The following is a 57671-nucleotide window of genomic DNA, read 5'->3' as shown; positions in this document are numbered from 1 at the left end:
TCATCAGGGATAATGATTGTATATTGATATATTCCGCCGTTCTGATAAGCATTTCCAGGGATTTCGGTCATAATGTTCTGCTCCTTTAACGGCTGGAAGTCAACTAGATGCTTTTGAAAAATGGGCGTATCACTGGGTTTGGTCTGAATTGGCAGCAGTCCCTGATTTTTCTCCTGATATTGATCGACTGCTGATTGTACTGCTTCCAACTGGGATTCATTTGACTTCTGGTTTTTTGATAATTCACTTTCGGGATAGAGACACCCGCTTAAAAGAAATATCATCGATAATAAACAAAGAAGCCTAATATATGTATGTTTCATCACCCTGAGCCTCCTATGCTGTTGGACCGTTGAAAACGATGTAAAAAATAATAACCGTGCCAACGAGTAATGATAAATAGGCCAGCAGAGATACAATTGCTGATAAGAATCCTTTTAATTTATATCTGCTGAGCAGGATGAGTCCCATCGCTACAAGCAATAAGCCCATACCGACGAATGAAATCCACATATTCAGCATACTTTCTGACATTTCATCCACTCCTATTCAAAACATGCACACCGTATTATAACATATGCCATGATGTATGGGCATGCCAGAAAAACTTCTGGTGAAAGATTCGGATTCGATCATAATTTAGATATGCCATGATGTATGGGCATGCCAGAAAAACTTGGCGAACTGTAAAAAATCCGGAATGAAGGGGGCTGGCTTCATCCCGGTATGACTAAATAATACCCACCGCAACTCCATCCATGAATGCTTGTGCGATTTATATTATGCGAGCATACGGGTCAATGTATCCTCACTTGCCCAGATACAGCTATTTTTTAAACATTTTATTTAACGTCTGCATATCCATTGGCATGTTATTTTTTATAATTGATTCTACAATTTTATCTTCTTTTTCTTTGGAAATAGGTTTATTTGCTAAATTTGCTAAACGCCGCACCAGAGATCTGACTGTCTTTTCATCTGAAAAATCGGCTTGTTTTACAGAGTCTGCCACCTTATAAATTTCATTCGGGCTGATATCAGAATTCTGCTGAACTTTATCAAAAAGTTTATCCTGAAAATTACTCACATGCTCGCCTCCTTGCATAGTCATTTCAACATATTATATGCAAAGGCGGCGAATAAGTGTTATTGCGGATAATTGACACTTAGTAAGCTCGAGATATCATCCATTTCCTCCCGCTTGGTCCGGTTCATTAATTGTTCAACAACATCTTTGGGCTCTTTGTCTTCAAATAGAACCTGATATAATCCTTGCGTGATCGGCATCTCAATCTGCTGTTCCTTTGCAAATTGATAGGCTGCTTTTGTTGTCCGGACACCTTCAACGACCATACCCATTTGTTCCAGCACCTCATCAAGCTTCTGGCCTCCGCCCAGCATGTTACCTGCACGCCAGTTTCGGCTGTGAGGGCTTGTGCATGTGACAATCAGATCACCAACACCCGGCAATCCCAAAAAGGTTAAAGGGCTAGCTCCAAGTGATACGCCCAACCTGGTTATTTCAGCTAATCCTCTCGTAATCAAAGCAGCCTTTGCGTTGTCACCATATCCTAGCCCATCGGATATGCCTGCTCCGAGTGCAATAATATTCTTTAATGCACCACCCAATTCAATGCCTACTATATCAGTACTCGTATAGACACGGAATGATTCATTAATGAATAAATCCTGGGATAATGCCGCGTTATGGCTGTTTAAGGAAGAAACAGTCACCGTTGTTGGCTGCCGCTTACCGACTTCTTCCGCGTGACTTGGTCCCGAGAGCACGACAATATCTTCATAATCATAATGATCCATTTCCTCACCAATTACCTGGGAGACCCGTTTCAGTGATTCCGGCTCAATTCCTTTCGTTGCATGAATCATAACAGCCTTCTGTTTCAGTGTGTTATTTAACTCCATACAGACTTCCCTGATTGCTTTGGTAGGTACAACCATAACAATGGCTGAAACATCATCAATCGCTTCATTCAATTCGTAAAATGCTTGAATCTGTTCGGGTATGTAGGCATCCAGATATTGTTCATTTTTGTACGTCGTATTAATCGCTTCTGCTTGTTCTTTGCGGTGTGTCCATAATCTGACATCATGACCGTTATCTGCCAGCACAATACTTAACGCTGTTCCCCAGCTTCCGGCACCCAATACTGCTACTTTAGTCAATCCTATTCCTCCCTTGAGAAGCTTATTTATCCTTATTGCCGTTTTCGTGCAAATAGCTTAAGTGGTGTACCTGCAAATCCGAATGCATCTCTGATCCGATTTTCGAGAAATCGTCTATACGAAAAATGCATTAGATCAGGTTCATTCACAAATATGACAAAGCTGGGTGGTTTGACAGCTACCTGAGTGGCATACAATATTTTTAGCCGTTTACCTTTAACTGTTGGGGTTGGATTCATTGCCAGCGCATCCATAATTACATCATTCAACACATTTGTCGGTACACGTTTTGCATGATTTTCACTTGCGGTCTTTATCGCAGGAATTAACGTATGCAATCGTTTTTTTGTGGTGGCCGACAGGAAAACAACCGGTGCATAATCCAAATATTGAAAGTGAGCTCGGACTTTCTCCTCAAATTCTTTCATCGTTTTTTCATTTGCCTCAACTGTATCCCATTTGTTAATGACGATAATGATACCTCGTCCCGCTTCATGTGCGTAACCGGCAATTTTTTTATCCTGTTCCCTTATACCTGTTTGGGCATCAATTAAAACTAAAGCAACATCAGATCGTTCGATGGCTTTTAATGCACGTAATACACTATACTTTTCAGTCGCTTCATAAACTTTCCCGCGCTTGCGCATTCCGGCCGTATCAATAATCACGAAATCCTGATCATCTTTATGAAGATGTGTATCAATCGCATCCCTAGTTGTCCCTTCCTGTTCACTGACAATGACACGTTCTTCGTTAAGCATAGCGTTAACAAGCGATGATTTTCCCACATTGGGTCTTCCGATTAAACTGAAATAAATGGTATCTTCATCCGGTTCTTCATTGTGCATTTCCGGAAAATATCCGACAACATTATCCAATAAATCACCAAGTCCGAGACCATGAGCCCCGGAAATTGGATACGGTTCACCAAACCCTAATGCATAATATTCATAAATTTCTTCGCGCATTTCCGGGTTATCCATTTTATTCACTGCAACAACAACCGGTTTATTCGACTTATACAACATTTTGGCTACCTCTTCGTCAGCAGCAGTAATCCCTTCGCGTCCATTCAACAAAAATATGATGACATCCGATTCCTCGATTGCGATCTCCGCTTGCTGGCGCATTTGAACAAGAAGTGGTTCATCACTCATATCGATACCACCTGTATCAATGACATTAAATGTTGTTGTCAGCCATTCAGCTTTCGCATAGACACGATCCCGTGTAACACCGGGTGTGTCCTCTACAATTGAAATTCGCTCTCCGACGAGTCGATTAAAAATGGTCGACTTACCTACATTAGGTCTCCCTACAATTGCTACAACAGATTTCCTCATGAAAGGAACATCCTTTCTGCGTCTCTTTGAATTACATTTGCAACAATGCTTACTTCAGCTTTTACTAATTCTAGCAAAAGAATGGTATAACCACAATTATTATTGTGCCTGCTTCCTGAATAATGGTTTTGATTTTGGGATGGATTTATGAAGTTTTCGTGTTATTTTCAGTTTTAATATGAGTAACAAATCATAGCATAAAATCGCAACCGTGATGACAAGAATACAATCGAAAAAGCGTTTATCTCCAATCATATCAGGGATTAAATAACCGGATATGATAATACTGTACAGTAACTCTCCCCCGGACATCCCCAGCAGACTGCAAGCCAGTCTGTTCCATAGCCCTGTTGTTGTCAAGATAATTAACATGAAAAGGATACATGAAATAGTTACCAACGGAGGAAGAAAGAGGTTCAATGGTGTATGGTTCATCCAAATTAGAATAGCGGTATACCCTATCATGATCGTGAATGAACCGAATACATGAAAAAGCGTTCGGGAAAGTCTCGTATGCAATATAAAAGCCCCTATCAAAAGGACCAAATAACTTGCGGATAGCTGAAAATGATCAAACGATATGTATGAATTTGAACTTATAATCAATAACAGCAGCCAGCATGCCAGTATTGTTCTGAGCCTGTTTTTGGGCATTATAAAAGTGACAATAGTCCATAAAATCCATGAAAACCAATAGAAAAGCAATCCATTGCTCATTTTACCTCACCTGCCACTATCATTATGACTGATTCAGTTATGTTTTAAACAAACAAAAGCGGAAGTGAGTTGATGTTGACTTATCAGACGAAGGTTTGGGAGTCACACTGCAACTTTTACTCTGGAGGTGGACTTGGCTGATTCAGTAGTTAAGTTATCCACCATTATTCAATCTATCTATCGTTTCCTGTGCAATCAAAAAGGCCCTTTCCCATGTGGAAAGAGCCTTAGCAATGATGTTATTTGTATTTGTCTAATTCATCACCGACAAAATCGCCCAGCTGGAATCCTGACTGATCATCATCTTTTTCATATTGTTTCACTTCTGATGCTTCTTTTTCCTGTTCCAATTCCTTTATGCTGAGGGATATTCGTTCTTCCTGTTCATTGACGTCCAGAACTTTCACCTGAATTTCCTGACCAATCTCAAGCACTTCCTGTGGCGTTCCAATATGCCGGTTGGCAATTTGTGAAATATGAACCAAACCTTCAACACCGGGAAGAACTTCAACGAAAGCACCGAAGTTTACCAGGCGTTTAACTGTACCTTCCAGCACATCGCCTCTTGATACACGGTCCTCAATATTCGCCCATGGACCTGGAAGTGTTTTCTTACGGGAAAGGGAGATTCGTTCATTATCTCTGTCAACGGATAATACTTCTACGTCGATCTTGTCTCCTTCTGCCACAACATCCGAAGCTTTTTCAACATGCTCATGTGCAAGTTGTGAAATATGAACAAGTCCATCAATACCGCCAAGATCAACAAAAACACCAAAATTGGTCAAACGTTGTACAGTACCCTCAAGCACTTGGCCTTCTACCAATGACTGCAGCACATCATGTTTTTTCGCATCCATTTCATCTTGAACAACATCTTTATGAGATAATATGATACGATTCTGTTCCTTGTCCAAATCGACAATTTTAACCGTCAATGAATGATTAATATAATCGGAGAAGTCCTCAACATAGTACGTTTCCACCAGAGATGCCGGAATAAATCCTCGTACACCCACATCAGCAACGAGTCCGCCCTTTACAATTTCTTTAATTTCTGTCTCAAATACATAACCATTTTGATATTTTTCTTCTAACGTTTCCCATGCCTGTTCAGCATCTACTGCTTTTTTGGACAGAATGACTTCATCATCTTCATCCATTTTTTTGATATACAAGGTTAATGAATCACCCTCCTGCACTACATCACTTGCTTTTTCAATGTGCAGGCTTGATAGTTCACCAATCGGCACAATGCCTTCTGTTTTGTAGCCAATATCAACAAGAACTTGTTTGTCTTCCACTTTTATAACTGTCCCTGTTACAATGTCACCTATATTTAATTGCGTTGTTTCGTTACTGGATTCACTCATACCATTAGCCCTCCTTAAAATACATAACAACAGAAAATGAAAATTGCCTTTTTTATAACTTCTAATATTTATAATTATTTGTCAAGCGATGCATGTTGAGAATGATAATGATCCATCAAAATTTTAATTTCCGTCATAATCGCTTCTGCTGTTTCTTTAGCTGATTTTTTCGCAGCGCGATAAGCTTCCATATTCATTGGCTCACCATAAATCACGGTCAGTTTTTTGCCCGGTTTGTATGGGCCGATAATGGCGCATGGCACAATTGCCGCATTGGATCGCAATGCAAAAAAACCAGCGCCGGCCAGCGGTTCTCCAAGCTCGCCTGTTTTACTTCTAGACCCTTCCGGAAACAGACCTAACGTATTTCCATTTTCAAGAATTTTTAATCCTTTACGCAATGCATTCCGGTCTCCCATTCCTCTTTTAACCGGAAATGCATGAATACCTGTCAGTAGTTTGCCCAAAAAAGGCTTTTCAAACAATTCCCCTTTTGCCATAAAATAAATATCTCTAGGTGATGTAATCCCAACTACAGGAGGATCGAGATTGGAAATGTGATTTGAACAAATGATGACCGGGCCGGTTTTCGGAACATTTTTCTTCCCGATTACCCTGATACGGTACAGCGGATAAACTATGAATGACACTACCGTTTTAGCTATTTTGTAAAGATTCATTATTTTTCCCCTTTATCAGCCAGTACCTTTTTGACCTCGTTCAGGATGGATGCTGCAACCTCATCAATTGATAAATCAGTTGTATCCAGTTCAATTGCATCATCCGCTTTGATTAATGGAGCAATCTCACGTTTTGAGTCAATCCGGTCTCTTTGTTCAATTTCCTGTTTCAATTTCTCGAAATCAGTGGAAAATCCTTTTTGAAGATTTTCTTCATACCTGCGTCTTGCACGTTCCTCTACAGATGCCTTTAAAAATATCTTGACTTCTGCATTAGGGATAACATGTGTTCCAATATCCCTTCCATCCATGACAACACAGCGTTTTTGCGCAAGGCCACGTTGGCGTTTGACCATTTCCCGGCGTACATTCGGGTGTTTAGCTGTATAGGATACATGATTCGTCACTTCTTCAGAGCGAATATCATGTGTAACATCCTCACCATCAACCAGAACATGCTGCTGATTCTTTCCCTGCTCAAGTTCTATGTTTGTATCAGCCAACAGTTCGGAAAGTTTCTGTTCATCCTCCAAAGAAATTTGATCGCGGAGTGCTTTGTATGTGAACGCCCGATACATTGCTCCAGTATCAATATAAATAAATGAAAGTTCCTTTGCGACCATTTTGGAAACAGTACTTTTCCCGGCTGCTGCGGGACCATCGATTGCTATCGCTATTTGCTCTTGTTTCATTGCTGTCATTCATTCCTCTCATACATTCCACTCATTTGAACAGTAAAAACTTGGCCTGTGCCAAGTTTTATCTATGTAATCCCTTATTTAAAATAATAACATACATGCTTAAAAAAGTTCTACTGATTTCAAAATCCAATCCCTATGATAATTCCTTTTTTCTTGATTCCAGCTGTTTCTCAAAACAGTAACGAATGATCAATTGCTGTTCACTTTCATTGATTGATACAAACTTCAAGGATGCTTTGCTGACACCGTTATCATCATCAACACGGATCACTTCTGCTATTGCATGTATATATTGAAAATCTCCTGAATGCATCTGCAGCACGATCCATATATCCAGTCTTTCGCTTATATCAATTGGATGAGATTCAGGTAAAATAACGGATATACCACCACCGCTTATATCCGCTGTCACTGTCGTAAATGAATCTTTTGCACGATGGACTGCAACATCGACAGCCGTATCGATCCGGACAAACTGGCGCCGTTGTATCGTGCTGATCGCTTCTTTTTCCGGGAAGGTAATGGCCAGTGCCGGTATGTTTTCCTTAACCCTTGCAGCTATTTCCGTATGAAACATATAAACAGTCTGATCTGTTCCAATATAAGTGATTTTCATATGCGTTCCTTCCGGTAAAAATACTGTTTTATTCGTTTTATCATCAATTGGAAGATCAATCAATAAATGATGTGCAGTTTTTTCAATTACGCTGCTTCGATATTTGCTGATTTCTCCTGTTTCAGAGTTGTTTATTTCCATTGTAAGTGCGGTGCCTATTTTCATAAAAACCCCCCTCCCTAATTAAGCCTTTATACCTATTATTACAAAAAAGTCAAAAAAGGGAAAGACTTAAATCTTTCCCTAAGAAATGGATGCGTAATTAATTTCAGTGCCATCAAGTTTTTCCACTTTTTCTTCAGTTCCATCCATTGCATTGATAAATATCCGGTACGTCTCATTATCAAGCACACCAAGAAATTCATACACGAATACTTCTTCACCGATATCATTGTCTATAACCGCCATATGTTCTTCGTTGATTTGTACCTCGGGATTTACTTCTTCTTTTGCTTCTTCAATGGAGAGCTCTGGTTCTGGAATGTCCCGCTCTTTATGGTTCATAAAGTAATTTCTCGCAGTCAGTCCAAGCAGTTCACCATCATCCAATGCTACTTTCAGCTCAATTGCATCGGAATAGATCCGTACATCATCCTGATTATAAAGAAACGAGTAAACACCGACATTGTCAAACTGATTGCTTGTAAAAACGTCCATATCTTCAAAGTTATATTGTTCCAGGTAGTCTTTGGCCTTTTCGAGCCCTTCGTTCAGACTGATACCTTGTTCCTGGACATCACGGTTAACCAGCAGTGTGAGCGGATGTCCTCCCTGTTTCGTAATATCAAGATAACCATTTTTATTACCATTTTGATAGGAGATGCTGTAAATCGGTACATCCGCTCCCTTCCCACTTTCGGTAACATTTAGGTTATTCGCGTTCTCTACATTGAATAACTCCTGACCTCTTTTTACTGCCTCTTCCTGATTTATCGTTTCACCAGTCAGGTTCTGGTACTCATGTTCTTCTGAAGATGTTCCTGTGAGTGCAGAGTCTGTGTTACTTTCAGCATACCCCTTTACTTTCTTTTCAACGGTTTCAAAACCATCAACAATGGTATTATCCGATTGTTCATCCTGCGTAGCCAAAGCTAATTGTACATCCATCCACCGTAAATTTTCATCCAATACAGTATGCTGTACTTGTCTTAACTCATCTTTCAACTCACCGGACTGTTCATACAAATTTTGCAGTGTATTTACCTCTTTGTCATTCAGCGGCTCCTCCTGCAAATCCCTTACGGACGTCTGATAGGTAAAATCACCTATATTTGCAAGGAACTCTTCTGTTTTGTTAAACGGCATTAATGACAGTGGGAGTTGTCCAACATCGGAAATAGCCTCTGATGTAAGTCGCCATATTTCAACCATCTGCGGAGAAAGTCGTTCTTTTGAGTTCATAGCCAATGCTGTCCCAATTTTATCATGCAGCAAGTCCATATGGTAAGAAAGTTCATGAAACGCGCGTTGATAATTGTTCTCAGCTTGTATTAACACAGCATTCTTCTCCTGATGCTCTTGGTAACCCCAAAAGCCAACACCGGCAATTCCTAACGTAAGTACGCCAATTAAAATCCATCGTAGCATCCTTCATCACTCCTTTCTATTTAGCAAATATATGTTTTCCGATTTTTTTAATTTGTGGCCTGGACCAGATCCAATCTGATGTTGCCGTATTCGGGTTAAAATAATATTGAGCATTTCCGGATGGATCCCATCCATTGATTGCATCGAGTACTGCTTCTCTGGATGTCTCATCTGGTGTAAGCCAAATTTGTCCGTCAGCTACTGCCGTAAAGGCTCTTGGCTCAAAAATCACCCCGGAAACGGAATTGGGAAATGTTGAGCTTTCAACCCGGTTTAAAATGACAGCTGCCACTGCAACTTGTCCCACATACGGTTCTCCTCTTGCCTCGCCGTTTACAGCATTCGCCATTAACTGAATATCATTTTGCGAATATCCCTGGGGTACATTAACAGCTGTAGCTTCGGCACCGGCATTATCGTCAGCATTGTCGTTAGCGGTATTATTATTGTTGTTGTTAGCATTGTTATTATTCGCGTCGTTGTTGTTATCGGGGCTTGATTCGGACTGTTTTTCATTATCAACGCCGCCATAATGTGTAAAATCATTTCCCTGTCTTATTTGATTTTTGACAAACTCCCTGTTAAATTCGCTCGCTGCAGCTAATTTTTCTTTCGTTTCTGACCCGGCAAGACCATCAATTTCAATTCCGAATTCATATTGGAAATTACGTAATGCCCAATACGTACTCCAGCCGAAGACACCATCTATATCGCCATTGTAAAATCCGAGATATTGCAATCTCGCCTGAAGTTCAATAACATCCTCTCCAACTGCCCCATGCTGAATGACTTGTTCCGTAAAAGCATTTACTGGTTTCGCAGAATGTGTCGTTTGCAGTCCTATCGCCAAAAAACCTATAATGATAAATAGGTACATTTTTTTATTGGTCATGTCGTTTCCTCCTGCTCATGCATTATCATGTTGCACCTATTTTTTTACGAAATAGCCTTTTTATTCATCTGTAATATTTATACGGAAAACTTGTCTAGGAGAAAGTCTTTATCTCTCCTATAAGGCAGCCTATAAATTTTAATTTGACGTTATAATAGAACATCCTTTGCATCTGTTTGATACAAAGGATGTTATGCCTGCTTTTTCTGTTGCTCATGTCTACTGTAAATAACATTTTGATTAGCGGTTTTCATGCGATGTAAAGCAACGAACCAGAGACCGGTCATAAAAGGAATGAGTAATACTAACCAATCACTCGTTACCGTTTTAAGTATATAATTATAGGTACCATGCAATAGAAATGGCACTGATAGGGCCAACAAAATATTCCATTTTTGATGTGTTTGATTCATTTTGGCTTTCCCGAAATGATATCCCATCATTACACCAAATAGTGCATGTGAAGATACCGGGAATAACGCTCGTGTAAAAGCATATTCAATGCCATTGGTCATTAAATATAAAATATTTTCCACCGACGCAAATCCCAGACTGATGGAAACAGCGTAGACAATCCCGTCATAATGGGCATCAAAATCGGTGTGATGGAAAATCACGTACATAAAAATGAACCATTTAAAGAATTCTTCAAGTAAGCCTGACAGCAAAAAGGATTGAACAAAGCTGCTGGTACTCAAATTTTCAGCCGTAAACCCATATTGAATAAACATGATTGGAAACACAAGCAGAGCACCAAACAGAAACGTTTTGACCATTAATGACAATGGTTCGGTAAACCGATCTTTTAAATAAAAAAAAGCCATCAATGCAAAAGCAGGCGCAATTCCTGCTGAAAAAAGCGCGAGCATGGCAGAACCTCTTCCCAGTAATGTTGTATTTATCATATCATGCAGCCAAGCAAATGAAAATAAATATAGAAGAAAGGTGATTGCTTTGAAAGATATCCTCATTATTCATACAGGCGGGACAATATCAATGCTGGAAAATAAAAACACTGGGGAAGTCACAACAACAAATCAGCATCCTTTGACAGATTTGTCTCATCAGTTAGATTTTCCTGCTCATGTTGATGAGATCATCCCCTTCTCGGTGCCATCACCCCAAATCACGCCACAGCACATGCTGCAGCTGGCGAATAAAATTGGCGAGCTGGCTGCTGACTATGACGGATTTGTCATTACACATGGAACAGATACACTTGAAGAGACGGCATATTTTCTGGATCTGGTTTTAGAAACGAACAAGCCTGTTATTATTACGGGTGCCATGCGATCAACGAATGAAATTGGCTCAGATGCACTTTATAACCTGATCAGCTCGCTGAGAACGGCAATCAGTGACGAAGCCCGGAATAAAGGCGTATTGGTTGTCATGAATGATGAAATCCATACTGCAAGAAATGTAACGAAAACATCAACCAGTAATGTGGCAACATTTCAAAGTCCACAGTACGGGCCGATTGGTATTGTCACCAAAGAATCGATCATTTTTCATCATACGATTTTATCAAGAATGACCTATCCGACCAATAATATCAATAAAAATGTATTTTTGTTAAAAGCATATGCCGGTATGAATGGGGAAATGCTGCATGCCTTATACCAAGCAAAACCGGATGGGCTTGTCATCGAAGGGCTGGGACAGGGTAATTTACCCAAAAATACGCTGACATCATTAAATCAGTTCATACATGATCTTATACCGGTCATATTGGTATCAAGATGTTACCAGGGCATTGTGCAGCCGACATATGGTTATGACGGCGGCGGTAAACACCTTAAAGAAATGGGTGTTATTTTCGCCAACGGGTTAACAGGTCCCAAAGCCCGGCTTAAGCTGTTAATTACACTGGAAACGACAACAGACGCGGACAAATTAAAAGGAATGTTCGAGAAAGATGATTAATTAGGTATTCAAAACGAATGGGCATTGTCAGAAAAATAAAGGGATAACAGCCTGGTCCCCCGCTGTTATCCCTTTGATGTAATGGCTTTGGCAATAATTCCGCTGTGGTAGCGGCCGTTTTCAATAAAAATTTCATTGTTATTATAACCTGCTGCAACAACGCCAGCTACATAAATACCAGACACATTCGTTTCCATCGTTTCCTCGAAATACGGGCGACCGGTGGTTTCATCTATCTCAACACCCGCCTCCGTCAAAAACTGATGATCCGGTTTATATCCGGTCATGGCAAACACAAAATCATTTTCTATTTCTTTTGTCTCATTTCCAGCAGTATAAATTACTTTATCAGTCGTAATCTGTTGTACATGTGCATTAAATTCCATTTGGACGATTTCTTTGCGTACAAGTGAATCAAATTCCGGTAATATCCAAGGTTTGATGCTTCTGGAATACTGATCGCCACGATATAATACCGTAATATTCGCCCCGGCTTTATGAAGTTCAAGTGTTGTATCTACAGCAGAGTTTTTTCCACCGATCACAACTGTATTTTTATTGTAATATGGATGGGCTTCTTTAAAATAGTGCATGACCTTTGGCAGTTCTTCACCAGGAATATTCATTTTATTTGGTTGATCGTAATAGCCGGTGGCAATGATAACGTTTGCTGCTAAATATGTTTGGTTTATTCCTTTTTCATTTTCGGTTTTAACCCAAATCATATTTTTATCGGAAGGTTTGATTTTAACAACCTTCTCAAATGTGCTGAGCCGTAAGTTTTTTCGATTGGATACTTCCCGGTAATAAGCCAATGCCTGATTGCGGACCGGCTTTTGCTTTTCTGTTATAAACGGAACACCGCCAACTTCAAGTTTCTCACTGGAACTGAAAAATGTCTGGTGAGTCGGAAAATTGTAGATCGTATTAACGATATTCTCTTTTTCAATAATTAAAGGGTTTATGCCATACTCCTGAAGCTCGATGGCACAGGCCATGCCGCATGGCCCGCCTCCGACAATGATTGTATCTTCCTTTTGCATCGGTAACGCACTTCCTTATAACGTAATTCGCTAAAAAACTCCTACCCAACTATACATGATAAGAGTTTTTTCGTCACTTATTTAGATTTGATTATTGTCATGCCGGTTTTACCCGATTTCGGCCTTTTATTCTGTCCTTTGCTTTACACCCAGCCACGGAATCTTGCTGCCTCGGCCATTTTGCGGACACCGGCCATATATGCAGCCAGACGCATGTCAATACGTCTTGTTTCAGCAGTATTATAAATATTGTTGAACGACTTTATTATAATTTCATGAAGTTTTTCATCAATCTCTTCAGCCGTCCAATAGAAACCCTGATTATTTTGAACCCATTCAAAATAAGATACGGTTACACCGCCTGATGATGCGAGTACATCGGGTACAAGTAAAATTCCGCGTTCTGACAATATTTTGGTCGCCTCTAATGTTGTTGGGCCGTTTGCAGCTTCAACAACGATACTCGCTTTAATGTCATGGGCATTCTGTTTGGTAATTTGATTTTCAACTGCTGCAGGAACAAGAATATCGCAATCCAGTTCAAGTAAATCCTGATTCGCTATCGTGTTATTAAATAATTTTGTCACAGTTCCGAAGCTGTCTCTCCGGTCAAGTAAATAATCGATGTCGAGTCCATCAGGTTCATGCAGTGCTCCGTATGCATCTGAAATGCCTACTATTTTGGCACCTGCATCATGCAGGAACTTTGCCAGGAAACTTCCGGCATTCCCAAAGCCCTGGACAACCACTCTTGCGCCTTTAACATCAATACCTTTTTTCTTCGCAGCTTCGTTAATGCATATTGTTACACCTTTAGCAGTTGCAGACTCTCTACCGTGTGAACCTCCGAGAACGATTGGCTTTCCTGTAATGAAACCCGGATTGTTAAATTCATCAATGCGGCTGTATTCATCCATCATCCAAGCCATAATTTGTGAATTCGTGAATACGTCAGGTGCCGGAATATCTTTATTTGGGCCTACAATCTGGCTGATTGCCCGCACATACCCTCTGCTGAGTCCTTCCAGTTCACGGAATGACATTTCACGCGGATCACAGATGATGCCGCCTTTACCGCCGCCATATGGCAAATCAACAATTCCTGCCTTTAAACTCATCCAAATTGACAAAGCTTTTACTTCTTTTTCTGTTACGTTTGGATGAAATCTGACACCGCCTTTTGTAGGTCCGACGGCATCGTTATGCTGTGCACGGTATCCGGTGAAGATTTTAATGGATCCATCATCCATCCGGACAGGAATTCTTACTGTCATCATACGCATAGGATCTTTTAACAGCTCGAATACTTCATCAGGGTAACCCAATTTCTCCAATGCAGTTTTTACAACAGTCCGTGTTGATGTTAACACATCCGTACTTTCACTTTTTTCTTTGGTAGAGTCTGCTGCGTTATCGGCTACCATGAATTTACCTCCTAGATCATCGAAAAATATTTTAATAATAGCTTTACTCAGAGATTAGTATACACCTTCCCAATAAATATGCAATAAAATAAAGCGATTTTCTCCATAAAAACGAAATTAAAAAGCGATTCCGTTATGGTTAATTTTAGCTGCACGCTTTAACTGTAAAACGTATTCATGATTTGACTGACAGCCGACGAATCCATGATCACTTTTCCATATTCTTTCAATCTGTATGATGTGATAATACTTGGAAAGGAAAATTCTGACATAATCGCAATTATGTTTTCTTTATCCTTTTGAGGAAGCTCTTCTTCGTGAAACAACATATAATAGCGTTTATCCATATAATATATTTGTCCGCCGTTTATACTTAATGCTGTTAAATTAGAGGCAACCTGAATGATATCTTCAAAATCATCAAAGGAGAAGATTAATTCCCTACTTTCATCCAACGTCACTTTCATCTCAACAAAATCTTCATCCCAGTTGGAGTTGTTCCCCTTTTGGGTCACAATGACATGCATCCCCTGTGCCTGCATTAAATGTACCTGAACGAGCAGCACACCTTCGAGCTCAAATCCCAACTCAGTGCTTGCTTCATACATCATATCACTAAACAAGTTTCGCACATTTGCTGCATCATACCATAAATCCTCTTTCGTAAAGCCGCGATCTATTAAGTCATCAAAGGTCAGAAAAATTGTGAATTGGTTATTGGATACCCGCTCAATACGCATTAAGCATCCCCCTCTTTTTACATAAATTATTCCTGGCAAAGAATTGAAGTAAAGTTTCAACGGCACCTATATCCTTTACTATACTATATGCTGCTGAAGTAATTGTTGAACATTTATAATTATTATTTGTATTTTTATCGTGTCTATAAGGTTTTTCAAAAAATCCCCCATTGATCAGCGGGGATATTGAAATTGCATGACTCATGGTTCCACGCGTAATACTCTGTAAGCTAAACACCTTGAAATGGAGATATCAGCCTTTTTTAATGCTTACATACTTGTGATCGTGTCCAGAAGCTCTTCTCCCCATAGATAAAAAGTCGTGCCAAACAATAGGAGGAGGATGATCATCACTAATAACAGTCTTTTTGATGCGCTGCTGATTTTTAATTTTGTACGCTTGTTGTATCTGTTGTGCACTTCTTTTCGAGGAGGTAAATTTAATATATCAACTTCAGGTTCCGTGTCTAACGCTGGTGTTGTACCCCCTGCCCGAACTTCCTGTTCACTATCACCTTCGACCTCATCAAGGAGTTTTCTCAATTCTGATGCCTGATCATTCGATTCCCTGACTTTATTCTCCATATCCGTGCACCTCATTTCTTAAAACGAATGATAACCCCTAACACAAAATCCACTGTAAAATGGGCGATAATCGCCACCAATAAATTTTCTGTAAGAACAAACATATAGCCAATCAAAAAGCTGATAAATAAAACCGAAACGAGTAAAACCGGTTTGTTCAAATAGCGAACATGAACAAGAGCAAATAAGAGACTTGCAACTGTATATCCGAATACTATCTGAATGACGCCCCGAAACAGCAATTCTTCTGTTACAGCAACCAGTAATGCAATGCCAAAAACACCTCTAATGGAACGGTTTTTAAAAATTCTATCATTAATACCGCCATCGTCATAGTATTTATTTGGGAAAATATACATAAGCAGCAAATCGATACAAACGATGAAAATACCCGGCAGTATCCCGTAATAAATAAAGTCACTTATTTGAAAAGTGAAGTAGCCAAGCCAGTCGGTCATCTTGTCAAACAGCAGGAAACTTAGCAGTATAGTCAGACCCAGAAGCAACAGCTGTGAAAAGATCAGTTGCTGTTTTAGCTCCTTATCGGTCAATTGCTTCACAATTTCACGCTGTTTCGTCATCATGATCTCCAATGAACAATATCTTTTTTAACTTGGTGTCCCATGAGAAATCTTTCTGGTCATCTGTGCGTGTTTGTTCCGGCTCCCAATTTTCAAATGAAAACCCGCAGTTACTGCAACACATATACAAAGGTGTTTTGTAATCGTCCTGAAAACTATTGTAAAGCGTTTCACGCAAACAATTCTCTTCATGAATCGAACTGATCATCTCATAAAGCTTTCTTTCTTTTGACACTGTTCTTGTCTCAACTAAGCAGCCGATTTTTTCAATAGTTTGTTGCCAATCTTCTTTGTGATAAATCAGCTGATTACCCTTAATCATACCATGTTTCTCCATTTGATAGTTCAAAAATCGCCATTGAATTTCATTCAGCTGTAGTGTTTCCAACAATTGTTCAGTTGAAGGCAACTGCTGGTAATGAAAATATGAACGGTACAGCTTGCTGAATAAGTTGTTCAGGTTTTCTTTAGGCGGTAATTCATTTTCAATAATTGAGTTGGGGATTGCCTCATCCCCCGGAGAATATAGTAACAAACTGATACTTGATTTTCCATCACGGCCTGCTCTGCCGACTTCCTGGAGAAAAGATTCAATCTGCATAGGGAAATGATAGTGTAAAATCAGTCTTATATTCTGTTTATTGATTCCCATTCCAAACGCACTTGTACAGCAAATAATATCAAGCTGATCATTCATGAACTGCTGTTGTATGGTAATTCTGTCTAATTGATCCATCGCCCCATGATAAAAAGCCACGCGTTGAGAAGGAAGGCTTTCAGACAAAAATGCAGCCATTTCTTCCGTTTTTCGTCTGCTGGAAAAATAAATCAGCGTCGGTACACGATATCGCTTGAATATTTTCACCATGACATCTTGTTTTTCCCGATCGTCATTTACTTTTTGTACTGTAAATGTGATATTTTCCCGATCCATTGGATAAATATGACCGATCATTTCATATCTGTTGAGTGAGCTAATGATGTCCTGCTGCACTTCCTTCGTAGCTGTCGCACTCAGCGCCAGTACAGTCGGATTGTTCAATTCTCCCAACACCTTGCCAAGCCGTAAGTAATCAGGTCTGAACTCATGTCCCCACTGCGAAATACAATGTGCCTCATCTATGACAAATAAATCAATTTTAACATGTTTCAGCTGCTTGATAAGTTCATGTTGCTGCAATAGTTCGGGAGATAGATAAATCAGTTTGAACTGATTTAATTGCCGATAGACGCTCTTTTTCTCAGGAAGTGTCATAAAACTGTTTAATGCCACAACATCCTTAAACCCCGTTGCTTTCAGCTGCTTTACCTGATCTTCCATCAAAGAAATTAACGGTGAGACAACAATGGTAACGCCCTCAAATAGGCTTGCAGGTAACTGATAGCAGAGTGATTTTCCTGAACCAGTCGGAAGAATTCCCAACACATCATTTCCGTGCATGATATCTTTTATAATTTCTTCCTGCCCAGGACGAAATGATGAAATGCAAAATTGTTTTCTTAACTGTTCTTTCAATTTTTGATTCGTCAATGCCATCACCTTGTTATGATATTTTTCCCGCAGCTAAAACGAGCCGTATTTGAAAATAACTGATCGTTTCACTAATTTCCTGTTTGATATCCTTTAATTTATAGGAAGATGTATTGTTTATGGCCGCCAGTATTTCCGCATGATCATCCGGGTTCACGTAATGTTCAAGCGGAAAAGATTCATCATACAGTGCAATTTCAATCAAATGATCGTAAATGGTATTCAATTTCAAATGACGTTTTACGGCAATTTCTTCTGCAGTATACTGCATGTCCAAAAATTCTTTGGTCTTACTTGCTGAATTAGTTATCCTTGCCTCTTGTGGCAATGCCGTCAGAAAACGTGCAAAAAGAGGGTACGTTTTTGGATGCTGGTTGATCAGCGACAGCATATGGTGCGTGATTGCCGTTTTGACTAATGGAATATCAATCTGTTTCAGTCCATAGTGATCGGCAAGCTGAAAACTGCTCATTCCAAAATGTTTATAACCTGTCAGACTATCGACAAAAATACGCGCTTCCATTTCAGAAAAATGCTGCAGTATTTCATAGAGTTCTTTATAAAGCTGATTCAGAAAAACCGTCTGATGATTTCTCCATTGATGGTATTGTCCCTTCACCCAATCTGTTATGGGCGGTTTATCAATTACCGGGATGAAATGGAAATGATTTTTCTTACTGTTTGTCATGGTTTGAATTAGCAGTAGCAGCCTTTCCCAAAATACTGCTGCTTTTTTGTAATACGCCATACCATTAAAATGTTGAGCCGACACATTCCCTTCCTGCTTCCGAATCCAGTTGTCACCCATTTCGGTTGGTGATGCTGCATTGTCATTATTTAGCACTATCAAGTTACGCTGAATCAGTTCATGGATTTGTTCATCAAAATCCTGTTTATGTAAAGATGGATAGATACCATAAAAATGGTTTAATTGATAGGTATGAGAATCCTGGACGGTTTGAATCGAACGTTTTCCTTTAAGCAAATGATAGATTGCGGAAATGCTTCGTTCTTCCTCGAACCTGGAGCAACAAGAAATAACGATATAATTGAACAGCAATGTAAGCACTCCTTTACGAATCATGATAACTTACAAGCTTTTACATGTCATTCCAATCATAACACGTTATGGAGAAGTTGAAATGTATAACTTACGGATTTAGAATAAATGTTAAGCTGAAATTATTGAACATTTTACGTGAATGGGAGGAGTTACATGCCTAAATATACTATCGTAGATCAGGAAACATGTATTGCCTGCGGGGCATGCGGTGCCACAGCGCCTGATATATATGACTATAACGATGAGGCGCTAGCTTATGCTGTGCTGGATGACAATGAAGGGACAACTAAAGTACCCGAGGCTTACGAAGATGATATTCTGGATGCATATGAAGGGTGCCCAACAGATTCAATTAAGGTTGCTGAAAAACCATTTTTCGGAGATCCATTAAAATATGAAGACGATTAACAGGAAAAAAGGGGAATCTATTGGATCGTTATCAACGGAAATGTGCGAGAGTTCATGTATGATGTACGGCGGATTCCAAGGTTTTCAGCGCGTCCCCGCCTAAAGCATGCCTGATAATTTCACTGTTGCGAAACAAAGCACACGTGGCAATTGTAATTGTCCAATTTGCGTTTATTCTGCGTTTCTCGATTTGTACGAGTGACTTCTTGGATATACCCAAAACCGTTGCCATCTGTTCCTGTGTATAGTTATTTTCAATTCGAATCAGCTTCATCTTAGCGGATATTTCTTCCTTTATGTCGCTTTGATTCATTTGAACCAATCCCACTTCCGATTTTTCTTCCAAATCTATCATAATGTTTGTTGTGAGAAAAGTCAAAAACAAAAAAGCGTTCCCGTTATTATATTGGTCGGGAACACTGCACTCATTTATTCAGGAATAATTGGATTTGCCCCTTCTGGAACCTGAACCGGAGATGACAAATCGTATGGTCCGGTTTTACTCTGAGGAGCATTGGAAAACGCTACTTCATTGTAGCCGAAACTCTTTGCTGTCATCAGAATGGCATCAATCATGGTTATCAACGCTTGTTCTGCCGATAACATGTTAGGATCCGCAAACTCGATATGGAGTTCTGACCCATTTTCGTGTACTGAAAAATCGGCCGATTCTGGTACTGTTCCGGTAACATGATACATTTCTTCATCTATTTTCATTTCGGATAGGGCTGTTTCAAAATCCGCCTGCTCATCTATTGGCACTTGTACCAGAAATTCTTTGTCTGCATCAACTGCCTGATAGCTTTTATAAATATTTTTGCCCGGCTGCAGATGCAGTTCTTCAACCTTCCCTATCTGGCCCAAGCTGATGGATTCATTAAAGCTGACAGAATCAACCTGAATTGGAACAAACATAGCTGCTAATAAATCTTCAAAAAGACTTGGTCCCGCAGAGCCTCTTCCAACAGGAGAAAAATCTTCCGGCAGATCAATGTGAACTTGCTGACTGGTTTCATTCAACTGGAAGTCAGCCTCGGAGAACATATAATGACTTAATCCCCAGTTCTCTTCGTCTAAATAGTCGCCAAATTCATTATAATACTGACTTTTGTCAGCTGTATCCGAAGCAACCAGTGACAATGGAATGATATATTGCCCCTGCGAATCGGTAACGGCTCCGTGAACGATCGTTTCATGATTTTTAGATTCCGGAATCACATTTGATGCCGATTTCTGATCCATCAGAGCTAACTCTTCCTGATGTTTGTCATTTTCAGCAGCAGATCCGGATTCTTCCCTGTATTCCGCACTTTCATCAGCTACATTTGTGTCCATTGCGTGATCTGAAGAGCTTTTGCTGTCATCCTGGACCATTGTCTCATTTATCAACAACGGCACGAGCAGTAAAAGGAGCCCTATTGCTGCCACAGCTGAGAAAATGGGAACGAACGCAAAGCGCTTCTTCCTGCTTACTAATTTCCGTTTATTTACCTCCGAGGAGATACGCTGAAACAATTGATCTTTATCAAGGTGATCTTTTACGGTTGGCATGTTTTTCAATGATTCTTCAATGTTCTCTTCATTGTCGCCAAACTTCTTCATTAGGTATCTCCTCCTTCCTGTTGTTCTGAATGGATATACTTTTGTAATTTTTTTATCCCGCGATGCTGTGTTGTTTTCACTTTACTGACATTGAAATTCAATATTTCAGCTGTTTCCTGGATAGAAAACGACTGAATGTAACGCAAAATGAGGACACTTTTCTGTTCAGGTGTACATTTATCCAAATAATGATAGACGTCCTTGATCATTTCATTTTGTATGGCTAATTCATCGGGTAGCGGATTCTGGTCCCGAATAAATTCTCCTTGTTCTCCCCAGTCAAAAAACGCTGCAATTCGCTTGCGTTTTCGCTTCTGCTTTCGAAAATAGTCAATGGCAATATGCCGTGCAATTGAAAAAAGCCATGTTTTCTCACTGCTTTCCCCTTTGAACGAATCATAGGACTTCACAACTTTGATGTAAACTTCCTGAACGAGGTCTTCACACGTTTCTTTATCTTTTACCATATAAAAGATGAATTGGTATAAATCATGATGATAATTCTCGTAAAATTTCTCGAAAACGGATTCCATCAAAAATCCCCCGTTCATTTCAATAGTCGTTTTCAGCCCGTAAAATGTTACAGTTATTGACTACTATCATATTAGAATTACTTAAAAATACCAACCTGCTTTAGTTGGTATTTTGCAAACGAAAACGATTATGGGCATATCTTTTAAAGAAATGGCTGATGATCGGATACAGCAAAATAATAAACACAGCATTTCCAATTGCATGATACGTATCAAACGGCAGACTTGCCAAGTAGTATGGCCAAAATTTGCCGGCAATCGAATAGGTTGTCAATGAAATCATGAATCCATATAGATAGCCGCTAAATACTGCAAATATAACAATGCCATATATCGGGGTTTTTCCAGGGAACTTGCCAAGCCAACCGCTTATTATTCCAATTATCCCCCAGGAAACAACCTGCCACACAGTCCAAATCCCCATCCCCAATAGCATGTTTGACAAAAAAGTTGTCAATACCGCCAGGATGACGGCTGCAATTGGACCGAGCAGCAACCCGCAAATGATGATCAATGACGTAACTGGCTGGACATTCGGAAGAAAAGCAAACACACTTCTTCCGACAACCGCAAGTGCAGCGAGTAATGCCAGCAAAGTGAGTTTATACGTATTCATCCATTATTCCCATGCCTGAAAATCAAATGTTACTTCATCACCGGGGGATAGTTCGTATTCGGCAGCACCCACATTCGCCATTTCCCCATTTACCTCGAAGATCCACGCCTTTTGGTCATTTTCCTCAGCCGGAACACGTTCGATGGAAGTGATAAATTGTCCATCTTCTCCGGTCTCCACATCAAAGTTTTCCTGCAGGACGTCCATCAAAATAGCACCTTCTTCAATCTCAATTTCTTTCTCGGCGATATACTCTTCCCCATCATCTTTGCTTATCGTCATACGAATTTCATCTTCATTCAGTTCGCCATCTGTATTTTCATTTGTTTCAGTCTGTACTTGATCGTTGTTAGATTCATTCTGATCCGCTTCATCGGTACCACAACCTGTTATCAAACCAATAACAACGAATAGTGGTGCCATTCGCAAAATCCATTTGTTCATTTCCGATTCCTCCATTGTTGGTTTTTTTGGGAGAAATGACGACGGAAGCCAAAAGCAATACTCGAATGCAGGCTAGCGTAATAAAAAAGCCAACCTCCTTCAAAGGTTAGCTTAAAAGACAATCGAAACATACATACGAAATCCATATTACGTTTTCGGTTGTCCCAATCGCTCAAATCCCCGAAGCATTGAAACATAAGATATTGGCAGGTCTACTGACTTGTGATTCCTACCTACTCTAAGCCCTTCCCATATGAGGATTCATACAGTGGATCATGCTTATTTCGTATATCACTTACAGTTGCGAGGACAGTTCCAGTTTCTCACTGGATTCCCTTTTTAAGTAAATACACCAACATCTATTATTTTTATTTAATTTCAAAAAACATCATATCATAAACTTGCTGTCTTTTACAGCATTTATTTAAAATAGTTGCACCCTGCATTAACAGAAGCAAGATTCCCACTTCAAGACTTGAGGTGATCTCAGGAAAGATGAGTGAGGAACAACTGCCCGTATAGGTCCGATTCTGTTCAACTAACATTCAGCGAGGATAGTACACCTCGCTGAATGAAGTTTCACTTTATAACGGGATTTTGATGTCAAAGGTTGTTCCTTCATCAACTTTGCTTTTAACGTTAATCGTCCCATCATGAGCCTCGACGATATTTTTGGCAATCGCAAGACCTAGTCCTGTTCCTTTTTTCTTATCGCCTCTTGTTCGTGATTTGTCGGCCTTATAAAAACGCTCGAATACAAATGGTATATCTTCTTCTGGTATGCCGCTTCCATTGTCCTCAATGGATATGTGGAAATTCGTTTCTGTACTTTTGACTACGACCTTTACATATCCATTTTCTTTTGTATGCCTGATTGCGTTATCAATCAGATTTGTGAAAACCTGCTCCATCCGGTCAGTATCAATCAATATATTAGATACAGTCAATTGCTTCTCCGACATTAATTGAACATGATTTTCTTCCGCTAATCCTTTAAACTTTTTTATAATACGTTCCACAAATGAATCAGCATCAACATGTTCCTTGTTTAACCGGGTATGGCCAGCTTCCATTCGAGCCAGATCCAATAATTCATTGACAAGTCTGCCCATTCGAAAGGATTCTTCATGGATAATCTGTGCCAGTTCATTCTTTTCTTCTTTTGATTCAGCAACATCGTCGACAATTGCTTCACTATAACCCTGCAGCATCGATATCGGAGTCCGCAATTCGTGGGAAACATTGGCAATGAAATCTTTTCGCATTTTGTCGAGCTTTCTTTCCTCGGTCATATCACGGATAACGGCGACTGCCCCGCGTACATAAGTCTGATCGTATAACGGTGTCATGATCATCACCCATGTACGCCCTTGTGTATTCATCTCCCTGATTACTTCTTTTTCATCGTTAATCACACTACGTAAAATTTCGTTTAAAGGAGCAGGAGCACTTAGATTATCTTCGTTCTGCTCCATATCCTTTTCATAATAAAGATGCTTGATAAATTGTTCTGCCGGTGGATTGGTAACAAGCATATCTCCGTTACGATTCAAGGTTATAACACCATCAGCCATTGAGCTGACAATACTGGAAATCTGTTCTTTTTCCTGTCTCAAGGCGTTGATATGGAATTTCAGCTGTCTGCCCATCCGATTAAAAGCAATCGCCAGTTCACCAATCTCATCATGGGTCAGGATCGGTACTTTTGTATTAAACTCTCCTCTTGTCAGATCAAGCGCAGCTTCTCTCATCTTTATCAGTGGTGATGTAATTCTTGTAGATAGGAAAAACGCAAAAATGGTTGTTAAAATAATGGCAATGCCCGCTGCCAGGAGAATGATTTTAGTTGTCTCAGCTTTTGTCTGATTCACAATATCCAATGATTGATATATGAAAACAGCCCCATCCTGATTGACTGGTGTGCCGACAATCATTGCCTCGACGGTACTGTTTGGCAATGTTGTCTCTTTTTTAACATTATGGCCGTTTGTAAAAACATCCATTAGCTCTTCGTCATTTTGAAGCCACTCCGTACTGAGTTCATTTAAGTCTTCATCTGTACTGTCTGATATCTGAAACGTTCCATCACCATAAATAATGGCAATTCGGCTTACCGGATCCTTTACCAGTTCGGCATTTTGCAGTGCCAATTTCTGATCATCATATTGCTCAATTATTTGCGATACTTTTGTTGCTGTCTGCATCATCTCATTTTCAGCTTCATTAACATGGAAAGTTTCAAAGAATTCCAATAGTAAAATAGTCAATATAAATAATACAAAAGAAACTAGCAATAATATGGTTATTGCTAGTTTGCCTACAACACTGCGCCAGAACATTATGCATCATCTGCCTCAAATTTATATCCGACACCCCAGACAGTAACAATCATATCTGCGGCCTGATTGGATACATGATTTAACTTTTCTCGCAATCGTTTTACGTGTGTGTCAACCGTACGCAAGTCCCCAAAAAATTCATATTCCCATACTTCCTTAAGGAGTACCTCCCGGCTGAACACTTTATCAGGTGCTTCAGCAAGAAAACACAACAACTCATATTCTTTCGGTGTAAGGCTCACTTCGATACCATCTGCTGTTACCCGGTGTGCATCATAGTCAATGGTCAGATGAGGAAAAACGATTAAATTTTTGGTTGGTTTTTCTGTTTCATTGTATCTGCTCGAAGTCACCCTTCTTAATACGGCCTTGACACGCAGCACGACTTCTCTTGGACTGAAGGGTTTGACGATATAGTCATCTGTCCCGACTTCAAACCCCTGGACACGGTTGGACTCTTCACCTTTTGCTGTAAGCATGATAATCGGTGTTGATTTTTCTTTTCGCAATTCTTTTGTAACTTCAATGCCATCTAACTCCGGCATCATAATATCCAGCAAAATAACATCATAGTCGGTATTTAATGCAAGGTCCAATGCTTCTTTACCGTCTTGCGCTTCTTCTACAATAAAATTTTCTTTTTCCAAATACATTTTGACCAGCCGGCGAATTCGATCCTCGTCATCCACCACCAAAATTTTTGGGTTTTCATCCATTTAGACTCCCCCTCTTTTTAAGTTTCGTACGCCGCTAACCGGACATTTGAAGCTATACATGATTACGCATAGGAGTGAAGCCCCGCTAAAAGCAGGTTGACTGCAATCAAGTTGAACATGATAATCGCAAAGCCGCCAACAGCAAGCCAGGCTGACCGCTCACCATGCCAGCCTCTTGACAGGCGTAAATGCAGGAAAGCGGCATAGAAGAACCACGTAACCAAGGCCCATACTTCTTTAGGGTCCCATCCCCAGAAACGATCCCAGGCAATTTGTGCCCAGATAGATGCAAATATCAATCCGCCCAGTGTGAACACTGGGAATCCGATGGCAACCGCACGATAAGATATTTCATCAAGCATATCAGGCTTGGCCTTTTTCAGGAAGGGCTTGATAGCTGCCCCGACCCGTTTGCGCAGAATTAAACGGGTTAACCCATATAACATCAGTCCAGTCAGTACTGACCAGATCAGGGTATTAAATTTCCGTGCTGCATCAACCCCGTGCATCCAGCCTGGGGCATCAAACAGTGGTTCCATTCGATCCCCTGTCAGCAGTTCGCCTTCATTTGGACCGGCAATCGGCGGCAAATGGTAATCTGTTGTAACTGTTTCGCCGTTGAATGAATACTCAAATTCCGCACTATATCCTGATAAGTTGAATGCAGTAGAGATAAAGCTGAAACCGATAAAAAGGAACAGGGCAATTAAAATAATTTCCAGCCATGTTGTCCGTTTGCTCCGTACCGTCTGATCAATTTGTCTGATCAGATAAATGAGCGCTGCCACAAAACTGATCGCTAAAATGGCTTGACCTAACGCGACGGTTGTGACGTGGATGTATAACCAGTGACTCTGCAGTGACGGAACCAATGGCGCAATCTCGGTCGGGAACATACTCGCGTAGGCAATTAAGATCATTGCGATTGGAAGAGCAAACAACCCTAATATGTTTAACTTATAAATAAAATAAATGATAATAAACGCAAATACCAGTGACATCCCGAAAAATGTCACAAACTCAAACAGGTTACTGACAGGTGCATGTCCGCTTGCCATCCATCTTGTAATAAAGTAAACAATTTGCGCCAGAAAACCGATTATGGTTAAGGTAATTGCGATTTTTCCACTGATGCCCTGTTTGGAGCGATTGTTTTTTTGTTTAATCGTAGCACCAAAGAAAAATGTGGCAATTAAGTAAAGGACAAATGCCGTGTATAGCATTGTACTGCTTACATCAAGTAATGAATCCATTTATATCCTCCTTCAGCTGTACCGGTTCAGCTATTCAATTTCCTGCTGATCGTCAACCATTTTCACATTGGTATTCTCAATAATGTGTTCAATATCTTTCTTCAGACCAAACCAGTTTTTATTTGTATGTCCGGCCATCATCATACCTTCGCCCTCAGGATGAAGCCAAATTCGGCGGTGTTGCCAATACATGCCTTGAATCACACCAATCATGAAAATGGCTGCCCCAATGATGAAGAATGGCAACGTGTGATCCACTCTTACCGTCAACCCGCTCGCAAAACGTGTTTCAAAGTCCTGGACACCGAGTTTATAATCGTTTTCCCCAGTTGCATCAACATTTCTTCCAATACCGACAAAACTCATTTCAGGTTCTTCATTATCAGGAGGATGAACTGTAAAAACGAAAGCCGGATTTCTTGGATAGTTTGTTTTTGATCTCGGTTCACCTTCGTTTAGCTCATAATCCGGGTAATATTGACTGACAGCAACCCGGAAACCATTATCCAAACGATATTCATCTTTCGGGTCTGTCAAATCGACTGTGAAGGATCCCAATGATTCCTCCTCAGGATCGTCTGTTTCGTGAACCTTAAACGTCATATTTTGAAACTCATTTTGCTGATAACCTGCCTGATATAGCGTATATTTATCAAAATTCAGCGGATGATTCATACGTATTTCATCTTCAACTACTTTTTCCAGTTCCGGTTCAGCACCTGCTATATCTTCACCGGTTTCCTTATAGATGACAGCATTTGTCTGGTAGTTTTTATCAACCATTCCTTCTTGTTCAATTGCTTCCCGGAATCGCTCATCATTTTCGTCATACGTATCAAGAATAAATTCCTTATTTTCAATGAAATATTCACCGTCTGTACCAGGGATAACGGTTTGTTCACCTTCTCTGACCCAAACATACTCATCAAGGTACATGAACGGGGTCATGCGTAATAATGCCGCAACCAGAATGATGATCAGACCTATATGATTAACATATGGCCCCCAGCGGGAGAAACGTCCCTTTTCTGCTAATATATGACCATTCTCTTCATATACTTTGTACCGTTTTCCCTTGAGACTTGATATTAATGTTGATTTTTCATCATCTGTCACATGGTCCGTTTCGCTAAATAAACGCTGTCGCTTCAGAAATTGTGTGTGCCGCTTAGGTTTCTGCTTCTTCAATGCTTTATACAATGGAACAAAGCGGTCAATACTGCAAATTACAAGCGAAATTCCGATTAATGCAATTAACAGCATGTACCACCAGGAACTATATAAATTGTGAAATCCCAATTGGTAATAGATCAGCCCTAAAATGCCATACTGATCTTCATAATAAATCGACGGATCACGTGATACAGCGTTCGCTGGTATGTACTGTTCCTGCGGGAAAATGGTCCCGATCCCTGATGCGATTAATGCAAGGACGATCAGCCAAACTCCCACTTTTACAGAAGAAAAGAAATTCCATATTTTATCAACAATCGATTTATTGTATGTCTGTGATCTGCGTGCACTTCCATCATACCGCATATTGAGGAGTTTTTGTTTATCATTCCCGTCAATATGCTGATTCTCTTCTACAGGTTTGCCGCATGCTTCACAGAGTACTGTACCCTCTGGATTAACATGACCACACTCACATTTTATCTTCTTCATCCGTATCCCTCACAATTGATGCGTTCATTTACTGCTCAGGCTGTATTTGCCTCAGATACCCTTCTATTTTATCAAGTGTAAGCCCTCCTTCAACAACTTCAACAATTTCCCTTTCCGGATTAATGAAGAATGTGGTTGGAAGCGGGCCAACCTGATAAGCGCTCATAACTTCTTTATTTGAATCATATGGAACAGGGAAAGTCAAATCATATTCATTAATAAATTTGTCCACAACAAACTTTGTCGTATCAAGGTTGACCGCAACAATTTCTACCCCTTTTTCTTTATATTCGGGATATAATGATTCCATATAGGGCATTTCGTCTTCGCATGGGTCACACCATGTACCCCAAAAGTTAAGCATGACACCTTTCCCTTCGAGGTCACTCAATTGAACCGTTTCACGTTCATTATGTTCGTTTATTTGCTCGAGTCTGAAATCCGGGGCCTGAGCACCTGTCTCAATACTTGTTTGATCATTCGTTAAATTGGATACTAAAGCATATATAACAGCAACCAGCAATACGGCTAATACAATCGTTCTGAAAATCAGCCGATTTCTTTTTTTGGGTTTTTTATTGGATTTCGCTTGTTTCACATTCATGTCAGCTCACTCCCTACGCCATTATATCACGTCATCACTATGGTAAATTTGTCTATTATTCAACAATTTAATCATTCGCCAAAAGACGCATTTTTTTTACTTCATGTGGCGTAAGCGGACGGAAATCACCCGGCTGCATACGTTGTAAATTCAAAAATCCATACTTTTCCCGTTTTAACTTGGACACAGGATAGCCTAATGCATCCATCATTCGTCTTATATGCCTGTTTTTTCCTTCATGAAGGGTCAATTCAAGAATCATCGTGTTTTTTTGTCTGTCTACTTCAAGCACCTTGTAACGGACTACTTTTAGCAAATCGTTATCTGAACGAACGCCTTTTCGCAGCTTATTTAGCTCCTGCTTGTCCGGAATCCCATCTGTTTTCGCAACATATACTTTATCAACACCGTATCTGGGGTGCATCAGCATATTGGCAAAATCCCCATCGTTTGTTAGTAACAAAATACCGGATGTATCATAGTCCAGTCTGCCAATCGGATAAATACGCTCCGGAACTTCCCCCAGATAATCTGTTACAACTTTTCTTCCTTTATCATCGGTAATACTGGAAATAACACCCCTTGGTTTATATAGCATATAATAAACAGGTTCCTCCTTTTCCAGCAGTACACCATCTACTTCAATATTATCTTGATGGGTTACTTTTGTTCCTAATTCAGTCACTGTTTTCTTATTAACTTTCACTTTGCCATCTGCAATCAGCTTTTCCGCTTTTCTGCGGGAGGTTACACCACTTTGGGCAATTACCTTTTGCAGTCGTTCCAATGTGTTTGTCATCATATCACCATTTTCTTTTGGCTCTTTTAGTATAGATTGTTGTTATGTAGACCGCAGTCCGAATACACAAGTGCTCGTCGCGTTGCAAGCTATTTCAACGAAACATACGGTACGCTCCTCGCAACTTACAGGACATGGCGTTCTTAGCCTTTGTTCCTAAGGTGAGATGCAGGGTCTCACTTTAGTCTCTGTTTCCGCAGAGTCTCCGTGTATTCGGACTGCTCACTACGTATCATATATTTTTCCACCTTACTTCAACAGCAACAATCTTTTAGAAAACAGCCTTTATTTCTCAACATAATAATAGCGTTAACTATATGTTAACGCTACTCTAACAGTTTATCCAAATATTAACGTTACGATAATGACCGAGGCAATTATACCAACAAGATCAGCTAACAGTCCAACTTTTAGGGCGTATCGCATTTTTCGGATACCGACTGCACCAAAATAAATGGTTATGATGTATAATGTCGTATCTGTACTTCCCTGCATAGTTGATGCTAATCTGCCGATAAATGAATCAGGCCCGTGAGTACCAATCAATTCAGTCGTCATTCCTAATGCTGCAGTTCCGGAAATAGGTCTCACCATCGCTAATGGAATGATCTCCGGCGGTATACCGATGAAAATAAGAAACGGTGAAATAAGCTGGATAAATGCATCTAATGCGCCAGAGCTTCGTAATATCGATATGGCTACAATCATGCCTACTAAAAAAGGAAGTAAAGAAAATGCCATCTTGACACCATCTTTCCCTCCTTCCACGAACGTTTCATATGTTGGCACACGTTTCCATGTTGCCACAAACAGAACAATTAGAATAAAGCATGGAATCAGCCAGGTGCTGATCGTTGTAATAATACTCATATTCCCTTCCTCCTGAGGCTTCTGTAATAAAACAAGCGGTCGATGGTTAACGCACTGATGGAGGAGATAAGTGTTGCGATAATCGTTGTACCAACAATCTCAGTCGGAGAAACTGAATCATATTGCATCCGTATTGATATAACTGTGGTTGGTATGATCGTTAAACTGGACGTATTGATGGCCAAAAAGGTTATCATGGATCTTGAGGCCGTATCTGTTCCGCTTAACGCCTTCATATGTTCCATTGCTTTAATCCCCATTGGCGTTGCAGCATTTCCCAGACCAAATATATTGGCGGTAATATTGGACAGTATATAGCCCATTGCGGGGTGTTCTTTTGGGATATCCGGAAATATCCTTGTGATAATGGGTCTAAATAGATTAGCAAGGAATGTTAATATGCCTGCTTCTTCAGCGACTTTCATGATCCCAAGCCAAAAAACCAGTATACTGATCAAACCGATCGATAAGGTAACTGCCTCTTCCGCACTTTCAAATAAAGCTTCATTAACCTCATCCATCGTCCCATTAAACATGGCATAAATAATTCCGATACCAGCCATCAAGGCCCAAATAATATTAACCATTCAGATCAAACCCGGTAATGCGCTGGTACACTGTCACGATATCCTCCAGAAATTCCGCCTCGTGCCGTTCAGAATATATAGCCGTCTCTGTAACCGGTACGGCATCCACAAAATAAATGGTCTTTCCGATAACTTCTGCCGACTGTGGATTATCATGCAATATAAATGATTTGCTTTCGATCTGGTTTCGTTCATTTTCATTAAGCGGCAATGTAATATCATGATGCAAATAACCTGTAACCTGATCGCCTGTTTCCGCTATTTCATAAATACTTTCTCCTTTTTGATCAATGGTTGTCATATCATACTGGTCAAACCCCCATTCAAACATCCCAATATGATCGCTCCAGTCGTCAGGTCCGTTTAACGTGACAGCGATTAGCTCCATGTCGCCTTTCAATGCTGAACTCACCAGTGTCCTCCCGGCAATTCTAGTAAATCCTGTTTTTCCGCCATTCGAATATTCGTACATACCGGTCAGTAATTTATTTTTGTTTCGCCATGCATATGCCCGTTTATCCGATTTATAGCTTCTCGTTTTAGTCACCTGCCTGAATATGTCATTGTCCATCGCATAACGCATTAAGAGCGCCATATCATATGCAGTGGAATAATGACGATCCGAATCGAGTCCATGCGGATTTTCAAAAGAAGTGTTCGTCATACCGAGCCACTGTGCTTTTTGATTCATCAAATGTACGAAACCTTCCATACTCCCTCCGACATGCTCGCTTATAGCAATAGCTGCATCATTGCCGGAACGAAGCATTAATCCGTAAATAAGATCTTTCAACTTCATTTTCTCCCCTTCTTCCAAATAGATGGAAGACCCGATTGCATTAACGGCACGATTGCTGACCGTTACATTCTCATTCAAATTTCCGGATTCGATGGCAATGATCGCGGTCATGATTTTCGTAATACTGGCAATTGGCTGTTGTTGATGTGCTTGCTTCTCAAATAAGATCCTCCCTGAGGACTGTTCAATCAATATAGCATTGTTTGCGGACACACCTGGATTTGCTTGTCCAACAACCGGATTAAAAAAACTGACTATAAGAAGACAAACAAGTGCTATGATTGCATAACGCATACATTTTCCTCCTGCAGACGATTAATTTGTCTATACAGTTTATGCCTTGTCTCCAAGGGATATGACTGGAAAACTTTCGTTGCTGCGCCGTTTCGGCTTCAGGCAGATATTACACGGCAAAACTGACTTCTTCCCCATTTATACTTAAGAAAAACCTCCCGTTATTTGATTAAGTTTATCCCGTGGTTCACCCTCGTCATATGTTGAGTGCCGATTTTTAAACTTGTCTAAATTAAAAAAATCCTTACAAATATGCAAGGATTGGTAAAATCAGGTAATTTACTTGCTTTCATCGATTTGCTCCGAAAATGTTTCAAAAAACAAATCCGCTTCTTCTTCTAATTCATCTGTGTGAACCTCTTCGGGAAGCGGTGGCAATTCGTCCAGTGACGTTAATCCGAAATAAGTAAGGAAGTCTTTTGTTGTTGAAAATAACATTGGGCGGCCGGCTCCTTCTTTTCTGCCGACTTCTTCGATGAGAGACCTGGCAACCAATGTCTGGACAGGGCGGTCACTTTTCACCCCGCGTATCTCCTCAATTTCAGTTCTGGTAATCGGCTGCTGATAAGCGATAATCGCCAATGTTTCCAGTGCAGCTTGTGACATTCTTGTCGTTTGCGGTGATTCAAGCAGTTTTTTTAAATAAGGACTATGTTCAGGTTTCGTTGTCAGGTGAAATACTTTATGCGATTGCATCAATAACATCCCACGATTCGTGTTGTCATAATCATACTTTAATTCTTCCAGTATATGTTCGACGGTATGATCCGGTACATCCAGAACCTGTGCTAATTGCTTCACAGTTACCCCTTCATCACCACTTGCAAACAATAATCCCTCGGTTATGGCTTTTAATTCATTGATTTCCACGTTTCATCCCCCACATAAAAAACATACAGATGATCAAAATGTCTTTCCTGCCTACATGTTACATCATTATTTTTCATCAGCTCCAGAACGGCCATAAATGTAATGACAATATGAGAACGGGATGGATATTCAAACAACTGGTCAAACGCTATGCCGCTGCTGGAATACTTTACTAAATCCAGCACGTCGGTCATTCGCTGTTCAATGGGAATTTCTCCACCTTTAACCTTTGTCTCCAATGGTTCATGCCATTTTTTGCGTTCAAACATCTTTCCTAATGCGTGAATCATCTCGTAAATCGATATATCTCCTTGGACAGCAGGTTGTTTCGTTTCAGCATGATCAAACAAAACTGCCGGTCTGGTAAAAATCTGATTGGCTTCAAGTTCTTTATTTTGAAGTTTTTTGGCTGCATCTTTATACTTCCGGTATTCGATCAGACGTTGCATCAGTTCTTCACGCGGATCTTCCATATATTCTTCATCGGCTTCCTCAACTTCCTGTTTCGGCAAGAGCATCTGACTTTTTAAAGCAAGCAATGTGGATGCCATCACCAAATACTCACTGGCGATATTCAGCTCAAGACGCTGCATGGTGTGGATATAATGCATATATTGTTCTGTTATCTGTGCAACTGGAATATCATATATATCAATCTCATACTGGTTAATTAGATGCAACAATAAATCGAGAGGACCTTCAAAAGCATCCAGTTTCACTTTATATGGCTGATTCACAGCAGCCCTCCTTTTCCTATCCAAAAATGAAAAATTTTATCCCAGCTTAATATTTATTGACATAAACGCCCATACAATCTAGTCAGTCTCATCATAAGTTATTAACGTAAGATAAATGTTACCAAAAAAACATTTATTCGTTAAGCGAAAAAGGAGGAATATCATTATGGGTCATCAATATGGCGGAGGTTTTGCGCTGATTGTCGTATTGTTCATTCTTCTGATCATTGTTGGAGCTGCATGGTTCTAATCATGACAGAATGATTATCAGCCCACTTTAAAGGGGTTATGCAAAACAAAAGCCACCTCTTACAAGAGAGATGGCTTTTGTTTAGTTATTTTCTTCATCCTGCTGCTGTTCTTCTTCTTCCGCACATTTATTCAGAAATTGCTGCGTTAAGTCGTCAGCACAAACAGCATATTTATCTCCGTATATGTGCTGTACTTCCTTCACCATCTTTTTGCCAATACCCGAATTCCGATGTGACGGATTAACTGATATATGCTGGATAACTGCATTTATGTCATTTTCAATGCGCACTCCAATGGCACCCAGTACATCTTCTTCCTTCCACAGGAAAAGATGCCAATCCGGATTCGATTCATATTCTTTAATTGTCTGCTGCAATTTTTTTACATCTTTTTCCTCGGGCATAAAAGATAGTAACCCCATTGCAATCTTTTCATAATTTTTTTTATAACGAATAAACATACATATCCCTCATTATGATAATAGCTGACCAATCAAAAAGAGCAAACTATATGATTCCACACTGTACCCTAAGTTACATCATATAAAAAAGTTTGTATATATAGTTATGCCGTATCAGACATTATTTGTCAACACAATATACGCACATATAAGAAAATCCCGGCTGACACGCTGTCTTCGGGAGACGGGGCGTCAGAGCCAATATGAAGAAATCAGTGAAACTGCTGATTTCTTCATTAACATTTCACCATAAAACAATCATGCTGGACTTCATCAGAAAACAAATACAAACCAATAGATAAAACCCCAACTGATTCCGACCGTCAAGAGAATCATTAATAACAGCCAATTCTTTTTACGCTGGTTCAAATTTACATTCATCCTTTATCATCATTACCATGTTTTCTATTAAGCATACCGATTAATGTGCAAATCGTATACCCATCCGATTGCTTCCCTTTAAGACGGAATGGAATGGTATTAACAAGTGCTAGCCACAAATTGAATAATAACGGCAGCAGCAAATAAATGCTTGGATATACGATATATAACCCATAACACAGACCTGCAGCGGTAAAACTGCTTAACGGACCGCAGGCGGCAATTTGGACCTTGTCAAAGGGCCGATATGGGACACTTCGTTCACTGGAAGCTACTCCTCCTAAAAAGAATAGCACATGTACCGAAATATCGATTTGTTTCCGCGTTGTATGATACATGACACTGCCTGTACCAACAGACAGGGTAATTTTATCAGCGCCAAGTAATTTTGCCCCAAGAACATGCCCTAGCTCATGTATCACGGTACCAACTGGGGCAACAAAGAAAATGAGGTATACAAAAAAATAAATATCCATAACATTCTATGATGCTGTCATAACTTTAACCTGTTTCATGACATCACCATTTTTCATCGCCTTTGCAAATTCCACACCTGACGTTACCTGGCCAAAGACGGTATGGACACCGTCTAAATGCGGCTGTGGTTCATGAACGATAAAAAATTGGCAGCTCCCTGTATCTTTTCCCGCATGTGCCATAGAAAGTGAGCCTTCCACATGTTTATGCGGGTTTCCCTCTGTTTCACATTCAATCGTATATCCGGCCGATCCGGTCCCATTCCCGTTAGGACAACCTCCCTGGCTGACAAATCCATCAATCACTCTGTGAAACGTCAGCCCATCATAAAAATCACTGTTAGCCAATTTTTCAAAATTTGCTACCGTATTTGGTGCTTCATCCGGATAAAGTTCAAACTCTATTTTATTTCCGTTTTCCAATAATATATAGCCTTTTTGCTTCATTGTTTATATCCCCTTTTTTTATGCTTACACTATTTTAGCTGACCCGTTAACAGAAAACAACATCATCACTCGTATGACATATCGTTTTTCACCACATCGTGATATGTTTCACGTTTGATGACCAGTTGATCCCGGCCATTTTCAACGAATACGGCTGCTGCTTTGGGAAAACGATTATAATGATTGGCCATCGAATAACCATACGCACCTGTTGAAAATACCGCTAAAATGTCATTATGGTCAACAGCAGGTATCGGCAAATCCCATATAAGCATATCTCCTGATTCACAGCATTTTCCGGCTACAGAAACTGTATCTGTTGCCGGATGTGATGCCTTGTTTGCCAATACGCCTTCATACTTAGCCTGATAAAGCGCGGGACGTATGTTATCTGTCATACCACCGTCAACCGAAATATAATGGCGTACGCCGGGAATTTCTTTCGTCGATCCAACCGTATACAATGTCACACCGGCATTTCCCGCAATTGCCCGGCCCGGTTCAATCCAAATTTCCGGCAAAGGAATGTTGAAAGACGTTGCCTGTTCCCGGACAGCAGCCGTTATATCCCGTATATGATCAGAATAGGAGATCGGCTGATCTTCCGCTGTATAACGAATGCCGAACCCTCCTCCAAGATTCAAAACTTCCGGGGTGAAATGGTATTGATGCTGCCACTCAGCCATTTTCTGGAATAGCGTTTTAGCCGCCAGCAAAAATCCCTCAGTTTCAAAGAACTGTGATCCAATGTGACTGTGAAGGCCTTTAAAATGAATATGGTCATGTTCCTGTAATTGCAAAAATGCCCTATCAGCCTGTCCATTGCTCAAATTAAAGCCAAACTTGGAATCTTCGTTGCCCGTCACAATATATTGATGCGTATTCGGTTCAATCCCAGGTGTCACACGCATTAAAACATCCATTGTTTTGCCTTTTTCTCGAAGAAGTTTACTAATCAGTTCAATCTCATAAAAATTATCGACCACAATACACCCGATATCATGTTCTATCGCCATTTCCAGCTCGTCAATGTTTTTATTGTTGCCATGTAAATGAATTTTGTCTGATGGAAAATTGGCAGTAAGGGCAGTATACAACTCCCCCTGTGAAACCACATCAAGGCTTAGCCCTTCCTGTTTAATAACCTGAAGCATGGCGACAGAAGAGAAAGCTTTACTGGCATATGCGACCTGTGCCCGGACACCAAGCTCCTGAAATGTGTTGACAAAAGCACGGCAATTTTCCCGTATTAACGAAACATCGTACACGTATAATGGTGTACCATACTTTTGGGCCAGATCCACCGAATCAATTCCGCCGATTGTTAAATGGCCTGAATCATTTATATCAAATGGATGATGATCCGCTATCATATGAAATTCCCCCATTCCGCTGTAACAATTGCTGCAAATCATTCCTGATAAACTCAAGCCTTGCATTATGGCGCTATGAGTACCGAAGTTTTTTAGCTAATAATACGACTGACATTCCTTAAACGTAAAAACACTTTATCACATAAAAGCTAAAAACGAAAGTGGGTAAGGCGCAAATGCAGAGGCAATAGACAAAAAGATACGGACAGAGGATAAGTAACGCTTCTTTTATCTTTGGTTTATCAATTCGGCTGTCTGTAATCGTTTTTGGGATGAACGACACTTGGCCTCTTTTTTGAAAGTGGCATTGGAATACGGAAGAGGATCTCGATTATCCCTGCTGCATTGAATGGTATGAATGGCCACAGATATGGTGTCTGCAATGATTTTAAATGAGCCAGGTAGAGAATATAAAGTGTAAATGCTATCACAAAACCAATCGATTCAAATAGAGCTGTCGCGACAATTAGTACAAACCTGGCAATCTTATTGGCCACCCCTAATTCATAACTTGGTGTTACATATACACCAATTGCACTAACCGACACATACAAAATGATTTCAGGTCCGAACAGACCGACATCAATCGCAATCTGCCCAATTAACACCGCAGCAATTAATCCCATTGAGGTTGCCAGAGGGGTCGGTGTATGGATGGCAGCCATACGTAAAAACTCAATTCCCAAATCAGCCATAATGATTTGTACAGCGACCGGTATTGTCCCTTCTTCTTTAGGGCCGATAAATGAAAGGTCCGCTGGCAGTAACGAAGGATCCAGCACGAATAAAAGCCATAAAGGCAATAGAAAAATCGATGCCATAATGGCTATGAATCTTGACCAGCGCATAAAACTGCCGACCAGCGGTGTCTCACGATATTCCTCGGCATGCTGTACATGATGGAAAAAGGTCGTCGGCAGGATGATCACACTTGGTGAAGTATCTACAATTAAAACGATATGCCCCTCCATCAGATGTGTAGCAGCAACATCAGGACGCTCTGTATAGCGGACTAATGGATATGGTTTCCATTTTGGTCCGGAAAAAAACTCCTCCAATGTTTTATCTGTCATCGTAATGCCATCAATTTCAATTTCGTTTAACTTGTCTTTTACTGTCTTAATAAGATCTCGGTTCGTCACATCATCGATATAGCATAAACAAATATCCGTTTTCGATCTTTCCCCAACCTTTAACATTTCGTGACGAAGCCTGGCATCGCGGATTCTTCTTCTTGTTAATGCTGTGTTTTCAATAATATTTTCCGTATAGCCATCCCTGGAACCCCTGACAACATGCTCTGTGTCAGGTTCTTGCGGTGTTCGTCCCGGATATTGGCGAACATCAACGATAAATGCATATTTGATGCCATCAACAAAAATAACAACTAAACCGGATAACAATTGATCAACGGCCTCATCCAGAGACTCCGTTCGTTCAACCTGCTGATAAATGATGCGGTTTTCAATGATTTCCGGTACCTTTTTCGTGTTATTTTCGTCATCATTGATTTGAATAAGCTGACGCATGATTTGCTGTACAACTGAACCATCACAGAGACCAGTAACGTAATATAACTGAATTTTTGTTTTCAAAACAATTAATTCACGATATCCGAGATCGAATGATGTTCCCAGTCCAATATGATCCTTCATGTATTGCTCATTTTTTTCTATTTTTGCGTAAATCGGACTTTTATTCTGATTTTGACTCATATACTTCAACTCTCCACTTTTTCTATATTTCGTATCGATATAAATTATTTTACAAATATGGTCCATTGAAAAAGGGATCCGGCTATTTTGCCAAATACAATGGCCATTAATAACCATAGCAGCTTGTTTTCCAATCGGATACGTTTTGAAAGGATGGGAAATACATTGAGCACTTCCGTCAAAGCAGCTGCCAGCATCCCATTAAAGATCCCGTGAAATGTTCCCCATAGTATGAGTAAAATGAAAGACTGATTCCACGATATACCTGCAAAGGACAAGTATATCCCGAATAAAGAACCGAGAATGATACTTGCGATATAAATGGGTATAAACCGATTGGTCTTACTCAGTTGGATTAATCTCGGGATAACTCCCAGCACCGTTAAAAACGCAACAAAACCGCCCCCGACAGCAATACCAGCAGCGAATCCGATCGTTATCTCCACTAGACTAATCAAAATGGCTGGTATCATTCAGCTTGTTCTCGTAATAGCTTAAGTATTGATCCAGATTTTGCTGGTAATTGAAGATTTCAACTTCAAGTGGGCTTGGTTCTTCATTAAATCGTTTCCGGAACCAGTGATTGAAGAATAGCAGCATCCCGATTCCGAGACCAAACGAATACGGTATTTGAATCCACAACGGATACTGGTTTTGTTCGCCCGTCAGCAAATAATGCAGTTTTTGCTGCACTTCCTGCATGCTGACATCGTAATGAAAATTCATAATGGTCATGGCCGTACCAATAAAAAGCAGCAGCCATACAATTGCTACAATCAAAATGTTTGGCGATTTTTTATGTTGCTGGATCCGTATAACAGTATGCGTTGGCCCGACAAGCTGAAATTCCAGGTCACGGTAATCGTTGTTTAAATGATCGATAACTAAAAAACTGTCCACGATTACCACGTTCTGGTCTTTTTTGGTAACGCGATAGACCGGTGTTTGTTCAAGTTCAGTCTTTAACGGTGAGGTTGTTGAAACGTTTGCTATATCTTTTAGAGTCAATTGTTTTAGATATGTCAGTTCGACATGCTTTTTCATACGCAGGTATACGATTTCCGACATGTGAGGATCATCCTCTTTACAATGTTGTATCTGATAGTATTTGTTGAAAGCGGAGAAATTATCACAGGAAATAGTACGCACCAGATTTCTAATCATTTTGGCAAGTTGTAATGCCGTGAAAGTCAATAGAACGAATTACAAAAGGCTGTCCCATTTGATTTTGGGACAGCCTTTTGTCATTGGTTCATATTCACTTTCATATCTTTTAATATTTTTTTCTCGAGTCTCGACACCTGTACTTGTGAAATCCCAAGCCTATCAGCCACCTCTGATTGTGTCCGGTCTTTATAATACCGTAAATACAGGATTAGCCGTTCCCGTTCATTCAATCTTCTTATTGCTTCCTGCAGTGTCAGTTTATCAAACCACTTTGTATCGTCATCAGCGATCTGGTCCAGTAACGTGATCGGATCTCCATCATTCTCGAAAACCGTTTCATGGATGGAATGCGGTGATTTTGCAGCCTCCTCTGCATGGACGACTTCTTCAGATGTAATATTTAATGCTTCGGCGATTTCCAGAACAGTTGGCGTCCGGCCAAGCTGTTTGGTTAATTCATCCCGTTTCTTGCGTATTTTGTTTCCCGTCTCCTTTAAAGACCGGCTGACTTTAACACTGCCATCATCCCGGATGAACCGCTGTATTTCACCGATGATCATTGGTACAGCATATGTGGAAAATTTGACATCATAAGATAAATCAAATTTATCAATAGCTTTTATCAGCCCGATACTGCCGATCTGAAACAAATCATCCGGATCATATCCGCGATTGATAAACCGTTGTACAACCGACCATACAAGTCTGACATTACCTTCAACAAGTATATCACGTGCCTGTTTTTCACCTTGCTGGCTTTTATGGATATATGCCTTTACCTGTTCGTCAGTTAACGATTCCTTACGGTTATCATGTCTAACATTTACGTCCATAGGCATCCCTATTTAGAAACCGTTTTTTTTGATAGTTGTTTTGTCATATGAACGGTTGTACCATTTTCGGGCGTTGATATGATCTCCAGCGCATCCATGAAGTTTTCGATGATCGTAAATCCCATTCCGGATCTTTCCAATTCTGGCTTTGATGTATAAAGCGGCTGTCTTGCTTCATCCACATCACCGATACCAATACCGCTGTCCTTAATGGTTAATTCTACCTCATCTTCATGCAGTATGCAGGATATGGAAACGTGATGACCGGGTTCATTATTATAACCATGAATGATCGCGTTCGTGACCGCTTCCGATACGACTGTTTTAATTTCAGTCAGTTCGTCCATCGTTGGATCCAGCTGTGCCACAAACGAAGCAACAGTCACCCTGGCAAACGATTCATTTTCGCTTACACTGGCAAACTCAACATACATTTCATTATTCATGACGCCACCCCCAACGTAAATAACGCATGTTCTTCGTTCTCCTCTAACCTTACAATTTTAAACATACCGGACATTTCAAATAATCTGTGGACTGGTGCTGATACGGAACATACAACCATCTCCCCTCCCAGTTGCAGTACTTCCTTGTATCTTCCTAAAACAACTCCCAGTCCTGAACTGTCCATGAAAGATACAGATTCAAGATTCAAAACGACATGTTTTATGGCGTTTGTATACATCATTTCTTTCCACTCGTTCCGCAAAATTTCTGCTTCATGGTGGTCCAATTCGCCGGACATTCTAACGACAAGGACATCTTGTTTGACTTCAAACGCAGTAGACAGACTCATGCCTTTTTCCTCCCCACATTTTCTTTCGTTCTGACGTATTCATTCGCTATACAAATGATCAATTCCTGCTTCCCGACAAAAGAAGAAGAAACTCGTCTGAATTCCTTCTATTTCACCATATTTTGCACCGACCGTCTTAATAATGTTAAATATGATGCTTTCTGGATATCATGATCAACAATAATTGGTGTTTTCGACAATATTTCATCATTATTTTTGATAATTAATTCACCAACCTGATCTCCTTTATTGATGGGCAGCTCCAGATCAGATGTCAGGTTGGCCGACGCGGTTACATCCTTATCCTCTTCGCCTTTCCGGTAAATCGTACTGACTGATTCAGATGTTACCACATTTACGGACTCTTCCTCTGCTTTCAATAATTCCAATGTGGTAATGGTCTCACCCTTTTCGTATAAATTTTTCGTTTCAAAATGATTGAAGGCATAATCAAGCATTCCGGTAATGTTCGCATTGCGTTCTTTTGTCGTATCCGCACCCATCACAACCGCAATCACACGCATATCATTTTTTTCTGCCGTAGCCGTTAAACAATATTTGGCCTCATTTGTATAGCCGGTCTTTAAACCGTCAACTCCCGGATAAAATTTAACCAGCTTATTCGTATTCACAAGCCAAAATTCGTTTTCTTCATCTTTTCGCAAGTAATCTTCGTAAATGGATGTATATTCGGTTACCGATTCATATTTTAATAATTCTTTCGCCATAATCGCCATATCATGGGCGGTACTGTAATGATTTTCAGCCGGTAATCCGGTGGAATTCTGAAATTTTGTGTTTTCCAGTCCTAAGGATTCTGCTTTTTTATTCATTTGTTCCACAAACGCTTTTTCACTTCCAGCAATTCGCTCCGCCAACGCAACACTTGCATCATTTCCGGAAGCAATGGCAACACCCTTAAGAAGATCAACGACACTCATTTCTTCACCAGCTTCGAGAAATATCTGGGAACCTCCCATGGATGCAGCACGCTCACTGATACGAATTGTTTCATCCTTTTCAATTTTCCCCTCGTCAAGTGCCTCCATAATCAGTAATAGAGTCATAACTTTTGTCATACTCGCAGGCGGCAGTTTCTCTTGTGCGTTTTTATCAAACAGCATTTTTCCGGTATCACGCTCAATCAGGATAGCCGATTGAGTATCAGGAGCCAAATTCAGTTCCTGATCCGCATCCTCCTCAGCATTCTCCTCACCGAACACACTAAATGGCGCAAGTAGAATTGAAAATATAATGCTAGTCAATAAAACAAACTTTTTCATTGTTCAACCTCCAACATTCAATATAGTTTTAGGATTGCCATTTGAATGTGTTCTTATACAAAAAACGCATACTGAAATCAGCATGCGTCCGAATCGTAAATGGATTACACTGTAATGTTGTCATATATGAGTGGAAGTGCTTCAACAGCTTCGTCTGCTATCGAAATGCTTGCATATAATTTGTCTTTTACGTTATCCACCGCAGACGTATTTGCATGAATAGTCAGCAGTGACTCGCCCTTTTGGACGGGGTCTCCGATTTTTTTACGGAGTACGATACCGACAGACAGATCAATTTCAGATTCCTTTGTAGCCCTTCCCGCACCAAGCATCATGGCGGCTGTTCCAATATTATCGGCAATGATTTCTGAAACAGTTCCGGATTTTTCAGCGGGCAAATCAAACGTATAAGATGCTTGCGGCAATAAATCCGGATGATCAGCAACCGTTGAATCACCACCCTGTGACGCAATAAATGCTTTAAATTGTTCCAATGCCTTGCCATTGTTCAGGTTCTCGGCAAGCCGATCTCTTGCTTCATCCAATGTATCCACTTTGTTTGCCAGTAAGACCATTTGACTGCCAAGTTCAAGACATAGATCCGTTAAATCTTGCGGTCCATTCCCCTGCAATGTTTCAATTGCCTCTCTGACCTCCAGGGCATTGCCAATGGCATTTCCCAGCGGCTGACTCATGTCAGAGATGACGGCCATTGTATTTCTGCCGACACGGTTGCCGATTGATACCATCGCTTCAGCTAATTCTTTTGCATCACCAAGCTCTTTCATAAAAGCTCCTGCACCGGTCTTAACATCCAGAACAATCGCATCCGCACCGGAGGCTATTTTTTTACTCATAATCGAACTGGCAATCAGCGGGATTGAATTGACCGTTGCCGTTACATCCCGAAGGCTGTACAACTTCTTATCAGCTGGTGTCAGATTGCCTGTCTGGCCAACGACAGCAACTTTGTTTTGATTGACAAGGTCAACAAATTCCTCACTGGATATCTCCACATGGAATCCCGGTACTGATTCCAGTTTGTCAATTGTACCGCCGGTGTGCCCCAATCCGCGCCCGCTCATTTTTGCTACCGGAACATCAAGTGAAGCGACCAGTGGGGCAAGGATCAATGTAGTCGTATCACCGACCCCGCCTGTCGAATGTTTATCAACCTTTATCCCGGAAATGGCAGAAAGATCAACCTGGTCACCGGACTCAACCATTGCAGTTGTCAATTCTGCTCGTTCCGCTTCACTCATATCCCGGAAAAAAACGGACATTAAAAAAGCACTGACCTGATAGTCCGGAATATCTCCATTTGTGTAACCATCGATAAAAAAACGGATTTCTTCTTTTGAGAGATTTTCGCCGTCACGTTTTTTTTCAATGATGTCATACATTCGCATATATAATCACCTTTATCTATTATTTGGTAGTGTACGGATGATTTCTTTGACAAACCGGAGAAAATCTTCACGTACTTGTTCGGTTGTCTCGATTACTTCATGATGTGTCAGCGGCTGATCAAGAATGCCAGCAGCCATATTGGAAATACAGGAAATACCTAACACACGCAGTCCTGCATGCTCTGCAGCAATCACTTCAGGGACAGTCGACATGCCGACAGCGTCACCGCCGAATGTCCGCAGCATGTTGATTTCCGCCGGAGTCTCATATGCCGGACCTGTATTCCCTACATAAACACCTTCCTGAACATTCAGTCCTAACCTTGCTGCACAATCATTCGCATGACGCAAATAGGCTTCATCATATACCTGTGACATGTCCGGGAAGCGTTCACCCAGTGTTTCGTCATTAGGTCCGAGCAGCGGATTATCCCCCATGTTATTGATATGGTCTGTAATCAGCATTAAATCACCGGGCTTAAACAATTTGTTGATGCCGCCAGCGGCGTTGGTAATCATGATTGAATGAATGCCCAATTCCTTCATGACACGGACGGGAAAGGTAACTTGCTGCATGGAATAGCCTTCATAGTAGTGAAAACGTCCTTGCATCGCAATCACCTGCTTCCCCTCCAGTTCACCTGTAACAAGCTGTCCCTTATGCCCGGACACTGTTGATTCCGGAAAATGGGGTATATCTTTATAAGGAAAAGTAACCGGATTTTCGATTTTCTCTGCCAAAACACCAAGACCGGATCCCAAAATCAGTCCGATTTCGGGTGCTTCCGTTAAGTTGTCATTAATATATGCAGTTGCTTCTTTGATCATAGACTGCTCCATCACGATGCCTCCTTCTACTTGATATCATTTAAAAAGCTTTTGCCGTTTTCCGGCATTTCAATTTGAAAGTTTTCAGCGACAGTAGCACCAATATCAGCAAATGTTTCTCTTAATGGAAGCTCTTTGCCCTCGTCCATACTTGTATGATAGATAAGCAGCGGAACGTATTCCCGTGTGTGATCGGTTCCGTGATGGACAGGGTCATTCCCGTGATCCGCCGTAATAATCAGTAAATCATCTTTATTCAAACGGTTCATGACTTCCGGCAGTCGCGCATCGAATGCCTCCAGCGCTTTGCCATATCCTTTCGGGTCGCGTCTGTGTCCGTACTTGGCATCGAAATCAACCAAATTCAAAAAGTTTAATCCCGTAAAGTCTTTTGCCATCGAATCAATCAATTTCGTCATACCATCTTCATTATCAGCGGTACGAATCGCTTCAGTAACCCCTTCACCATCGTAAATATCAGAAATTTTACCCAGTGCCATGACATCATAATCGGTATCTTCCAGTTCATTCATTACTGTCCGTCCAAATGGTTTCAGTGCATAGTCATGACGATTGGCTGTACGCTGAAAAGCATCAGGTTCACCAATGAATGGGCGCGCTATCACCCGGCCGACCATATATCTTTCATCCAATGTCAGTTCACGGGCAATCTCGCAAATATTGTATAATTCCTCTAATGGAACCACTTCTTCATGCGCTGCAATCTGCAAAACCGAATCTGCAGATGTATAAACAATCAGTGCACCGGTATCCATATGTTCTTTGCCTAATTCTTCGATGATTGCAGTGCCTGATGCCGGTTTATTGCCGATGACTTTTCTGCCTGTTTTGGCTTCTAAATCGTTGACCAATTCATCCGGAAAACCGTCCGGAAATGTCCGGAATGGCTGCTGAATATTTAAGCCCATAATTTCCCAATGGCCGGTCATCGTATCTTTGCCGTTGGAAGCCTCTTGCATTTTTGTGTAATGTGCCATTGGTGATGCTGCTTTTTCAATCCCTTTTATTTCTCTGATATTACTTAAGCCCAGTTCGGCCATATTCGGCATATTCAGACCATCCATACGTTCTGCAATATGCCCTAATGTATCAGCACCTTCATCGTTAAACGCTTTCGCATCCGGTGCCTCTCCAATCCCGACTGAATCCATAACAATCAGAAATATACGTTTAAATTCCTGCATGATGATACCTCCCGTAATTGTTTTTCCCTGTTTCTCTCATAATATGTTATATCATTACCGTTGTAGGATGTCTGACAACTACAATGACACGAAACCTTAATGGTTGCATGCTCTTCAGTCCTGCTGAAAGCCCCTGAACTCAGAAAAGTGGTCATAATGTTAAAATGGCTCTCTTCTAAAAATATGTTGCTTTTGAAAAAAAGATGGAAAAATACATTATAAGCTCTGCGCATTCTGAACACACGCAGACTTCAGCGAGACAGTGGCGAAGGTGCGACCCCGCAGGCGTATATTAAGCTAAGAACAACACGTCGTGTGCTGGCGCCTCTCATGACCAGCATCATATTGGCCCGAACTCACGGGTCACCCGCGGAAAGCGACGAGCACGTGTATTCAGGCTGCGGTTGCATAACAACATTCTTTGCGAAAAAGCCTTTTAATTAAGCCCGTGGATGATACGACTGGTAGATATCTTTTAATCTGGTTTTTGTAATATGTGTATATATTTGTGTTGTCGATATGTCGGCATGACCGAGCATTTCCTGAACAGATCGCAAATCCGCACCATTTTCCAATAAATGTGTTGCAAATGAATGCCTTAACGTATGTGGCGTAATTTGTTTCTGAATGCCGGCATCCCGTGCAATCCCTTTTAATATTTTCCAAAAGCCTTGCCGGGATAACGGTCTGCCGTGCTGGTTCACAAACAGTGCATTTTGATCCTGGCGCCGCCGTTTAACAAGGCCCTCTCTGGCATTCTGCAAATAATTATCCACAGTCTTTTTGGCCACATCACCAAGTGGGACAATCCTTTCTTTTGACCCTTTTCCCACACAACGCACAAACCCCATTGTTAAATGAAGATCGCTCACTTTTAAGGACACTAATTCCGTAACGCGCAATCCCGTGGCATACATTAATTCAAGCATCGCCTTATTACGAATGATTAATGGCGTGTTCCCGTCGATTTTTAATAAAGCATCCACATCCTGTGATGATAATGCAGCAGGTAATTTCCGTTCTTTTTTCGGTGTTTCGATATGTATACTTGCATCATGATCCACCAGCTGTTCCCGGATGAGAAAATGATGAAATGACCGGATTGATGAAATCGTTCGTGCAAGGGTGGCAGGGGATTTGCCATCTTCCTTCAGTTTGTGCAAAAAGCCCATAATGTCGGGCCGTCCGATTTCATTCCATCCAGATTTCAGGCTCACTTTTTCAATATATTGCATATAGTTTTTCAAATCCCGCTGATAAGATTTTAATGTATTATCAGATACACCCCGTTCCACCAATAAATAATGGAAAAAATCATCAAAAGCAGGCTTGAGCATAGTTATTACTCCCCTAAACGAAAGAATAAGTTCAGCCGGTCAATGAAACTATCATCATCCGTCTCAAAAACTTTGACAGATGGTCCTTCCGGCGGGTCGTACCGGTGAAATTGTTCGTATTCGGTATGCATGTACCTTAAGCCAATATAAAATAAGCATGTACAAGCTATGAAAATAATAAATACTTTCAAAGTATCCCATATCAGTTGTTTCATATGTTTTGTCACCTCTTTTACATATCCGCTGGAGGAAGTTCAAAAACATTCTATCTTTGAACACTCATTATTAGTAAAGATATGCCAAAAAAGGGCGACAATATACATGATACCGGGAAACTGGCATGAATTGTCCTGCTTTCACCAAAATAACCTATTTTAAGTAAAATGTAAATGAGAACTATCTGTGAAACTTCAATTCAGGGATATCTTGTTTCCTGCTGATTGTCTAAAGAACTTATCGGACGAACAGGACATGGCTTATGTTGAAACAAAAAACCTTTTTCTCGTGAAGAAAAAGGTGTGTGGTTGATTGTTTCCATTAACTTGTCGTTGTCGATTGAACGGCTGCTTCCTGACATTGCTTGCAAATCCCGTGGAAAGTCAATCGATGGTCTTTTACTTGAAAGCCCCAATTTTTTTCGACTATTTTTTCAACATCTCCCAGAAGATCCTCAATGATTTCCTCAACGGAACCACATTCGGTACAGACGAGATGATGATGAAAATGCTCTGCACCCTCTTTGCGAAGATCATAGCGGGAAACACCATCACCAAAATTAATTTTATCAACAATTTTCAATTCCGATAACAATTCCAGTGTTCGATAAACAGTTGCCAACCCAATTTCAGGTGCTTTTTCTTTTACCAGCAGATATACATCCTCCGCACTCAGGTGATCTTCTTCGCGTTCGAGCAACACTCTGACTGTGGCTTCTCGTTGCGGCGTAAGTTTATAACTTTGTGCATGAAGCTGCTTTTTTATCTGTTCAATTCGGTGTTCCATGGCAACTCTCCTCCCTATTATCCCCAACTTCATTATATGCGCACAGGTGAAACGTGTCAAAGTATAATAATTATAATTTGTTATTTATAATTATTATTATATAATATCAGTTAGTTATTATAAAGGGATTTAATTAACATTTCCATTGCTTCATTTGCCATATAAGCCTCCAATGCAGCTGCAGCCAGGGAAAGTACCATTAATGAAGCGAACACCGCCGCATATTTTCCAAAAGGCTGAAGGATAGGCTGGGAAATTCTGCGTGAAAAAAGCTTTCTTAATAATGTCAGGGAGAAAAGCATGGACAGACTGCCTGCAATGATATAAATCGGAATAACCAATAAATTCTGAGGCGCTATTGAAAGTGAAGCCAAAAAAAGTCCATCCAGTCCGAGCTGATTAACGATAAAACCGACAGAAAAGCCAACAACCAGACCTTTTAAAAATAGTAAAATCCATACAACAGGGAGCCCGATAACAGATAATCCTAAAACAAACAGCATAAAAAGATACTTCACATGATAAAAAAAACTGCTTTTCAGTATTTCATTGCTGTTAAGTTGTTCTTCATCAGCTATATCACCGAAAAAGCGTTCAAGGTAAAAGAATAGGTCCTGCTTCTGAACAAAATCCATACTGTTAACGATGATGGCACCAAATATTACACCAGTCAAAAACAGGATCATCATAAAAATATAAATGGTAGCGTGTTCTTTTACATGGTCGATTAATAGTGTGCGTTTATTATACATCGGAATCCTCCATTACTCGTAATATCTGTTCCAGCATCTGTTTTCCTGTTGAACAGCCTCTAGTAAAAGCTATGAAGAATTCCATGCAAACATACCAAATTATTTTTTAATGGTTTATAAAGACGTCGTGATACTTCCGTATTTTCCGCCACCTCCGGCTTTAATGGACAATTTACCTTCTCTCATTTTGATGATGGATGTTGCTAGTTTTTCAGGTATAATCTTTTTCAGCTCAGCAAACGTCGCATGATGAATCACATTCATTTCCGTCTGAAAGTGCTCCAGCAGCTTAGCGAATGTCTTTGGACCGAGTGCCGGCAAATACTCTAATGGAACCTGATATAAATAATGCGGGCGATCCCTTTTGTCTCGATCATCACTTTTTAACTCTTGAATCCGATCATACACACCTTTGACAATTTTCGTTGATCCACATTTATAGCATTTGGCCGCATCAACAGATAACGGCTCAAGGCACTGACTGCAGACGGTCGTATAATATTTGCCGAGATATGGATTCATCCCAAAGTTTCGTTTTACCTGCCGGTCATTTACATTGTGCAATGCCCAGTTAAATTCTTTGAACGAAGGCTCTTCCAGCATGATCTCCTGGTATTCCCTGGCGATTTTAGGCAATGAGTGGGCGTCGGAGTTGGACAAAAATGTAAAATCATGCAATTCGCTGATCTGATCAGCCATGGCTGTATCCGAGCTGAGCCCCAGTTCTATCCCGTCGATTAAATCCGGATCAAATACTTCGCTTAATGATTGATGTACGCCTTTTCCATACATGCTTTTAAAGGGGGTGAACACATGAGCCGGAATAAATATGCCTGAAAGCTCTTTAACTTTATACTGCAGCTCTTTTGCCGTACCGTAGTAACGCTGGGAACTTAATGTAATATTTTTCATTTTCGTTATCAGCCAGTCCGAGAAACTTGCTATGTTATCCATGGTTGGGAAGAAGCACAGGACATGAATGGGACCCTGGCAATTTTTATCATAAACTTCGATTTCCGACCCGAGTATCAGGGTGACATTTTCAAAACGGATGCCCCCGTTATCCAGCTCATGAGCATGACCTGCTTTCATAAGGCCCTTTATCTCCTGCTGCACAGCGGGCGCATGACTGTCGATTACCCCGACCATATGGATTCCTTTATTGCGGCTTGCTTCCTTTAGAACGTTTGTCAGAGTTAATGTTTTGGCTCCGGTAATTTTGACCGGATGGTTGTACATATCCCGGCCAATGTGAATATGCATATCAGCAAAAAACGAATGCAGCATCGGTTACATCCTTTCAAGTGTCTGTAAATACAATATAGCGTAGTTGGTTTTCGCATCGTGGATCTTTTTGTCTTTCACGTATTGCTTTGCCTCATCAAGTGTCAATTCAATCAATTCGATAAACTCGTCATCATCACCGGCAGCAGGATGCTCAATTGGTTCCAGATCTTTGGCCATATACAGATACATGATTTCATCAGCAAAACCTGGTGATGTATAAAATGACGTAATGAACTTCGGTGAGCTTGCCGTATAGCCGGTCTCTTCCTCTAATTCACGCAGTGCCGTCACTAACGGATCTTCCCCTTCTTCCAGTTTCCCAGCCGGAATTTCCACTAGTGATTTTTCCAGCGGTTTCCTGTATTGCTCGACAAAAACAATTTTATGATCTTTTGTAATCGGAATGATGCCTACTGCACCTGCATGTTTGATCAGTTCCCGTTTAGACGTTTTCCCGTCCGGCAATGTGACATCATCCACCTGCAGTTTCACGACTTTGCCGTCATATATGGTTTCGGTTCGGATCGTTTTTTCTTCAAATTTTTTCATGGATTACATCCCTTTTGTAAAAGTTTCGTATCGTTTTGTTGTCTTCGCTTTCCACGGGCTTCCCCACGAGCCGCCTCGCTCGTTCCCTCGTGCGGGGGTTCTTAGGCTCGCTTTCCCGCAGGAGTCTGCGTGTGTGTCAACTGCGATTCATGAGGTACGCCTATGGGAAAAGCAACAACCTTTTAAAAAACAGTCCTGTAAAAATACTGTTTTCTATTTTAGCACATACGTTAAATAATTGTATTTGGTACTATTACGCTTTTACAATGAAGTTACAAATACTATATTGGAGTGATACGATGAAAAAGAACCAGCTGGGACAATCGGATTTATATGTTTCTGAACTGACGCTCGGCTGTATGTCGCTAGGAACTGACAGCCAAAAAGCAAACGAGATTATTGACCGTGCACTTAATGCCGGCGTCAATCATCTAGATACGGCAGACCTGTACGATTTTGGACAAAATGAAAAAATCGTTGGTGAAGCGATTAAAGGCAAACGGAGTCAGGTTATTTTAACGACAAAGGTCGGCAATCACTTTAATAAAGAAAAGCAGGACTGGTTCTGGGATCCATCCAGAGAGCATATTGAACAGGGGGTTAAAGATAGCCTTCACCGGCTAGGTACTGATTATATCGACTTTTACATGCTGCACGGCGGCACAATTGACGATCCGATCGATGAATCAATTGAAGCATTGGAAAACCTGAAACAGGAAGGACTCATCCGTGCATATGGCATCTCATCCATCCGCCCAAACGTCATCCGTGAATATGTGCAGCGTTCAAACATTGATGCGGTGATGATGCAGTATAATATGCTTGACCGCCGTCCGGAAGAAAACATATTGGATCTTCTCCATGAAAACAATATCAGTGTCCTGGCCAGGGGTCCATTAGCAAAAGGAATTTTCAGCAATCAAGCTCATGAGCAAATTGAGAAAAAAGGCAAAGATGGCTTTATGGATTATTCGTATGATGAATTGAAAACCATTCATCATCAAATTGAACAAATAAGTGGCAATCGCTCGCTGAATACTCTTGCATTAAACTATGTTTTGAAGCATCCCGCCATTGCAAGTGCTGTATTTGGTGCAAGCTCGGTCGGGCAAGTTGAGGAAAATACCTCTTCTGCACACATGGTGTTAACAGATGAAACATACAGAAAAATACAGGAAATCACAAAAGCCATTCAATACACCAAACACCGGTAGTCCCCTGTTGCAGCTACAATCGAAAGTTAATTTAAAAGAGAGACTAACTAGATAAAGTCAATAATGAATTTGATTTTTTTCAGTCAAGATTTTTGGCATGACAAATAAGCTTGATGATTTATTAATATTTAACTTAATCATCAAGCTATACTTCATAGTGGAAACATTTGGGTTTATTGTATTAATGAATAATTTCTTTATAAGGTTCACCCGTTCGCAGCAATTGGAATATCACTCTTATCAACTTCTTCGATACATGGCTGAGTACCACGTTATAGTGCTTACCCTCAGCTAGTTTTTTCTCATAATATGTCTTGAACGTTGGTGAATAAATGGCAATTAACCGCGATGCATGATACATCGCCCAACGAAGATGCGGTGATCCGCGTTTTACCATTTTTCCAGATCCTTCATATTTACCAGACTGATGAATGGAGGGTTCCATGCCTGCAAAGACCAATAACTGACTTGGTTTATTGAAATTGTGAATATTGCCTATTTCTGCTATGATTATATTGCCGAGTCGATAAGAAATTCCGGGAATGGTTACGATTGGTGAATCGAGTGTATCCATCATTCCTTGAATCCTCTTATCGGCTTTTTTATTTGCCTATCATACAAATAGATTTGTTCGATGGTTTGCACTAATTCGAACGCTGTGATTTCAGAATAGTAGCCAATACTTTCTTTCGCTAGTTGTTTAAGCATTTGGGGTTGAAGTCGACTGTTGTTTACTCCCAGAAATCTTGAAAGTGTTTTTCCATGAGCCTGCGCAATTCTCCCAGGCAACAATTGCGACCTGATGCTTATACTTGGCTACATCAACACCCACATAGATCATTGGTTACTCCTTTCAAATTAATTATTACGCTGTGCTTTCAAGCCACGCACTCCTTGCCCTGTATCCTTGTGTGAAATCAAACGTCTCGCGTTATCTAACTAATTAACAGATAAACAAAGAGCTGTGGTTAGATTCTCTAAAAACCAGTTACTAAAAAAGTACTGTAGGCTAGGGGTACTAATCCACAGCGTTGCTTTTAGTATAAATTACTATACTAAAAAAGCATAGGAGGCAGCGAACCTCATGTACTTAATATACAAGGCTGAGACAAAAGGATATAAGCCAAAGATACATCCGAACGATGATTCCACTATGATTGGAACAGTTCGGATGTATCTTTTGAGGTATGTTTGAAAATTTGTTGCGCATGATCGATAAACGGAGAAGTAACTTGGTCTTAGTTTTGCTTGCTTCCATGCTTTTGTTGGTGAGTGCATGATGGTCGCCGAGGAAAAATACGCCCTTTCCGGGGGCACGGCCTCAGCTAACTTTGGCAAGAAACACACTTGGCAAAGTTGATCTTCGGTTCGCGCTGTTCCCTCAGGCGTGTCGCATTTTTCCACAGCTTAGAATCGTGTTCTCATCAGGTGACACCAAGTTCAATGAATATCGTTCTATAAGTTCTTTTCTTCCAACAATCAGCACCCCAACATGAGCGGAGGCAGCATACGGAGACGCCTATGGAAAGCGCAGTATGCTGCCGAAGTGAATGATCGCACGCAACTAAAATCAGGTTGGAGGAAGGCTGCACCAAGACAAATTGTCACGCGTTCGCAATTGGTATCAACGATCAATAAGGAATGTGACTGTTAAAAAGTAAAATGCTGCACTTCCTGCCCTGTAAACACTCGTCTTTAGCGTGGAACGTTTTAATGTGTCTCAACCTCTTTTTTGGCGTCCGGATACGATTATAGCAGTGAAAGATGATCCCTTCCAAACAATGACATGAATTTCCATTGATAATATCTCACCAGGAAGCATATAATAACAGAACAAACGTTCCTTTAATGGGGTGAGTAAACATTGGATTATTCCAATTATCCGCGGAATGATGTTCTTTGTATTGATATGCGTTCCTTTTATGCCAGTGTTGAAGCAGTCAAACGCGGACTTGATCCGATGACCGTCCAGCTGGCCGTCGTTGGAGATGTCAACAGGCCGGGAAGCATCGTCCTGGCTGCCTCCCCGGTACTGAAGAAAAAGCATGGCATCAGCAATGTCAGTCGGTTTTTCGAACTTCCCAAAGATCCGGATATCATCATTGCACCGGCACACATGGCTGATTATCTACAGGTATCGATGGAAATTACCAAATTGATTAACCAATATGTCCCAAAAGAAGCGATTCACCAGTATTCGGTTGATGAAGTCTGGGTGACAGTAAACGGGCTGGAAAAATTGTTCGGTGACCGGTGGCAGGTTGCGAAAGCCATCAAACGGGATATTTTGGAAAGCTTCGGGATTACATGCTCCATTGGAATAGGCGATAATAAGTTCCTTGCCAAAGTGATCATGGATTTGCACGCTAAAAAACAAGGTATTGCGGAATGCACATATGAAGACGTTCAGGAAAAATTGTGGCCGTTCCCGGTACAGGACGTTTGGGGAATCGGCCGACGGATGCAGCGCAATTTAAACCGGATGGGCATTGTAAAGCTCCGACAGCTGGCCAATTTTCCTCTGAAACAGCTGACCAAACGGTTCGGCATCATAGGCGAACAGCTTTACTGGCATGCTTGGGGAATTGATTTAAGTCCTGTTTTCGGCAACTTCACCAAAACCGAGCAAAAAGGCTTCGGTCATGGCATCTCGTTATTGCGTGATTACTCCGGGGATGAGGTCGCCATTTGCATTCTTGATTTATGTGAAGAGGCCTGCCGGCGGGCGAGAAATGCCAATCAGGCCGGCAAAACCATCCACCTTGGCATTTCATATGCCAAAGAGACAAGTGGCGGTTTCAGTCGGTCACGATCTGTTTCGCTTCCGACCAACATCACCATGGATGTGTACGATGTCTGTATGCAGCTGTTCCACGAATTTTATGATGGCACCAGCAACATCCGGCATGTCTATGTAACCCTTGATAACCTGTACGAAGACGGTGAAACGCAATTGGACCTTTTTGATGACAGGCCGAAGAAAAAAGACATTGGCTATGTCATGGATGCCATCCGTGATAAATACGGATCGACTGCTATACTCCGGGCATCCAGCTATACCGAGGCGGGGATCACCATCGGACGGAGCAGCAAAATCGGCGGGCACCAGGCATAACGGCGTTCAGAGGCTGAAAGTCGGATGCCGGAGCAGGAAAGAACCCGGCAAATGGCGCCAATTTCAAATTCAATGGTTATTTTGCAGTACCATACACGTAAATATCGTCTTCCAGCATCTTTGTAACAAGTCCTTCATCTTCAAGATAATCGAGCTGCCCGATCGTTTCAGACATCGTTAAACTTAATTGCTTTTCGTATTGTTTCGGAAAGATCTGCTCACAAAGTTCATATGGTGTTTGAGCATTTTCCAGCAACAGCTGATACACTTTATTCGCTCGCTGTTCCTGTTTTTGCAGGCGTACGGGAATGACATCATTCACGTCCGAAAAAATGTCGCCATGTCCGGGATACACCATATCAATACCCAACGACTGACATTTGATCAAGTTAGCCCGGTATTGCAGCATCGGTTTCGGACGATCCTTGTCGTTTTCTCCCGGTGATTCCAGTAATGGATTGGGTGAAATATGATGCAGCAAGTGGTCTCCCCCGATAAATACCCCATCACTTGTGCGAAGAAACGACAAATGGCTCTGTGCATGACCTTTTGTTTCGATAACATGCCAATCGTCATGACCAGGCAGCGTATCCCCTTCATCCAATGTGTCTGTCAATCGTCCTTTCCCAGCAAATTGCAGTGTCCCACGCAGTTCACCGGGGCTTGGCATTAATCCTTCCGGTACGCCGCAAACAGCAAAAAATTGCTGAAAAAACTGTTCATATTGAGCAAAAAAAGCTTCATCACGGGTTAGCCATAAATCAACATTTTGATGGGCTGCGATTGTTTCAGCACGGGGAAACGCTTCAATTAAGCCAATATGATCCGGGTGATGATGGGTTAAAATAATCTGTTCAATATCATGAGGCGTATAACCCAATTCAGTCAACTGGGTTTTCAGTGCCTCCCATGCTTCTTTTGTTTTGACACCGGCATCAATCAGTGACAGTGTATCCCCTTTGAGCAGATAGACGTGTGTATCACCGACCGGAAATGGTGTTGGTACGGTTAACTGACTGATTGTTTTGTCCAGTACTTTCATGATTTTAATAGCCTCCAAAAATGAATAACGATTCAGTTTATGACTGCTATTATATACCCTTCGCATAAAAAAGTCAGCTATTCTTGCTCAAAAGATGATGAATCGCTTCAGTCAGTATCGACGGCAAATAATCAAAGCTATAAGTTAACTCCAGTCGTTCTGTCCATTGATGCGGATCTTTTCCTAAAGGTCCGATGTTTAACACCGGCATGGTTAACTGCTCCATTACATCTTCCGGGAACGAGAACCCATTATTCTGCAACGGCATATTGGTCGTTAGCTGCTGCAATTTACTTTTGGACGAAACAGGACCGACAAAGCTTAAGTCAGAAAGTCCTGTGAAAAATTCGGCTATTGTTAAATCCAGATCATACTTGGACTGTGTAAATGCTTTTGCATGATCCATGACCCCTTTAATGTACGGATCGTCAAACGATGAAACGGCCGGATAAAACGGCGGACTGTAAAAAAGGACAATCATCGGCGCCAATTCCTTGCACATGGCAGCCAATTCCTGAACCAATATGGTCGAAAAATCACGGTCCCCCTGATCACGCTGGCTGACGAGCAGGTTTTGCCGTCGTGATACTTCTTCTTCCCCATAGCGTTTGACCGCTTCGGCATAC

Annotated in this window: 64 protein-coding genes and 1 riboswitch (2 of these 65 running past the window's edge); of the genes, 5 read left to right on the top strand and 59 right to left on the bottom strand. The window is 40.8% G+C overall.

Annotated features, from left to right (window positions below):
• The 13 genes from BM195_RS01525 to prsW form a co-directional block, all read right to left on the bottom strand.
• Positions 1–323, bottom strand: the start of a protein-coding gene (locus BM195_RS01525) for a hypothetical protein (protein WP_090232553.1). It extends 415 nt beyond the left edge of the window; only the first 323 of its 738 coding nucleotides appear in the window; the start codon lies at positions 321–323; its stop codon lies beyond the left edge, outside the window.
• 13 nt (positions 324–336) lie between these two features.
• Positions 337–534, bottom strand: a complete 198-nt coding sequence (locus BM195_RS01520; RefSeq protein ID WP_090232551.1) for a DUF2768 domain-containing protein — start codon at positions 532–534, stop codon at positions 337–339.
• Between the two features lie 292 nt (positions 535–826).
• Positions 827–1087: a stage VI sporulation protein F gene (locus BM195_RS01515; protein ID WP_090232549.1), complete on the bottom strand. Its 261-nt coding sequence runs from the start codon at positions 1085–1087 to the stop codon at positions 827–829.
• A 59-nt stretch (positions 1088–1146) separates the two neighbouring features.
• Complete coding sequence (locus BM195_RS01510) at positions 1147–2184, bottom strand: NAD(P)H-dependent glycerol-3-phosphate dehydrogenase (protein WP_090232546.1); 1038 nt, start codon at positions 2182–2184, stop codon at positions 1147–1149.
• A gap of 32 nt (positions 2185–2216) precedes the next feature.
• On the bottom strand, positions 2217–3527 hold the full coding sequence (der, locus tag BM195_RS01505; RefSeq protein WP_090232544.1) for a ribosome biogenesis GTPase Der: 1311 nt from the start codon (positions 3525–3527) through the stop codon (positions 2217–2219).
• A 99-nt stretch (positions 3528–3626) separates the two neighbouring features.
• Positions 3627–4244, bottom strand: coding sequence for a YphA family membrane protein (locus tag BM195_RS01500; RefSeq protein ID WP_090232542.1), 618 nt, complete (start codon positions 4242–4244; stop codon positions 3627–3629).
• Positions 4245–4483: 239 nt separating this feature from the next.
• Complete coding sequence (rpsA, locus tag BM195_RS01495; RefSeq protein ID WP_090232540.1) at positions 4484–5617, bottom strand: 30S ribosomal protein S1; 1134 nt, start codon at positions 5615–5617, stop codon at positions 4484–4486.
• A 74-nt stretch (positions 5618–5691) separates the two neighbouring features.
• Positions 5692–6297: a lysophospholipid acyltransferase family protein gene (locus BM195_RS01490; protein ID WP_090232538.1), complete on the bottom strand. Its 606-nt coding sequence runs from the start codon at positions 6295–6297 to the stop codon at positions 5692–5694.
• A complete protein-coding gene (cmk, locus tag BM195_RS01485) occupies positions 6297–6989 on the bottom strand; it encodes a (d)CMP kinase (RefSeq protein WP_090233183.1) in 693 nt (230 codons plus the stop codon). The genes BM195_RS01490 and cmk overlap by 1 nt, the downstream gene beginning before the upstream one ends.
• 142 nt (positions 6990–7131) lie before the next feature.
• Entirely contained in the window at positions 7132–7779 is a 648-nt protein-coding gene (locus BM195_RS01480) for a flagellar brake protein (protein ID WP_090232535.1), read from the bottom strand.
• 78 nt (positions 7780–7857) lie between these two features.
• Entirely contained in the window at positions 7858–9201 is a 1344-nt protein-coding gene (ypeB, locus tag BM195_RS01475; protein ID WP_090232532.1) for a germination protein YpeB, read from the bottom strand.
• Between the two features lie 16 nt (positions 9202–9217).
• Positions 9218–10093 (bottom strand): spore cortex-lytic enzyme, encoded by an 876-nt coding sequence (gene sleB, locus BM195_RS01470; RefSeq protein WP_090232529.1) that lies wholly within the window; start codon positions 10091–10093, stop codon positions 9218–9220.
• A 191-nt stretch (positions 10094–10284) separates the two neighbouring features.
• A complete protein-coding gene (gene prsW / locus BM195_RS01465; RefSeq protein ID WP_090232526.1) occupies positions 10285–10962 on the bottom strand; it encodes a glutamic-type intramembrane protease PrsW in 678 nt (225 codons plus the stop codon).
• Positions 10963–11047: 85 nt separating this feature from the next.
• Here prsW and BM195_RS01460 point away from each other — a divergent pair, with 85 nt between their 5' ends.
• A complete protein-coding gene (locus BM195_RS01460; RefSeq protein WP_170848126.1) occupies positions 11048–12019 on the top strand; it encodes an asparaginase in 972 nt (323 codons plus the stop codon).
• 65 nt (positions 12020–12084) lie between these two features.
• On the opposite strand, the gene BM195_RS01455 is transcribed toward BM195_RS01460, so the two are convergent.
• From BM195_RS01455 to BM195_RS01425, 7 genes are all read right to left on the bottom strand, one after another.
• Positions 12085–13062, bottom strand: a complete 978-nt coding sequence (locus BM195_RS01455; RefSeq protein ID WP_090232524.1) for a YpdA family putative bacillithiol disulfide reductase — start codon at positions 13060–13062, stop codon at positions 12085–12087.
• 143 nt (positions 13063–13205) lie between these two features.
• On the bottom strand, positions 13206–14486 hold the full coding sequence (locus tag BM195_RS01450; protein ID WP_090232521.1) for a Glu/Leu/Phe/Val family dehydrogenase: 1281 nt from the start codon (positions 14484–14486) through the stop codon (positions 13206–13208).
• A gap of 158 nt (positions 14487–14644) precedes the next feature.
• Entirely contained in the window at positions 14645–15226 is a 582-nt protein-coding gene (locus tag BM195_RS01445; protein WP_090232518.1) for a genetic competence negative regulator, read from the bottom strand.
• A gap of 270 nt (positions 15227–15496) precedes the next feature.
• Complete coding sequence (locus BM195_RS01440) at positions 15497–15811, bottom strand: hypothetical protein (protein ID WP_090232516.1); 315 nt, start codon at positions 15809–15811, stop codon at positions 15497–15499.
• 11 nt (positions 15812–15822) lie between these two features.
• Positions 15823–16392, bottom strand: coding sequence for a CPBP family intramembrane glutamic endopeptidase (locus BM195_RS01435; RefSeq protein ID WP_090232513.1), 570 nt, complete (start codon positions 16390–16392; stop codon positions 15823–15825).
• The gene (locus BM195_RS01430) at positions 16376–17929 is read right to left on the bottom strand and encodes a RecQ family ATP-dependent DNA helicase (RefSeq protein WP_090232510.1); all 1554 of its coding nucleotides are present in this window, start codon (positions 17927–17929) and stop codon (positions 16376–16378) included. Before BM195_RS01430 ends, BM195_RS01435 begins: the two co-directional genes overlap by 17 nt.
• Positions 17930–17936: 7 nt before the next feature.
• Positions 17937–18983 (bottom strand): YpbB family protein, encoded by a 1047-nt coding sequence (locus BM195_RS01425; RefSeq protein WP_170848112.1) that lies wholly within the window; start codon positions 18981–18983, stop codon positions 17937–17939.
• A gap of 156 nt (positions 18984–19139) precedes the next feature.
• Here BM195_RS01425 and BM195_RS01420 point away from each other — a divergent pair, with 156 nt between their 5' ends.
• A complete protein-coding gene (locus tag BM195_RS01420) occupies positions 19140–19394 on the top strand; it encodes a ferredoxin (protein WP_090232506.1) in 255 nt (84 codons plus the stop codon).
• A gap of 52 nt (positions 19395–19446) precedes the next feature.
• On the opposite strand, the gene BM195_RS01415 is transcribed toward BM195_RS01420, so the two are convergent.
• The 16 genes from BM195_RS01415 to BM195_RS01340 form a co-directional block, all read right to left on the bottom strand.
• Complete coding sequence (locus BM195_RS01415; RefSeq protein ID WP_139223960.1) at positions 19447–19707, bottom strand: helix-turn-helix transcriptional regulator; 261 nt, start codon at positions 19705–19707, stop codon at positions 19447–19449.
• 116 nt (positions 19708–19823) lie between these two features.
• A complete protein-coding gene (locus tag BM195_RS01410; RefSeq protein WP_090232499.1) occupies positions 19824–20996 on the bottom strand; it encodes a hypothetical protein in 1173 nt (390 codons plus the stop codon).
• Entirely contained in the window at positions 20996–21529 is a 534-nt protein-coding gene (gene sigX, locus BM195_RS01405; protein WP_090232497.1) for an RNA polymerase sigma factor SigX, read from the bottom strand. Before sigX ends, BM195_RS01410 begins: the two co-directional genes overlap by 1 nt.
• 100 nt (positions 21530–21629) lie before the next feature.
• The gene (locus BM195_RS01400; protein WP_090232494.1) at positions 21630–22145 is read right to left on the bottom strand and encodes an ECF transporter S component; all 516 of its coding nucleotides are present in this window, start codon (positions 22143–22145) and stop codon (positions 21630–21632) included.
• Positions 22146–22148: 3 nt separating this feature from the next.
• Entirely contained in the window at positions 22149–22589 is a 441-nt protein-coding gene (locus BM195_RS01395) for a DUF4430 domain-containing protein (protein ID WP_090232491.1), read from the bottom strand.
• Positions 22590–22777: 188 nt separating this feature from the next.
• Positions 22778–22961, bottom strand: a riboswitch (cobalamin riboswitch).
• Between the two features lie 212 nt (positions 22962–23173).
• Positions 23174–24928, bottom strand: a complete 1755-nt coding sequence (locus BM195_RS01390) for an ATP-binding protein (protein ID WP_090232488.1) — start codon at positions 24926–24928, stop codon at positions 23174–23176.
• Positions 24928–25644 carry a response regulator transcription factor gene (locus BM195_RS01385; protein ID WP_090232485.1) on the bottom strand — a complete coding sequence of 239 codons (717 nt, stop codon included), beginning with the start codon at positions 25642–25644 and terminating at the stop codon, positions 24928–24930. The genes BM195_RS01390 and BM195_RS01385 overlap by 1 nt, the downstream gene beginning before the upstream one ends.
• Positions 25645–25706: 62 nt before the next feature.
• Positions 25707–26897, bottom strand: a complete 1191-nt coding sequence (ccsB, locus tag BM195_RS01380) for a c-type cytochrome biogenesis protein CcsB (RefSeq protein ID WP_090232482.1) — start codon at positions 26895–26897, stop codon at positions 25707–25709.
• Positions 26898–26927: 30 nt separating this feature from the next.
• Positions 26928–28562 carry a cytochrome c biogenesis protein ResB gene (resB, locus tag BM195_RS01375; protein WP_090232480.1) on the bottom strand — a complete coding sequence of 545 codons (1635 nt, stop codon included), beginning with the start codon at positions 28560–28562 and terminating at the stop codon, positions 26928–26930.
• Between the two features lie 28 nt (positions 28563–28590).
• On the bottom strand, positions 28591–29166 hold the full coding sequence (gene resA, locus BM195_RS01370) for a thiol-disulfide oxidoreductase ResA (RefSeq protein ID WP_090232477.1): 576 nt from the start codon (positions 29164–29166) through the stop codon (positions 28591–28593).
• Positions 29167–29233: 67 nt separating this feature from the next.
• Positions 29234–29965: a pseudouridine synthase gene (locus tag BM195_RS01365; RefSeq protein ID WP_090233175.1), complete on the bottom strand. Its 732-nt coding sequence runs from the start codon at positions 29963–29965 to the stop codon at positions 29234–29236.
• A gap of 339 nt (positions 29966–30304) precedes the next feature.
• Entirely contained in the window at positions 30305–30835 is a 531-nt protein-coding gene (locus tag BM195_RS01360) for a spore maturation protein (protein WP_090232475.1), read from the bottom strand.
• Positions 30832–31422: a nucleoside recognition domain-containing protein gene (locus BM195_RS01355; RefSeq protein WP_090232473.1), complete on the bottom strand. Its 591-nt coding sequence runs from the start codon at positions 31420–31422 to the stop codon at positions 30832–30834. The genes BM195_RS01360 and BM195_RS01355 overlap by 4 nt, the downstream gene beginning before the upstream one ends.
• Positions 31415–32515, bottom strand: coding sequence for a D-alanyl-D-alanine carboxypeptidase family protein (locus BM195_RS01350; protein ID WP_090232470.1), 1101 nt, complete (start codon positions 32513–32515; stop codon positions 31415–31417). The genes BM195_RS01355 and BM195_RS01350 overlap by 8 nt, the downstream gene beginning before the upstream one ends.
• Before the next feature lie 279 nt (positions 32516–32794).
• The gene (scpB, locus tag BM195_RS01345) at positions 32795–33385 is read right to left on the bottom strand and encodes an SMC-Scp complex subunit ScpB (protein ID WP_090232467.1); all 591 of its coding nucleotides are present in this window, start codon (positions 33383–33385) and stop codon (positions 32795–32797) included.
• Positions 33367–34122 (bottom strand): segregation/condensation protein A, encoded by a 756-nt coding sequence (locus BM195_RS01340; protein ID WP_090232464.1) that lies wholly within the window; start codon positions 34120–34122, stop codon positions 33367–33369. Before BM195_RS01340 ends, scpB begins: the two co-directional genes overlap by 19 nt.
• 166 nt (positions 34123–34288) lie before the next feature.
• Between BM195_RS01340 and BM195_RS01335 the strand changes: the two genes are divergently transcribed.
• Positions 34289–34372, top strand: a complete 84-nt coding sequence (locus tag BM195_RS01335; RefSeq protein WP_090232461.1) for a YjcZ family sporulation protein — start codon at positions 34289–34291, stop codon at positions 34370–34372.
• Between the two features lie 81 nt (positions 34373–34453).
• Here BM195_RS01335 and BM195_RS01330 read toward each other — a convergent pair whose 3' ends face one another.
• From BM195_RS01330 to BM195_RS01235, 20 genes are all read right to left on the bottom strand, one after another.
• The gene (locus BM195_RS01330; protein ID WP_090232458.1) at positions 34454–34834 is read right to left on the bottom strand and encodes a GNAT family N-acetyltransferase; all 381 of its coding nucleotides are present in this window, start codon (positions 34832–34834) and stop codon (positions 34454–34456) included.
• Between the two features lie 377 nt (positions 34835–35211).
• Complete coding sequence (locus BM195_RS01325; RefSeq protein ID WP_090232451.1) at positions 35212–35691, bottom strand: site-2 protease family protein; 480 nt, start codon at positions 35689–35691, stop codon at positions 35212–35214.
• A 6-nt stretch (positions 35692–35697) separates the two neighbouring features.
• Positions 35698–36138 carry a peptidylprolyl isomerase gene (locus BM195_RS01320; protein ID WP_090232449.1) on the bottom strand — a complete coding sequence of 147 codons (441 nt, stop codon included), beginning with the start codon at positions 36136–36138 and terminating at the stop codon, positions 35698–35700.
• Positions 36139–36203: 65 nt separating this feature from the next.
• Positions 36204–37511, bottom strand: coding sequence for a diaminopimelate decarboxylase (gene lysA, locus BM195_RS01315; protein WP_090232448.1), 1308 nt, complete (start codon positions 37509–37511; stop codon positions 36204–36206).
• Positions 37512–37753: 242 nt separating this feature from the next.
• Positions 37754–39226: a spore germination protein gene (locus BM195_RS01310; protein ID WP_090232445.1), complete on the bottom strand. Its 1473-nt coding sequence runs from the start codon at positions 39224–39226 to the stop codon at positions 37754–37756.
• Between the two features lie 44 nt (positions 39227–39270).
• Positions 39271–39699, bottom strand: coding sequence for a stage V sporulation protein AB (locus BM195_RS01305; protein WP_090232443.1), 429 nt, complete (start codon positions 39697–39699; stop codon positions 39271–39273).
• Entirely contained in the window at positions 39677–40294 is a 618-nt protein-coding gene (locus BM195_RS01300; RefSeq protein ID WP_090232440.1) for a stage V sporulation protein AA, read from the bottom strand. The genes BM195_RS01305 and BM195_RS01300 overlap by 23 nt, the downstream gene beginning before the upstream one ends.
• 176 nt (positions 40295–40470) lie before the next feature.
• On the bottom strand, positions 40471–41226 hold the full coding sequence (gene sigF / locus BM195_RS01295) for an RNA polymerase sporulation sigma factor SigF (protein WP_090232438.1): 756 nt from the start codon (positions 41224–41226) through the stop codon (positions 40471–40473).
• A gap of 8 nt (positions 41227–41234) precedes the next feature.
• A complete protein-coding gene (gene spoIIAB / locus BM195_RS01290; RefSeq protein ID WP_090232435.1) occupies positions 41235–41672 on the bottom strand; it encodes an anti-sigma F factor in 438 nt (145 codons plus the stop codon).
• Positions 41669–42022, bottom strand: a complete 354-nt coding sequence (gene spoIIAA, locus BM195_RS01285; RefSeq protein WP_090232432.1) for an anti-sigma F factor antagonist — start codon at positions 42020–42022, stop codon at positions 41669–41671. Before spoIIAA ends, spoIIAB begins: the two co-directional genes overlap by 4 nt.
• 107 nt (positions 42023–42129) lie before the next feature.
• Entirely contained in the window at positions 42130–43305 is a 1176-nt protein-coding gene (locus BM195_RS01280) for a D-alanyl-D-alanine carboxypeptidase family protein (protein ID WP_090232430.1), read from the bottom strand.
• A 104-nt stretch (positions 43306–43409) separates the two neighbouring features.
• The gene (locus BM195_RS01275) at positions 43410–44714 is read right to left on the bottom strand and encodes a pyrimidine-nucleoside phosphorylase (RefSeq protein WP_090232427.1); all 1305 of its coding nucleotides are present in this window, start codon (positions 44712–44714) and stop codon (positions 43410–43412) included.
• A 12-nt stretch (positions 44715–44726) separates the two neighbouring features.
• Positions 44727–45554, bottom strand: a complete 828-nt coding sequence (locus tag BM195_RS01270; RefSeq protein ID WP_090232424.1) for a purine-nucleoside phosphorylase — start codon at positions 45552–45554, stop codon at positions 44727–44729.
• Positions 45555–45568: 14 nt separating this feature from the next.
• Positions 45569–46747: a phosphopentomutase gene (gene deoB, locus BM195_RS01265; RefSeq protein ID WP_090232421.1), complete on the bottom strand. Its 1179-nt coding sequence runs from the start codon at positions 46745–46747 to the stop codon at positions 45569–45571.
• Positions 46748–47187: 440 nt separating this feature from the next.
• Positions 47188–48084: a site-specific tyrosine recombinase XerD gene (xerD, locus tag BM195_RS01260; RefSeq protein ID WP_090232419.1), complete on the bottom strand. Its 897-nt coding sequence runs from the start codon at positions 48082–48084 to the stop codon at positions 47188–47190.
• 5 nt (positions 48085–48089) lie between these two features.
• Positions 48090–48299 (bottom strand): YqzK family protein, encoded by a 210-nt coding sequence (locus tag BM195_RS01255; RefSeq protein WP_090232416.1) that lies wholly within the window; start codon positions 48297–48299, stop codon positions 48090–48092.
• Between the two features lie 322 nt (positions 48300–48621).
• Complete coding sequence (gene fur / locus BM195_RS01250; protein ID WP_090232413.1) at positions 48622–49086, bottom strand: ferric iron uptake transcriptional regulator; 465 nt, start codon at positions 49084–49086, stop codon at positions 48622–48624.
• A 110-nt stretch (positions 49087–49196) separates the two neighbouring features.
• Positions 49197–49838, bottom strand: coding sequence for a stage II sporulation protein M (spoIIM, locus tag BM195_RS01245; RefSeq protein WP_090232411.1), 642 nt, complete (start codon positions 49836–49838; stop codon positions 49197–49199).
• A 114-nt stretch (positions 49839–49952) separates the two neighbouring features.
• Positions 49953–51125, bottom strand: a complete 1173-nt coding sequence (locus BM195_RS01240; RefSeq protein WP_090232408.1) for an endonuclease Q family protein — start codon at positions 51123–51125, stop codon at positions 49953–49955.
• Positions 51126–51128: 3 nt separating this feature from the next.
• Entirely contained in the window at positions 51129–51674 is a 546-nt protein-coding gene (locus BM195_RS01235) for an NUDIX hydrolase (protein ID WP_090232406.1), read from the bottom strand.
• 299 nt (positions 51675–51973) lie between these two features.
• Between BM195_RS01235 and BM195_RS01230 the strand changes: the two genes are divergently transcribed.
• A complete protein-coding gene (locus tag BM195_RS01230; protein ID WP_090232403.1) occupies positions 51974–52888 on the top strand; it encodes an aldo/keto reductase in 915 nt (304 codons plus the stop codon).
• 181 nt (positions 52889–53069) lie between these two features.
• Here BM195_RS01230 and BM195_RS01225 read toward each other — a convergent pair whose 3' ends face one another.
• Positions 53070–53465, bottom strand: a complete 396-nt coding sequence (locus BM195_RS01225; RefSeq protein ID WP_090232402.1) for a transposase — start codon at positions 53463–53465, stop codon at positions 53070–53072.
• Positions 53466–54752: 1287 nt separating this feature from the next.
• Here BM195_RS01225 and BM195_RS01220 point away from each other — a divergent pair.
• Complete coding sequence (locus BM195_RS01220) at positions 54753–56003, top strand: Y-family DNA polymerase (RefSeq protein ID WP_090232400.1); 1251 nt, start codon at positions 54753–54755, stop codon at positions 56001–56003.
• Positions 56004–56079: 76 nt separating this feature from the next.
• Here BM195_RS01220 and BM195_RS01215 read toward each other — a convergent pair whose 3' ends face one another.
• Both BM195_RS01215 and BM195_RS01210 read right to left on the bottom strand, forming a co-directional pair.
• Positions 56080–57045: an MBL fold metallo-hydrolase gene (locus BM195_RS01215; RefSeq protein WP_090232397.1), complete on the bottom strand. Its 966-nt coding sequence runs from the start codon at positions 57043–57045 to the stop codon at positions 56080–56082.
• A 73-nt stretch (positions 57046–57118) separates the two neighbouring features.
• Positions 57119–57671 carry the 3' end of a M20/M25/M40 family metallo-hydrolase gene (locus tag BM195_RS01210; RefSeq protein WP_090232394.1) on the bottom strand. 1073 nt of this gene lie beyond the right edge of the window, so only the last 553 of its 1626 coding nucleotides appear in the window; its start codon lies off the right edge, out of view — the gene reads right to left on this strand; the stop codon is at positions 57119–57121.

The sequence above is a fragment of the Lentibacillus halodurans genome (genome assembly GCF_900112045.1).
Taxonomy (GTDB): domain Bacteria; phylum Bacillota; class Bacilli; order Bacillales; family Amphibacillaceae; genus Lentibacillus; species Lentibacillus halodurans.
The sequence above is the reverse complement of the archived record's forward strand: the minus strand, read 5'-3'. Positions and strand labels throughout refer to the sequence as shown.

Coding starts and splice junctions, on each gene's coding strand:
- BM195_RS01385 (WP_090232485.1), bottom strand. CDS start 25,644: ATGGATGAAAACCCAAAAATTTTGGTGGTGGATGACGAGGATCGAATT.
- BM195_RS01480 (WP_090232535.1), bottom strand. CDS start 7,779: ATGAAAATAGGCACCGCACTTACAATGGAAATAAACAACTCTGAAACA.
- prsW (WP_090232526.1), bottom strand. CDS start 10,962: ATGCTCGCGCTTTTTTCAGCAGGAATTGCGCCTGCTTTTGCATTGATG.
- BM195_RS01490 (WP_090232538.1), bottom strand. CDS start 6,297: ATGAATCTTTACAAAATAGCTAAAACGGTAGTGTCATTCATAGTTTAT.
- rpsA (WP_090232540.1), bottom strand. CDS start 5,617: ATGAGTGAATCCAGTAACGAAACAACGCAATTAAATATAGGTGACATT.
- BM195_RS01500 (WP_090232542.1), bottom strand. CDS start 4,244: ATGAGCAATGGATTGCTTTTCTATTGGTTTTCATGGATTTTATGGACT.
- BM195_RS01225 (WP_090232402.1), bottom strand. CDS start 53,465: ATGATGGATACACTCGATTCACCAATCGTAACCATTCCCGGAATTTCT.
- BM195_RS01455 (WP_090232524.1), bottom strand. CDS start 13,062: ATGCAAAAGGAAGATACAATCATTGTCGGAGGCGGGCCATGCGGCATG.
- BM195_RS01300 (WP_090232440.1), bottom strand. CDS start 40,294: ATGTCGGAAATCGTATACCTGCGTATGAAAAAGCATGTCGAACTGACA.
- BM195_RS01335 (WP_090232461.1), top strand. CDS start 34,289: ATGGGTCATCAATATGGCGGAGGTTTTGCGCTGATTGTCGTATTGTTC.
- BM195_RS01355 (WP_090232473.1), bottom strand. CDS start 31,422: ATGGTTAATATTATTTGGGCCTTGATGGCTGGTATCGGAATTATTTAT.
- sigX (WP_090232497.1), bottom strand. CDS start 21,529: ATGGAATCCGTTTTCGAGAAATTTTACGAGAATTATCATCATGATTTA.
- BM195_RS01450 (WP_090232521.1), bottom strand. CDS start 14,486: ATGGTAGCCGATAACGCAGCAGACTCTACCAAAGAAAAAAGTGAAAGT.
- spoIIM (WP_090232411.1), bottom strand. CDS start 49,838: ATGTATAATAAACGCACACTATTAATCGACCATGTAAAAGAACACGCT.
- cmk (WP_090233183.1), bottom strand. CDS start 6,989: ATGAAACAAGAGCAAATAGCGATAGCAATCGATGGTCCCGCAGCAGCC.
- BM195_RS01270 (WP_090232424.1), bottom strand. CDS start 45,554: ATGGAGCAGTCTATGATCAAAGAAGCAACTGCATATATTAATGACAAC.
- BM195_RS01420 (WP_090232506.1), top strand. CDS start 19,140: ATGCCTAAATATACTATCGTAGATCAGGAAACATGTATTGCCTGCGGG.
- fur (WP_090232413.1), bottom strand. CDS start 49,086: ATGGAACACCGAATTGAACAGATAAAAAAGCAGCTTCATGCACAAAGT.
- spoIIAA (WP_090232432.1), bottom strand. CDS start 42,022: ATGAGTCTGTCTACTGCGTTTGAAGTCAAACAAGATGTCCTTGTCGTT.
- BM195_RS01400 (WP_090232494.1), bottom strand. CDS start 22,145: ATGAATACGTATAAACTCACTTTGCTGGCATTACTCGCTGCACTTGCG.
- resB (WP_090232480.1), bottom strand. CDS start 28,562: ATGAAGAAGATAAAATGTGAGTGTGGTCATGTTAATCCAGAGGGTACA.
- BM195_RS01230 (WP_090232403.1), top strand. CDS start 51,974: ATGAAAAAGAACCAGCTGGGACAATCGGATTTATATGTTTCTGAACTG.
- ccsB (WP_090232482.1), bottom strand. CDS start 26,897: ATGGATTCATTACTTGATGTAAGCAGTACAATGCTATACACGGCATTT.
- sigF (WP_090232438.1), bottom strand. CDS start 41,226: ATGGACGTAAATGTTAGACATGATAACCGTAAGGAATCGTTAACTGAC.
- resA (WP_090232477.1), bottom strand. CDS start 29,166: ATGAATGTGAAACAAGCGAAATCCAATAAAAAACCCAAAAAAAGAAAT.
- BM195_RS01310 (WP_090232445.1), bottom strand. CDS start 39,226: ATGAGTCAAAATCAGAATAAAAGTCCGATTTACGCAAAAATAGAAAAA.
- BM195_RS01365 (WP_090233175.1), bottom strand. CDS start 29,965: ATGACAAACACATTGGAACGACTGCAAAAGGTAATTGCCCAAAGTGGT.
- BM195_RS01520 (WP_090232551.1), bottom strand. CDS start 534: ATGTCAGAAAGTATGCTGAATATGTGGATTTCATTCGTCGGTATGGGC.
- BM195_RS01415 (WP_139223960.1), bottom strand. CDS start 19,707: ATGAATCAAAGCGACATAAAGGAAGAAATATCCGCTAAGATGAAGCTG.
- BM195_RS01240 (WP_090232408.1), bottom strand. CDS start 51,125: ATGCTGCATTCGTTTTTTGCTGATATGCATATTCACATTGGCCGGGAT.
- BM195_RS01325 (WP_090232451.1), bottom strand. CDS start 35,691: ATGGATATTTATTTTTTTGTATACCTCATTTTCTTTGTTGCCCCAGTT.
- BM195_RS01255 (WP_090232416.1), bottom strand. CDS start 48,299: ATGAAACAACTGATATGGGATACTTTGAAAGTATTTATTATTTTCATA.
- BM195_RS01275 (WP_090232427.1), bottom strand. CDS start 44,714: ATGCGAATGTATGACATCATTGAAAAAAAACGTGACGGCGAAAATCTC.
- xerD (WP_090232419.1), bottom strand. CDS start 48,084: ATGCTCAAGCCTGCTTTTGATGATTTTTTCCATTATTTATTGGTGGAA.
- BM195_RS01235 (WP_090232406.1), bottom strand. CDS start 51,674: ATGAAAAAATTTGAAGAAAAAACGATCCGAACCGAAACCATATATGAC.
- BM195_RS01350 (WP_090232470.1), bottom strand. CDS start 32,515: ATGCGTTATGCAATCATAGCACTTGTTTGTCTTCTTATAGTCAGTTTT.
- BM195_RS01430 (WP_090232510.1), bottom strand. CDS start 17,929: ATGGCATTGACGAATCAAAAATTGAAAGAACAGTTAAGAAAACAATTT.
- BM195_RS01360 (WP_090232475.1), bottom strand. CDS start 30,835: ATGAGTATTATTACAACGATCAGCACCTGGCTGATTCCATGCTTTATT.
- spoIIAB (WP_090232435.1), bottom strand. CDS start 41,672: ATGAATAATGAAATGTATGTTGAGTTTGCCAGTGTAAGCGAAAATGAA.
- BM195_RS01390 (WP_090232488.1), bottom strand. CDS start 24,928: ATGTTCTGGCGCAGTGTTGTAGGCAAACTAGCAATAACCATATTATTG.
- BM195_RS01215 (WP_090232397.1), bottom strand. CDS start 57,045: ATGAAAGTACTGGACAAAACAATCAGTCAGTTAACCGTACCAACACCA.
- BM195_RS01330 (WP_090232458.1), bottom strand. CDS start 34,834: ATGTTTATTCGTTATAAAAAAAATTATGAAAAGATTGCAATGGGGTTA.
- deoB (WP_090232421.1), bottom strand. CDS start 46,747: ATGCAGGAATTTAAACGTATATTTCTGATTGTTATGGATTCAGTCGGG.
- BM195_RS01395 (WP_090232491.1), bottom strand. CDS start 22,589: ATGAACAAATGGATTTTGCGAATGGCACCACTATTCGTTGTTATTGGT.
- sleB (WP_090232529.1), bottom strand. CDS start 10,093: ATGACCAATAAAAAAATGTACCTATTTATCATTATAGGTTTTTTGGCG.
- BM195_RS01440 (WP_090232516.1), bottom strand. CDS start 15,811: ATGGAGAATAAAGTCAGGGAATCGAATGATCAGGCATCAGAATTGAGA.
- BM195_RS01320 (WP_090232449.1), bottom strand. CDS start 36,138: ATGAAGCAAAAAGGCTATATATTATTGGAAAACGGAAATAAAATAGAG.
- BM195_RS01410 (WP_090232499.1), bottom strand. CDS start 20,996: ATGAAGAAGTTTGGCGACAATGAAGAGAACATTGAAGAATCATTGAAA.
- BM195_RS01435 (WP_090232513.1), bottom strand. CDS start 16,392: ATGACGAAACAGCGTGAAATTGTGAAGCAATTGACCGATAAGGAGCTA.
- BM195_RS01280 (WP_090232430.1), bottom strand. CDS start 43,305: ATGAAAAAGTTTGTTTTATTGACTAGCATTATATTTTCAATTCTACTT.
- der (WP_090232544.1), bottom strand. CDS start 3,527: ATGAGGAAATCTGTTGTAGCAATTGTAGGGAGACCTAATGTAGGTAAG.
- ypeB (WP_090232532.1), bottom strand. CDS start 9,201: ATGCTACGATGGATTTTAATTGGCGTACTTACGTTAGGAATTGCCGGT.
- BM195_RS01305 (WP_090232443.1), bottom strand. CDS start 39,699: ATGATACCAGCCATTTTGATTAGTCTAGTGGAGATAACGATCGGATTC.
- BM195_RS01445 (WP_090232518.1), bottom strand. CDS start 15,226: ATGCGTATTGAGCGGGTATCCAATAACCAATTCACAATTTTTCTGACC.
- lysA (WP_090232448.1), bottom strand. CDS start 37,511: ATGATAGCGGATCATCATCCATTTGATATAAATGATTCAGGCCATTTA.